Source organism: Streptomyces sp. NBC_00354 (assembly GCF_036106915.1).
Classification (GTDB): domain Bacteria; phylum Actinomycetota; class Actinomycetes; order Streptomycetales; family Streptomycetaceae; genus Streptomyces.
The window spans coordinates 171,201-226,974 of record NZ_CP107984.1; the positions used below are offsets into that span (position 1 = coordinate 171,201).

Here is a 55,774-nt window from a genome sequence, read left to right on the forward strand (position 1 = left end):
GGCCTTCCGCTGCCCTGGTAGGCCGGCGGGTGGCGGCCGGGCTCCGGTCGATCATCGGGGGGCGGCGGGTCAGGCCCGCGCAGCCTCGGCCGCCACCGGGCGGACCCGGGTCAGCATCAGGTGCAGGAAGCGGTCCGGATGGCGGAACGACGCGAAGTGGCTCGCGTCCTCGATCAGCGCGAACTCCTTGGCCGGGGCCTCGACCTCGTCGAAGAACGCCCTGGCGCGGCCGGCCGGGGTGATGACGTCCCGGTCGCCCTGGAAGACGAAGAACGGCAGCTCGAAGCGGGTGCCGTCGGCCCGGTCGTCGAACGCGGCCAGGGCCGGGGTGAGCTGCGCGGAGAACTTCATGCCCGCGAAGTACTGCCCCAGCTCGCGCAGCGAGTGCAGCGGCGAGAACCACAGCGACCCCAGCACGACCTTCTTGAGGGTGTCGAGCGTCAGGGGATCGGAGGCCACGGTCAGCTTGTCGTACGTGGCCCGCTGTTCGGCGGTCAGGCGGTGCGGGTCGCCGCCCATCTCCGCCACCGCGGCGGCGTCCTTGTGCTTGCCGGCGGCGCGCAGCCGGGCCAGGAGTGCCTCGTGGACGGAGGTGTCGCGGCCGGCGTCCAGGATGTTCTGGTCGGTACCGACGTAGGCGGAGTACAGCTCGGGGTGGCTGCGGGCCAGCCGCAGCCCGAAGACGCTGCCGAGCGAGCTCGCGACCAGGACGACCCGGTCGGCGCCGAGCCGCTCGCGGGCGTACCGGGTGACCTCGAGGGCGTCCTCGTACAGCCGGGCGAAGTTCATCTCGCCCTGGCCTGCGGGGCCGGAGCGGCCGAAGGTCTTGCCCGCGCCGCGCATGTCCCAGCGCACGACCGTGAAGTGCTTCTCCCAGGACCGGGTGCGCGCGGCGAAGATCGAGTGGGAGGCGCCGGGTCCGCCGTGGATCTCGACCACCACCGGATTGGCCGTGTCCTCGCCGCGGATCGAGATCCACTGCTCGATGCCGCCGATCCGGACGAAGCGCTGTTCGTCGATGCCTCCCGGGCTGTCGATGCGCAGGAGCCGGGCGTTGCCGGCGCGGCGCACGGCGCGGTGGCCCAGCAGGCCGGCGACGGGCGTCGCGAGGAGGACGGCGGAGGTGGCGAGGACGGTGGCGAGCATGGCGACTCCTCTGGACTGCGAGAGAACTGTGTATGCAGTAAGCGATTTCGTTTATGTTATACACAGTTCCAGGATGTGCCGTCAACGGGTCCGGTACGCAGCGATGCGAGAAGGGGGGCCGCATGGCCAGGAGCAGGGACGAGAAGCGCGATCCGGCGGTCAGCCTGGCGCTCCTGTGGGGCGAGCAGGGGCAGCCCAAGCGCGGCCCGAAGCCCTCGCTGAGCGTCGAGCGCATCGTGGACAGCGCCCTCGCCATCGCCGATGCGGAGGGGCTGGACGCGCTGTCCATGCAGAGCGTCGCCGCGCGCCTGGGCGTGACCACCATGGCGCTGTACCGCTACGTCCCCGGCAAGGCCGAACTGCTCGACCTGATGGTCGACGCCGCCTTCGGACCGGCTCCCGACGTCGCCGGCGTGCCGGGGGGCTGGCGTCCGCAGCTGGACGCGTGGGCGCGCGCGTGCTGGGAGCAGTACCGGCGCCGGCCGTGGATGGTGGCCGCCACCGGGATGCGCCGGCAGCTCATGGGGCCCCGTCAGCTGGCCTGGCTCGACTCCGCCTTGGCCGCGCTGTCAGGGACGGGGCTCCCGTACGCACAGCAGCACGCGGCCTTCCTGCTCGTCGTCGGGCACGTCCGCAACCTGGCGCAGCAGCTCGTCGACGACGACGAGGAAGGCCGTCAGGAGTGGAACCGGCTCACGGCGGACGTGTGGAAACGGCACGGCGACCGGTTCCCGGCGCTGACCGCGGCCATCGCCGGAGGGGCCTTCACCCCGCACGGCGACGATCCGCTCGAGTTCGGGCTCGAGCGGATCCTGGACGGCATCGCCGCGCTGATCGGGGGCGGTGGGGATGGGGATGGGGAAGAACCTACGAGGCCCAGGCGCCCGGCGCGATGAAGGACGGCCGGGGGCGCAGGGGCAGCTTCTCCACCTGGGCCTCCGCCTGTGAGCGTGCCGGTGCCGCCTCTGTGGCCTGCGCCTCGTGCCGCAGCCCGATCCGGGAGGCGAGGAGCACGGCCAGGGCCGCGACGTCCTCCGCCGTCGGGTTGCCCTTGGTGATGCGCATCGCCGCCAGTGCCAGGGCGGTCCTGTCGTCGGCGGTCACAGCGGAACGTTCCCGTGCTTGCGGCTCGGCAGCTGGGCGTGCTTGGTGCGCAGCATGTCGAGGGTGGAGATGAGGCGCGTACGGGTCTCGGCCGGGTCGATGACATCGTCGACGAGGCCGCGTTCGGCCGCGTAGTACGGGTGCATCAGCTCGGCCTGGTACTCCTTGATCTTCTGCGCGCGGGTGGCCTCGGGGTCGTCGGAGGCGTTGATCTCGCGGCGGAAGATGACGCTGGCCGCGCCTTCCGCGCCCATGACGGCGATCTCGTTCGAGGGCCAGGCCAGGGCGACGTCCGCGCCGATGGAGCGGGAGTCCATGACGATGTAGGCACCGCCGTAGGCCTTGCGCAGGATGAGGCTGATGCGCGGCACGGTGGCGTTGCAGTACGCGTACAGGAGCTTCGCGCCGTGCCGGATGATGCCGTTGTGCTCCTGGTCGACGCCGGGCAGGAAGCCGGGTACGTCGATCAGGGTGACCAGCGGAATGCTGAACGAGTCGCAGAACTGGACGAAGCGGGCCGCCTTCTCGGACGCGTGGATGTCGAGGACGCCCGCGAGGTGGGCCGGCTGGTTGGCGACGACGCCGACGACCTGGCCGCCGAGGCGGGTCAGGGCGCAGACGACGTTCCGGGCCCACTGGGCGTGGACCTCGAAGTAGTCCCCGTGGTCGGCGATCTCCTCGATGACGTCGCGGATGTCGTAGCTCTGCGTGGGCTTGCCCGGGACCAGGTCGAACAGGCGCTCGCAGCGCCGGTCCACCGGGTCCTCGAGGTCGCCCGCGGGGGCGGGTTCGCGGTTGTTGGAGGGCAGCAGGGACAGCAGGTGGCGTACGTCCTCGAGGCAGCTCTGCTCGTCGTCGTACGCGAACGCGGCCACGCCCGAGGCCCCGACGTGGCGGTCGGCGCCGCCGAGGTCCTCCATCGTGACGGATTCACCGGTGACCGCCTGGACGACATCGGAGCCGGTGATGAACATCTGCGAGGTGCCGCGGACCATGAAGACGAAGTCCGTGAGGGCGGGCGAGTAGGCGGCGCCGCCTGCGCAGGGGCCGAGGATGACGGAGATCTGCGGGATGACCCCGGAGTTGCGGACGTTGCGCTGGAAGATGCCGCCGTACCCGGCGAGCGCGGTGACGCCTTCCTGGATGCGGGCGCCGGCGCCGTCGCACAGGCCCACGACCGGGGCCCCGACCCCCTCGGCCAGGTCCATCAGCTTGTGGATCTTCTCGGCGTGGGCCTCGCCCAGCGCGCCGCCGAAGATGCGGAAGTCGTGGGCGTACGCGAAGACCTTACGGCCGTGGACCTTGCCCCAGCCGGTGACGACTCCGTCGGTGTAGGGCTTCTTGTCCTCCAGGCCGAAGCCGGTGGCGCGGTGCCGGCGGAGCTGCTCGACCTCGTTGAACGTACCTTCGTCGAACAGGAGCTCGATGCGCTCGCGGGCGGTCAGCTTGCCCTTGGCGTGCTGGGCCGCGGTGGCTCGTTCGCCGGGGCCGGCCTCGGCCAGCGCGCGTACGGCGTGCAGTTCCGCCGTGCGCTCGCGCAGGGACGCGAAGCGGACGCCGTCCTCGTGGTGACGGGCGGACGGCGAAGCAATGAGCCCGTCGTCCGGTGCGAGCACGCTCTCCAGTGGTCTTTCCTCGACGATGCTCATACGGGCCCTTTCGACACAGAGGCACCGGGTCCGGCCGGTGTCGCGTCGTCCAGCATCGACCGCGGTGCTACAGCCCGGCTCGAGTTCCGTACGGGGCCGCTCGCGCCGCAGGCGGGGCGGGGGCCGGACATGCCTGTGCCCCGCTGCCGGGGCGTGGGTGTTCGGGCAGCGGGGCAAGAGGAGCGGCATGCTCCCGGCCGGGGGGTTGACCGGTGGCCGGCCGCAAGACCGACTCTCCTCCGGAGAACTCGGCCCCGCCTACAGCGGCGGTGTGGCAGCGGTGGTGCCGCTGGACGGCCCAGCGGTCAGGCCCGGTTGAGGAGGCCTGCCACCGTCGTCAGGAAGCCCTCGTCGAGCATCGTGGAGACGGCGGTGTCGCGCGAGGCGCCCAGGCCGGTGTCGTGGCAGGCGATGCTGACCAGGTAGCGGTCGAGCACCGGGTACGTGCCGAACGCCCACTCCCCGCGGGCCGCGGGGGTGCCGTCCGGGGCGAGCAGGCCCGCGTCGCCCCCGCTGCCGGTCTCGAAGCCGAACTCGGAGAAGCCCAGCCGCAGTCCCTGGCCGAGCGCCTTGGTGTAGGCCTCCTTCAGGGTCCACAGCCGCAGCATCGCCGCGGACTGCTCCGCCTCGGGCAGCGCCGCGAGTTCGGCCTGCTCGCCGGCGGTCAGCACCTGGTCCTGCAGGAGGCGCAAGGAGAGCCTGCGGTCGGCGGGTTCGGTGTCGATGCCGATCCTGCCGGTGCGGCTGATGCCCACGGCGATCAGGTCGTCGGTGTGGGTCAGGCTGACGTCGATCTGGTCGAAGCCGCGCAGGTACGGACGGCCGCCGATCTTGTACGCGAGATCCAGGTCGGCGGGGTCGACGCCGAGCGCGGCCGCCGCCGTGTACTTGACCGCCAGCCGGGAGGCGACGAAGCGGTACCGGATCGTCGGGTCGACGGTCTGCCGGTAGCGCAGCCAGTCCCGGCCGAGCAGCGGGCGCAGCGCGGGTTCCGCGAGCGCCGCGGTGAGCCACTCGCCCCAGGTGGTGAACACCGAGGCGTTCCCGCGCAACGCCATGCCGTCCTCCACCTCCTGCCAGGGACCGGCCGGCCCGGTGACGTGGACCGGAGTGGTGATGCGCTGCGCGTCGTCCGTCATCGGGCTGTCCTTCCCTGGTGCTGGATGTGCTGGATGTGCTGAACGGGAAACGCACATGATGCCGGGCTGCCGTGCCGGGGCGGCTGGGTCACTGCGCGAGTTCCGTCGCGTCGAGGTCGCAGCTGCGGCCCGAGCGGTAGCGGCGCATCAGCTCCTCCAGCACCTGCTCGAGGCAGCCGTCGGGCAGATCCGGCACCGGGATGCCGAGCCGGCCTCCGAGCCGGGAGAGCGCGAGCACCGCCCAGGCGGGGGCGGCCAGGAAGGGATCGCTGCCGTCCTGGCCCTCCCAGGTGCCGAGGACCGAGGCGGCTGCGAGGACCAGGGCGTAGCGGTCGCTGAGCACGCACAGGGCGGGGTCGGACAGGGCCGCGGGGGTGCCGTGGGCGGGGATGGCCCGGCAGCGTTCGCGCAGGGCGCGCAGTTCGGTGACGAACCCCTCGGCGAGGTCGGCGAGGACGGCCAGCTGGCCCCCGACCCCGCGTACCCCGGCCAGCCGCGCGGCGGACTCGACGAGTGAGGCGGCGAGGAAGTCGCCGCCGTCGGCGATGCCGAGCAGCCGGTAGTCGAGGGCGGGCAGCGCGGCTCCGGTGCGGAACAGCTCGGGCGGCGGCTCCTCCTCGCGGAACCACGCGCGTTCGGCGAGGGTGCGCAGCTGGGGGACGATCACGGCCTGGCAGGCGGCGGTGCCCGCGTGCCCGAGGCCGGCCACGGGCAGGTCGCGTCCGAGCTTGTCGAGGGCGCCGTACGCGGCGGTGCCGCGCTGGTAGCCGCGGGAGCCGAGGACGGTGGCGAGTTCCTCGAGGTCCTCCCGCAGCAGGTCGGGGACCACGTACTTGACGGCGGCGGCGAGCACGTGGGTGCGATCGGGCAGCAGGCTCAGGGCGCGCAGGGCGACGGTGGCCATGCTGTCGCAGGCGAGCATGTCGGCGAAGACCCCGGCGAGCGGCTTGTGCCAGCGGCGGGCCAGGGGACGGCTGCGGCCGGTGGTCGCGGCCCGTACGGCGGAGTGCAGGACGGTGTCGACGGCCGCGACGGCCGTCGAGGCGATGACGCAGCGGTTGACCTGGTACGTACGCAGGGCGAGGGCCACTCCTTCGCCGGGGCGGCCGACGAGCGCATCGCCCGGGACGGCGCAGTCGGTGAACTCCAGCCCGGAGAACAGGTTGCCGCGCATGCCGGTGGTGGGGACCCGGGGCAGGTGGTTGATGCCGCGGAGTTCGGCCGGGTCCACGAGCAGCACGGAGTGGCTGTACGGGGTGCGGGCCGGGTCGGTGCGCGCGTAGACGACGTACGCCTGTGCGCGGGCGGCGTTGATGATGACGTCCTTGCGGCCGTTGAGCTCGTAGCCGCCGCCCGGTGCGGCGCCGGCGGTGAACTCGTCGCGCAGGATGTCGTTCGCGTGCGCCATCTCGTGGTGGACGATCGAGGCGCGGCCGCCGCCGAGCAGCATGTCGGCGGTGAACCTGCGCTGGGCCTCGGTGCCCGCCGCCCAGACGGCGGAGGTGGCGAAGAGCGAGGTGATGCCGAAGCCGAAGCCGAGGGCGAGGTCCCGGCGGAAGACCGGGCGCAGCACCTTGGCCAGGTGGTCGGCGCGGGTGAGCCGGCCGCCGTACTCGGCGGGCACGAACTCGGCTCCGAGGCCGGCCTCGGTGAGCAGCTGCTCGGTGGCCTCGGGCGGTTCGCGCCGCTCGTCGGCGGCGAAGAGGGCGCCCAGACCGTGCGGGTTGGCAGGGTCGTAGGGGTCGCCGAGCTGCGCCTCGAGCCGCGCCGCGCGGCGCAGCGGGGCGATGGGCTCGGCATGTCTGGTGGCGGGGTCCGCGTGGATCTCGGTGGTGGCCATGGTCGCGGGATCAGCTCCTTCGTCGCGGGACTCGCCGTTGCTGGTGGTCCGGGGCTGGTCCGTCCGTGTGCACGGGTGTCGAGGCTGCTTAGCCTCACGGGGTTCGCTCGACAGTCGCTCGAGCCTTCGTGCAGCCGGGCACGGAAGTTGCCGGAAACCGCCGGGGGCGGCGGCTTCCGGCAGGCGAAGCCCTGGGCCTCAGGCCGGCGGCGTGGCCTCGGCGAAGACCCTGGGCCAGGAGATCGGGTGGCCGTGGTCGTGGAGGCGGCCGAGGGAGGCCAGCACGGAGTCCACTTCGCTGCCGAGGGCGGTGCTGCGCGCGTCGGGTCCGCAGGGGTGGTTGCGGTGGAATCCGGCGGCTTCGAGGGCACTCTGCGCGGCCGCGGGCGAGGGTGTCGCACGGGCCTGGCGCAGGAAGTATTCGGCGGTGAGGGTCCGCTCACCGGTGCGGGGACCGAGCAGGTCGCCGGTCGTTGCGCAGATCAGGGTGAGGTCGGGCGCGTTGATACGGCAGCTCTTGGCCACCCGGAGGAACCGCTTCTCGGAGGCGGCGCGGGTCTTGTGCGGTGCATCGCGGGGGGCGAGCCGTCCGCGGGCGACCACGAGGCGCGCCGCGTCGTCCAGGTCGAGTACGCCGGCCAGGTACGCCGCGGAGATCTCGCCCGCCGCGTGTCCGGCCACGGCCCGCGCGTCCATGCCCCAGGTCTCCCATACCCGGAACAGGGCGACCTGGTAGGCGAACAGGGCGGGCTGGGCGAACGCGGCGTCCCTGATCAGGGCGGCGTCCACCCCCTCGCGGGGGGCGAACACGACGGCCGCCAGCGGCAGGGGCAGCCAGAGGTCCAGAGCCTCGGCGACCTCGTTCCACGCCGCGGAGAAGGCGCGGAAGGTGCCGTAGAGGTCCCGGCCGAGGCCGGGCAGCAGCGGGCCGTGAGCGGTGAACAGGACGGCCTGGTCCGCCGCCCCGCCCGCCGGTGCACCGGGCGCAGGGCCGGCCCGGTCGGCCGGGCGTGGAGCGGAGCAGGAGCGTCCTGCGGCCCTCGGCGGCGCGGCACCCGGTCCTGCGAGCAGGCTGCCCGAGGAGCGCTCATCGGACACCGGGCACCGCCTCCGTGGTCGCGCGGCGGTCCTTCGGGGCAGGGCACTCGTCGGTGTCACCGTGCACGGTCGGCTTGTTGAGGAAGGTCACCATGGTCGCTCTCCTCGGCTCTGCTCGGGGTGTGGGGCAGCGGGGTGCCGCTGCCCGGGGGTGACGACTGCTGTGCACACGGTCCGCGGTGGGGCTCAAGGAATCTTCGAACGCCGCTCGAGAAATCCCGCAGGAACGGCACGGGGCCGACGGACCGGAGCGTGCCACGGCTGCGCGGCCGGACCGGGGCGCCGCTCCGGTCGACGCGCCGCCACGGCCTCGGTTTTCGGGCCGCCGGCCCCCTGCGGAGCCCGCACCGGGTGGGCCGGCGCGTTCAGCCGGTCCGGCCGGCCGCAGCCTCAAGGGTGCGCGCGAGGTCGCGTACCGAGGCGGGACTCCCGTCCGCGGTGCCCGCGATGGCCACGAGCGGAGGCAGCCAGCCGTGGGCGGCGATGCGCTGCGCCACCTCGTACGCGACGCTCCCGCCTCCGGAGAAGCAGCCGAGGAGCAGCGGTTCGCCGGCCGCGAGCGCGGGTCGTACCGCGGCCAGGCAGGCCGCCGTATCGGTCGGGGAGGTGACCGTGGTGAGCGCCTCCGGGCCCGGATAGGCCTGTACGAGGGCGTCGTAGCAGGCCTCGGTCGCGGCCGGCGGCGGTACGAGCAGGATCGTGCCGGCGTCGGGCCGCGCGGCCGCGCGCAGCGTGCGCAGACCGCCGCCGGGCGGCACCGGGGCGGGCGCCACGGGCCCGGGCACCGGCAGGCCGTCCAAGATGTGCAGGACCTCCCCGACGCCGGTCGTGCCGTCGACGAGCACCGGGAACTCGCGCAGCAGCCGCGCGGTGCGGGCGAGCGCCGCGGCCGCTTCGGGATCCGCGATGCGGGTCCGGTCGTTGACCGCCGTCAGCAGCAGGGCGCCCTCGGCGTCGTGGTACGCGCCGATGGCGATGGGCTGGGGCGTGTGCGGGCCCACGGCCTGCGGGAGGTCCACCCGGACTCCCTCGGCGTCGAGGTCGGTCCAGAGCGGGTCCCGGCCGTCCGGGGCGGGCGGCGGGCCCTGCGGGGCCTCGAAGGCGACGACCGAGTCCGTGAGTTCGTCGGGGACGGCCCGCCCGCTCCACTGGTGGACCTGGCCCGCCGAGACCCATTCGTACGCGGCCGCGCCCAGGGCCCGGTCGCGCAGGTCGGCCAGCAGCCGCTCCATCGGGGCCTTGGGGTCCACGTCGACGTGGACGGGCAGCGCGCCCCGCAGCGGGGCCGGGATGCTCGCGGCGCCCTCCAGGGCGATGCCGCGGCCCGAGACGGCCATGCCGAACGCGACGGGCGCGGGCGCCGGGCCCGATCCGCCGTCCCGGTACAGCAGCAGCGCCCAGGCCGCGTGCAGCGCCGTGCTCTCGGTGGCGCCGAGCCCGGCGGCCCAGTCACGCAGCCTTGCGGCCTCGTACGGGGTCAGCCGCTGGCGCGCGAGCCCGTGGCCCCAGCGGGCCCTGTCGCCGGCGGGCAGCCCGGCCGCGGTCGGGCCGGGCAGGGTGCGGGAGCCAGCCGGGGGCGTGGCGGCGGACCAGAAGTCGCGGGGCGGGGTGAGGTCCTGGTCGCCCAGCCAGCGCAGGTGGTCGCGCACATCGGGGCGGCGCTCGCCGCCGGTGGTACGCCCCTCGGCCAGGTAGGCGCGGTAGAAGGCGCGCAGCAGCAGGCGCACGCTCCAGCCGTCGAGCATGGCGTGGTGGTAGGTGAGGAGGATGCGGGTCGGCCCGGCGGGTCCGGCCTGTTCGTCCAGGAGCGCGATGCGCAGCAGCCCGGGCCGGTGCAGGTCGAAGGCGCGCAGCCGCTCGCTCACCAGCAGGGAGTGCCAGTCGGCGGATCCGTGGTGGTGGCGGACGAGCTGCGGTGAGCCCTGCCGGTGGACGGCGACGCGTGGGGCGGTCCCGGGGCCGTCCGTGCGGGCGCGGTCGGTGAACGCGGCCCGCAGCACGGGCTCCTGCAGGAAGACGGCCTGCCAGGCGGCGTGGAACCGCCCGGTGTCCAGCGGCCCGTACCAGCGCCAGTGCAGCTGCTCGACGTGCAGGCCGGCGCCGGGCCTGCCGACGAGGACGTCGAGGAGCACGTCGCGCTGGCGCGCGCTGGCGGGGAGTCCGCCCGCGGGATGCACGGCCGGGCTGTCGAAGGTGCCGGGGGCGTCCTGCCCGCCCGCTTCCTCCGGGACCAGGCTCTCCCAGGCGGTCCGCGACGCCTTCGTCTGCGCGGGCGTCTGCCGCGGCCGGGCTCGGGGGGCGGTCAGCAGATCGGCCACCGTGCCGGCCGGGGAGTGCTGCGGGGGCAGGTGCAGGGTGTGGTGCGTCGCCGTGTGGCGGCGCAGGGTGTGGGTGCCCGAGGGCAGCGCGGCGAGGGCCGCCGCGAGGGCGTCCTGGTCGAGGGGACCGCGCAGGTCCAGCGCCGGGGCGAAGCCGGGCGCGATGACCACGGTCATGGCGACGCTCATCCACTCCCCCTCGTCTCGGCGCTCGCCGGGCGGCGGCACAGTTCAAAGGGGTCGAGTATGCGTGGCACACCCACGTTTCGCTGACGCGCCGCTGACACGCCGCCGGAGTCCCGCCGGACACCCCCTACAGGCTGCGGATGGCGGTCTCCGCGTACCGCTTGGCGAGGTTGAGCGTGGCGGTGCTGTTGCGGCCGAGCGCCTCGCGTACGTACGTCCTGGCCTGTGCGAGGTCCGCGCCGGGGCCCAGGACCCGCTCGACGGCCTCCTCCCGCAGCAGCACGCTGTGCTGGGACACCGCGGTGACCCCGGTCTCGTCGGGAATCAGCGACCACTCGCCGGTGTGCGCGGTCATCAGGGCCGGGGTCGTGGTCTGCTTGTAGACGATGCGGCCCGCGTGCGGGAAGCACACCCGTACGGACTCCGTGGTGTGCACCGCTCCGTCGGAGGTCACGGTGTCCATGCTCAGCAGCTGGACGCCGGGCTCGTCCTCGGTGACGGCGACGCGGGAAACGTGGGGGACGCGCTCCGGCCAGTCGGCGACCCCGTAGAGGAACTGGTAGACCAGGTCGGCCGGTCCGTCGATGCGTACGGAGTCCTCGAAGGACAGCAGCAGGCCGTCGAGCCGGGTCCAGCGCTCCGCGGCCTCCTTCAGCTGGGCCAGCTCGGCACGGCTGTTGGTGTCCGTGGCCTCCTTGGTCCAGTCGACGTCCGCGGGCCGGTCGCCGGCGACCGCGAAGTCGTGCAGCAGCGTCAGCCGCGAACGGTCGGCGCCCCGCGGCTCCACGATCCAGCTGCCGCCCATCGCGACGACCGGGGCGGCGGGGACCTCCTGGCGGAAGTCGATCCGCAGCCGGGGCGCGTCCAGGGTGCGGCGCGAGAGCCAGGACCTGACGCTCCCGTTCGCGGTGACCCACATGTGGAACCGGTCCTGGATGCCGTCGAAGTCGAGCCGCTCTACGTGGATGCTGGGCGGGATGAACAACGGCCACTGCGTCGTGTCCGCGATCAGGCCGTAGACCACGCCCGCGGGCGCGTTCACATCCACGGCATAGGACGTCCGGTGCACTTGCTGGACAGACATCGCCACACCCTTCCCTCACACTTGGTCCAGAGTCTGTCCGCGACCGCCGGAGTCCGGCTCGAGAGGACCTGGAGCCTCAGCTCGCGAGCGCCGACTCCGCGTGCTGCTTGGCGTACGTCATGGTCGCGGTGCTGTTGCGGCCCAGCGCCTGGCGGACGTACCTGCGGGCCGCCGCGAGGTCGGCGGAGGGGCCCAGCACCTGGGTGACGGCCTCCTCGCGCAGCACGACGCCGTGCTGCGAGGTGACCGTCGAGCCGTACGCGCCGCCGGTGACCGTCCACACGCCGGTGTGGGCCGACATCAGCGCCGGGGTGCGCGTCTGCTTGTAGACGATGCGGCCGGCCGCCGGGAAGCACACCCGCACCGATTCGGTGGTGTGCGAGGACCCGTCGGCGGTGAGCGTGTCCATGGCCATGACCTGGACGCCGGGCAGCTCGTCGGGCTCGGTGAGCTCCAGCCGCGAGACGTGCGGCAGCAGCTCCGGCCACTGCTCGGCCCGCTCCAGGAACGCGTAGACCAGCTCCGGCGGGGCGTCCACGTCGACGCGGTCCTCGAAGGACATCACCAGTTCGTCGAGCTTGCCCCAGCGCCCGCCCAGCTGCGCCAGGTTCGCCAGCTCCGCACGGCTGTTGGTGTCGGTGGCGCGCTCGACCCACTCCACGTCCTGCGCCCGGTCGCCCTCGACCGAGAAGTCGTGCAGCAGCGTCAGCTTCGAGCGGTCGGCGCCCAGCGACTCGACGATCCAGGTGCCGGTCATCGCCGACAGCGGGGCCGCGGGGATCTCCTGGCGGAACTCGATGCGCCGCGCTGCCGCGTCGAGCACCCGGCGCGAGGTCCAGGACTTGACCTGGCCGTTCGCCGTCGCCCACATCCGCAGCCGCTCCTGTACGCCGTCGAACGCCAGGCGCTCCACGTGCACGTTGGGCGGGAAGTACAGCGGCCACTGCACGGCGTCCGCGATCATTCCGTAGACCATGCCCGCGGGCGCGGCCACCTCGGTCTCGTGCACGGTACGGTGCACCCGCTCGGCCGCCATCAGAAGTTCCCCAGTCCGCCGCAGACGTTCAGCGCCTGCGCGGTGACGGACGCGGCGAGGTCCGTGGTCAGGTAGCCGACCATGGCCGCCACCTCCTCCGGGGTCGCGTAGCGCCCCAGCGGGATCTTCGCCTCGAACCGCTCCTGCACGTCCTCGGTCGTGGTGTCCCAGGCCGCCGCGTAGCCGGCCCGTACGCGCTGCGCCATCGGCGTCTCCACGTAGCCGGGGCACACCGCGTTGACCGTGATCCCGGCCGGGGCCAGCTCCTTGCCGAGGGCCTTGGTGAAGCCGACGACGGCGTGCTTGGACGCCGAGTACGGGGCGCCCAGCAGAACGCCCTGCTTGCCGGCCGTGGAGGCGATGTTGATGATCCGGCCGTAGGAGGCCCCGGCCAGGCCGCCGTGCTTGAGCACCTCCCGGGTCAGCAGGAAGACGCTGTTGAGGTTGGTGTCGATGACGTCGTACCAGAGCTCGTCGCTGATGTCGGCGGTCGGACCGCCGCCACTGCGCCCGGCGTTGTTGACCAGGACGGAGATCGGGCCGAACTCGGCGACGGCGGCGGCCACCAGCTCCGCGATCGCCTCGCGGGAGCGGACGTCGGCGGCCAGGCCCGAGACCTCCAGGCCCTCGGCGCGCAGCTCCTCGACGGTCTCCTTGACGGTTTCCGCGGTCCGCGCGCACAGGAACACCCGGTGCCCGCGCCGGGCCAGGTCACGTACGACCGCCAGGCCGATGCCGCTCGTGCCGCCGGTGACCAGCGCGACCGGCTTCTCCGGCGCCGCCTGCGGCTGCGCTGACGGTGTGGTCGGTGTATTCAACGTGTCCCCTCCAGTACCCGTGGTGAGGTCTCGACCGTGTCGCGGAGCTCTGGAGACGCGGTGGAAGCAGGGTCGAGGAGCGGTACGCAAGCGCGGGTTCCGGAGGGTGTGGCCACGGCACCGGCCGCCGCCGGCGGCGCGGTCACCCGGGGTGCGCGGACCGCATCGCGGATCACGTCGGGCAGCGCTGCGGCCGCGCCCAGCGGTGCAAGGGCCCGCGCGAGCCCGCGCCGGGTCAGCGCCGTGCCGCTCGCGGCGATGTAGCCGTCGGGCCGGATCAGCACCCAGCCGCCCGGCCCGAGGTCCAGCGAGCGCCGCAGCAGCCCGTTCGGGTCGGGCAGCGGGGCGGGCCCGCCGCCGAGGCCGTCGCCCGCGGTCCGCACCGACAGCCACATGCCGTGTGCGGCCGCGGTGGCCGCCGCGACCCGTCCCGCCTCGCCGGGCTCGTCCTGCGCCGCCCACACCAGGGACCAGCGGGTGTCGCGCAGTTCGGCGCGCAGCGCCTCGGAGCCGGGGTCGTCCGGGTGCCGGCCGGCCGCAGCGGCGGCACGCGAGCCCGCAGGCACCGCCATCAGCGGGTCGGCCGTGGTCAGCGGGGACTCGGGGTAGGACAGCAGCAGCCCGGACATGCCGCCGAGCACCTTGCGCTGGATCGCCCGGCGCAGCGGCCCGATGTTGCGTACGAAGGTGAAGGCGACGGGCAGCCCCACGCCGGCCAGGGTGTTCTTGAACTGGACCAGGAAGGTGGCCTTGCGGACGGAGCCCAGGAGCTTCTTGCCGATGGGGACGCGCTCCTGCCCGTACGTGGCGAGCAGTTCCCGGCCCGCCTGCCCCAGGGCGGCCATGGCGAGCTTCCAGGCGAGGTTGTAGGCCTCCTGGATACCGGTGTTCATGCCCTGTCCGGAGGCGGGGCTGTGCACGTGGGCGGCGTCGCCGGCCACGAAGCAGCGGCCGTCGTGCATGCGGGGCACCATGCGCTGCTGGAAGGTGAAGACGGAGGTCCAGTCGGGTTCGGCGACCTGCACCGGGCGGCCGAGCCCGGTGCTGAGCTTCTCCGAGAAGCGTTCCGCGGCCTCGCGCGGGGTCTCCGACCGGCCGGCGGGGGCGGTGTCGAGCAGCCGCCAGTACCCCTCGCGCTGGTACGGGACCATCATCATGGCCTGGCTGCCGGTGTGGGCCCAGTAGATGGTGTCGGGCGGCAGGTCGAGGGAGACGGCCGCGTCGGCCAGCGCCCAGGTCTCGCTGGACTCGCCGAGCAGCGGGAGCCCGAGCTCCTTGCGCACCGTGCTGTGGCCGCCGTCGCAGCCGACCAGCCAGGGCACCTCGTACTCCTCGGTGGAGCCGTCGGCATGCTCGAGGCGGGCGCGTACGGTGTCCCGGTCCTGCTCGAGGGAGGTCAGCCGCACGCCCCATTCGACGCAGACGCCGAGCCGTGCGACGGCCTCGCGGAGCACTTCCTCCGTCTCGGTCTGCCCGATGACGAGGGTGTACGGGAACCGGGTGGGCATCGAGCGGTAGTCCGCCTCGAGCCGGACCAGGCGCCGGCCGCGCGCGAACATCGTGAAGGCCCTGTTCTTGCGGCCCCGGGCGAGCAGCCCGTCCACGAGGCCCATCTGGTCGAACGTCTCGAGCGTACGCGGGTGGACGGCCACCGCACGGCTGGTGGGGGCCGGGCCGGGGGCGCCGTCCACGACGCGCACGCGCAGTCCTCGGCGGGCCAGTTCATGGGCGGCGGTCAGGCCCACGGGGCCCGCCCCCACCACGAGCACGCGGGGGGACCCGGCCGTGGGGGATGTACCGGCGTTGGTCGCCACAGTGGTCGCTCCTCTGGTCGTACGGGATGTGGTGCACGGGCCGTGCGGGCGGGGCGGTCTCACGCCGCCGCCGTCTCCGCCTCGGCCCGGCTGCGCAGGCTGTGGCGCAGGGTGCGCCGCTCGGGCTTGCCGACGTGGTTGCGCGGCACGGCGTCGATCACTTCGACGCGGCGGATCTGCTCGAACCAGTTCAGGCTCCCGTTGGCGCGCTCCACGACCGAGTCGATGACGTCGAGGAGGCCGGGGCCGGTCGGGTCGCGCAGCACGATGCCGGTCCAGACGACCGCGCCGTGGACCGGGTCGGGCCAGCCCGCCACGATGCACTCGGCGACGCGCGGGTCGGCGCCGACGACCCGTTCGACGGCGGTGGGCGAGACGAGTTCGTTGTCGTACTTGAAGACGTCGCCGAGGCGGTCCACCAGGAACAGTTCGCCGTCCTCGTTGAGGTAGCCGACGTCCCCGGTGGAGAACCAGCCGTTGTCGTCGATCGGCGAGGGCGCGCTGTCGTCGAGGTAGCCGGCCATCAGCTGGGGTCCGCGGACCTGGACCTCGCCGGTGGCGTAGACGTCGAGCGGGGTGCGCGTGCCGGTGTGGACGATGCGGCATTCGGTGCCCGGTACGGCGGGGCCCACGGAGCCGCTCTTGGGTTGGTGCGGGTCCTGGCAGTGGGAGAGCGGGGAGAGTTCGGCCAGCCCGTAGCCCTGGATGACGGGCACGCCCAGGCTCTCGCGCAGGGCGCGGGCGGCGGTGGGGGACAGGGCGGTGCCGCCGGAGAGCACGGCGGTGAGGCGGCGCCCGGCCGGGAAGTCGTCGGTGAGCCGCTCGTCCTGGGCCAGCACGTGCAGGCGGGCGGGCAGCCCGTAGTAGTGGGTGGCCTCCGCCTGCGCCGCGACGGCGAGGGAGGCGACCGGGTCGGGGTCGGTGCACAGCACCTGGCAGGCGCCCGCGTAGATCCCCGAGTTGAGGTGCATGGTGTGGTAGAGCGGCAGGTGGTTGAGGGTGACCGAGTCGCTGCCGAGGTCGTGCGCGGCGGCGGTCTGGGCGGCGTTCGCCACCAGGTTGCGGTGGGTGAGCCGGACGCCCTTGGGGCGGCCCGTGGTGCCGGTGGTGAACTGGATGCACGCGTCGCCGTCGAGGTCGACGACTCCGGGCAGGGCCGTCCGCTCCGGCGCCGAGTCCAGGGCCGCGGCCAGCGGCAGGGCGTCGCCGGGGACGATCCCGTCCGGCGCGTCCGTCACCACGACGGAGCGCAGGTCCGGCAGCTGGTCGCCCAGTTTGATCAGCAGCTCGGCCGTGGCGGCCGGCACGAACGCCACTTCCACGGCGGCCGTCCGCAGCACGTGGACCAGGCCCGCCTCCTTGATCAGCGGGTTGACCAGCACGACCGTGTTCCCGCTGCGCACCGTCCCGTAGTAGGCGGCGGCGAAGACGGGGTCGAGGACGTTGGCCACGCCGATCCGCGCGCCGCGGCGGCCGCACGTGTGCTCCAGGTAGGAGGCGAAGCGGTCGGCCTGGCTGTCGAGTTCGGCGAACGTCACCGTGGTCTTCATGCCGGTCCTGGCCAGGGTCCGGATCGCCCGGCCTGCGGGGTCGCGGACCGCCGCCCGGCGCAGCAGGCCGTCCAGCGGGAGTTCCGGGTACACGAATCTCGGCATGGTGCTGTCCTCCTGGCTCCCGAAGGGGCGGCCGCGGCTGCGGCGCCACCCCTAGACCCTGTCGGCCCAGCCTGGGCAGGGACGCTTGAGGAGTCTTCGAAGAATGCTCGATCTGCGCCGCAGAGGCTGTCGGGAACCGAAGAACGGAGTCCCGCGATGACCGCGACGATCGCCACCGAGGCGTCCCCCCGCCCGCCCCAGGGGCGGGAGTTCGGCCTGCTGTACGCGGAGGTCCAGCAGTTCTACTCCCGCCAGATGCAGCTCTTCGACTCCTTCGAGGCCGAGCCGTGGGCGCGGACGTTCACCGAGGACGCCGTCTTCGACGTGCCGACGCTGCCGGCGCCGGTGGTCGGCCGCGCGGCCCTCGCCTCGAACGTCCGGCGCAACGCGGAGCTCAACGCCACCAGCGGTGAGCGGTTCCGGCACTGGCTCGGCATGCTCGACGTGCAGCCGCAGCCGGACGGCTCGCTGCACACCCGCAGCTACGCCCTGGTGTACCTGACCCCGCGCGGCGGTGAGTCGAAGGTGCACCGGGTGTGCGTGATGGAGGACGTACTGGTCCACTCGTCCGGCACCTGGCAGGTCTCCCACCGCCTGGTCACCCGCGACGACCTCTGAGGGGTCTAGCCGCCCAGGACCCGGTGGTCGGGCAGGACGGTGAACAGATCGGTGCGGACCCCGGCCGCGTCGCGCCCGTGCGCGAACCTCCGGGTGATCCTCGCACCGATCGGAGTGCGGGTGACGATCCCCGCCGCGCGGGCCCGCAGCAGCGCGGCGGCCGGCCGCCCCCCGCCGAACATCGCCCGGCTCTGCACGACCTGCATCCGGTGCACGGCGGAGGCCGCCGGGGCCCGCCGCTCCTGATAGGCCGCGAGCCGCCGGGCGGTGGGCTCCCCCGCGTGCAGCGCGGCCACGAGTACGGGGTGCAGCGCGGCGGCGTCCTGCAGGGCCAGGTCGATGCCCTGGGCGCCGATCGGCCCGTGCGCGTGCGCACTGTCGCCGAGGAGGACGAGTCCGTCGCGTACCCACTCCCGGGCGTGCGAGGCGGAGACGTCGAGCACGGTCAGGTCGGTCATGGAGCCGAGCTGGGCGTGCAGCAGATCGGCGAACTGCGGCAGGATCCCTGCCAGCTCCCGCCGGATGTCCCCGATCCCGCGCCCGGCGGCGCGGGCCCCGCCCGGCGGCAGGGCCCAGACCACGCTGATCCGGTCGGGGTGGGTGTCGTGGACCAGGACGGCGCTGTCCGGCCCGCGGTGCACCCGTACGCGCCCGGTGGCCCGGCGCGGCGCGTGCAGCGAGAACCGCACCACGTCGTGGACGAAAGACGTGCAGCGCCCCGCGTCGATGCCGGCGAGGGCACGGGTTTTGGAGAACCGGCCGTCGGCGCCGACGACCACGGCGGCCCGCACGGTGACCGGAGCCCGGTCGGGGCCGTGCACCACGGCTCCCTCGCAGGGGCTGCCGGGACGCTTCTCCAGGAGTGCGGCGATCCGGTGCCCCTCGAGAGCGGTGAAGCCCGGCAGCCTGTGGCAAGCGGCCAGGAGTTCCTGCAGCACGTGCGGCTGCGGAAGGGCGAGCAGGTGGTCGTACGGGGCGGGCAGGCGCCCGTAGTCGATGTCGAGCAGCACCTGCTCGCGCTCCAGGATCTGGACACCGCGCAGGCTCGCCGCCCCGCGGGCCGCGGCTCCGGCGAGGGTGCCGAGCTCGTCCAGGACGCGCTGGCCTCCGGGCTGCAGGAGCTCGCCGTGGAAGTCGCGGCGGAACCCGGTGGAACGCTCGACGAGTGTCACGCGGATGCCCGAACGCAGCAGCATGAGCGTCAGCGCGAGCCCGGCGGGGCCGGCGCCGATGACGCAGACGTCGGTGTCGAGTTCTTCACCCACCGGTTCAGACCGCGGCCCGGGCTGCCAGCATCTCGTTGACCATGGCGAGGTAGCGGCGCGGGGTGTCCGCGTCGTCGAGGCCCTCCTCGTCGAGCAGGACGTCGTACTCGCGCTCGATGTATCCGGTGGTCTGCAGGACGGCGAGCGAGTCGTAGCCCAGCTCGAACCAGCTCAGGTCCAGGACGTCGCCGTCGAGGTCGACGCCCTCGTCCTCGCCCGCGCACTCGCGCAGGATGCGCTTCAGGTCGTCGAGTTCCAGACGTTCCATGCTCTTCCTCTGTTCTGGTGGGTGGTGAGGTGGATGTGGGTGCGGGTCAGGCGCCCGCGGCGCGGACGACGACGGCGGAGTTGAAGCCGCCGTGGCCGCGGGCCAGCACGAGCGCGGTCCGCAGCGGCATCCCCAGGGCGGGGCTGGCCGCTCCGGTGACCAGGTTCAGCGGGCAGTCGTCGGCCGGCAGCTCGGTCCCGGTGGTCGGCGGGATCACCTGGTCGCGCAGGGCGAGCAGGGCTGCGGCCACGTCGAGGGCCGCGCCGCCGGCGGCGAGCCGCCCGGTCATCGACTTGGGCGCGGTGACGGGCACTCCGCGCGGGCCGAACAGTGCGGTGATCGCCGCCGCTTCGGCGCGGTCGGCGCTGCGCTCGCCCGCCGCGTCGGCGAAGACGACGTCGACCTCGTCGGGGTGGACGCCCGCATCGGCGAGGGCGAGCTCCGCGGCCGCGCCGAGCCGGGAGGTCCCGTCGGCGTCGAAGGTGGCGGCGTGGCCGGCGAGGGTCCCGTAGACGCGGGCGCCGCGTCGGCGGGCCTCCTCGGGGCCCTCGAGGACGAGGAGCGCGCCGCCCTCGCCCGCGACGTGGCCGCTCGCGTCCTCGGCGAAGGGCAGGTAGGCGCGGGCCGGGTCCTCCCGGTCGGTGAGCCCCCCGCCGGCCAGGTAGGCGGCCCAGCCCCAGGAGCACAGGGCGGAGTCGATGCCGCCGGTGACGACGAGCTCGGCGCCCTTGCGGATCTGGCGGCGGGCGTGGGCCATGGCGTCGAGGCCGCCGGCCTGCTCGGAGACGATCACTCCGGAGGCTCCGCGCAGGCCGTGCCGGATGGAGATCTGGCCGCTGTTGACGGCGTAGAACCAGGCGAAGGACTGGTACGCGGAGACGTGCTGGCCGCCCTTGCTCCACAGCGCCTGGAGCTCCTGCTGGCCGAAGTCGAAGCCGCCGAAGGAGTTGGCGGTGACCACGCCCGCGGCGTAGTCGGGCAGCTGCGCGGGGTCGGCCCCGGCGTCGTCGAGCGCCTCCTTGGCCGCGGCGAGCGAGAGCCGGGTGACGCGGTCGGTCTGCGGCAGCAGCCGGCTGGAGACGTGGTCGGCGTCGACGAATCCGGGCACCTCCCCGGCCAGCTTCGCCGGATAGCCGCTCGCGTCGAAGCGGCTGACCGGGCGGATGCCCGATTCGCCGCGCAGGACGGCGGACCACCAGGCCTCGGTGCCCAGCCCGTTGGGGGCGGCGACACCGATGCCGGTGACCACGGGCGCCGCGGTGCGGGAGCCCGTGACGGCGGGAGCGGCCTGGGCGGGGGCAGGGGCGGCGACAGCGGTGTTCATCGGTCCGCCTTCAGGTTCGGGCTGGTCAGGATCATCGCGCTCTGGAACCCGCCGAAGCCGCTGCCGACGGTCAGTACCGCGTCGGTGCGCTGACTGCGGGCGGTCAGCGGGGTGTAGTCGAGGTCGCAGGCCGGGTCGGGCTCGTGCAGGTTCGCCGTCGGCGGGACGGTGTCGTGCTCGATGGCGAGGGCGCAGGCGGCCACTTCGAGGGCCCCGATCGCGCCGAGCGAGTGCCCGATCATCGACTTGATGGAGCTGACGGGGACCTCGTACGCGCGCTGTCCCAGGCTGAGCTTGAAGGCCTCGGTCTCGTGCTTGTCGTTCTGCTTGGTGCCGGAGCCGTGCGCGTTGATGTAGTCGATGTGCTCGGGCAGCAGCTGGGCCTCGTCGAGGGCGGCCGTGATGGCGGCGGCCATCTCGGCTCCGTCGGGCCGCAGTCCGGTCATGTGGTACGCGTTGCTGCGCGAGGCGAAACCGGAGATCTCGGCGTAGATGTGCGCGCCGCGGCTGCGGGCGTGCTCGTACTCCTCGATGACGAGGACGGCCGAGCCCTCCCCCAGGACGAACCCGTTGCGGGTGCGGTCGAAGGGCCGGGAGGCGGTCTCCGGCTCGTCGTTGCGCGTGGAGGTGGCGCGGATGGCGTCGAAGCAGGCGGCGGTGATCGGCGTGATGGGCGCCTCGGCCGCGCCGGTGACCATCACGTCGGCGCTGCCCTCGCGGACGAGGTCGACGGCGTGCCCGATCGCGTCGAGACCGGAGGTGCAGCCGGTGGACACCAGCGCCACCGGCCCCTGGGCGCCGACGGTACGGGCCACCTCGGCGGCCATCGAGCTGGGGACGAAGTGGTCGTACAGGTGGGGCACGGCCTTAGTGTGGTCGACGAGCGTGCGGCTGCCCTGCTCGCTGACGACCCCGTACTCGGCGTCGAGGCTGGTGGTGCAGCCCAGCGCACTGCCGAGGGTGACCCCGGTGCGCGTGGCGTCGTGCGAGCCGGCCAGGCCGCTGTCCGCGACGGCCTCGCGGGCGCTGACGACGGCGAACTGGGCGGCGCGGTCCAGGCGCCCGGACTGCTCGGCGGTGAGCCCGGACTCCTGCGGGTCGAAGTCCGCCTCGGCGGCGATCCGGGAGCGGAACGCGGAGGCGTCGAAGAGGGTGATGGCGCGGGTGGCCGTACGGCCGTCGGTCAGCAGCGACCAGAATTCCTTGGTGCCCGGGCGGCCCGGGGCCACGACCCCGATGCCCGTGATGACGACTCGTCTCATCGCCCTTCCCCCTGTCCTGTCTGGTCGCGGTGGCCGCGCTGCACGATGCGGGCGGCCCGGCCGAGCATCCGGGGCAGTTCGCCGCCCCGGACGAAGAAGTGGTCGCCCGGCACGGTCCGCCGGACGAACCGTCCGGTGGTCCAGCGGCTCCAGCCCTCGGCGGCCTCGGCGCCGACGAGGGGGTCCTCGTGGCCGGTGACCGCGAGCAGCGGTACGGGCACGGGTCCGGGCGTGGTCGGCCCGGCGGCGGCGGCCCGCAGGCTGCGGGCGAGCTTGAGATCGGCGCGGAGCACGGGGAAGACCGACCGGAACCAGATGTCTCCGGGCTGCACGCCGGGCGGCAGTGCGTCGAACCGGTCCAGGACGCGCAGCAGTTCCGCCTCGGGCAGTTCCGCGGAGTCCGCGAAGACGGCCGGGGCGTCCGGCGGCGGGCTGGCCCCGACGGCCAGCAGTGCGGGCATCGGCAGCCCTTGTTCCAGCGCGACGTGGGCGACCGTGAGGGCGACCGTCGCGCCGAGGCTGTGCCCGTAGAGGATGTAGGGGATGCCGGGCTCGTCGGCGATCTGCTCGAACAGCGGCTTGAGGTCGGCCAGGAGCTCTTCGCGGCCGGTCAGCCGGATCTCACGGCGCCGCTCGTCACGTCCGGGCAGCAGCCAGGAGGTGGTCTTCACCCCGCTCCCGGCGAGCTTGTCCCACCGGTAGAACGAGGACACTCCGGCCCCCGCATGTGCGAAGCAGTGCAGCCGTACGGCCTGCCCGTCGCCCATAGCCACCTCCCAGGAACCGAACCACGTAGACCTCGACCCTCACCGACCGCGCTGGAGACCGGCTCGAATCGGTGTGCAGGGGTCGAGGACGTGGTGCGGTGCGGCGGCGGCCGGGCGAGGAGCCGGCGGGCGGCGGCCCGCGTCGGCTCCCCCGGCAGGCGGGCGGCTAGGCCGCGTACAGGTCGAACGTCGATCCGCGGCGCGGGCCCGCCACCACGTCGAGTGCCGGATCCACCGTCAGCATCGCCTGGTGCAGGCGCTGCAGCTGCGGGGACGGCTCCACGCCCAGTTCGTCTATCAGGCGGTTGCGCAGCCTGCGGTAGACGTCCAGGGCCGTGGCCTGGCGGCCGGACCTGTACAGCGCGACCATGGCCTGCGAGTGCAGGCCCTCGTGCTGCGGATGCCGGGCGATCAGCTCGGTCAGCTCGGCGATGACCTCGACGTGGCGGCCCAGCCTCAGGTCCGCGTCGATGCGCCGCTCGACGGTCACGAGCCGGCTCTCCTCGAGGCGCATGACCTCGATCTCGAGGATCGGCCCCACCCGTACGTCGACCAGCGCCGGACCGTTCCACAGTCCGAGCGCCCTGCGCAGCATGTCGGCCGCGCGCTCGTCGTCCCCCTCCTCGTACGCGTTCTGCCCGCCGGCCACGAGCGTCTCGTACTCGTGGACGTCGACCGCGTCCGGCGGAATCTGCAGCAAGTAGCCGCCGTGCCGCGTCGCGAGCACATCCTTGGCGCTGCCCGGGACCCCCGGGCCCATGGCGGTGCCCAGCCTCCTGCGCAGCTGCAGGATGTACGTCTGCAGTGTGGTGAGCGCGCTCTGCGGGAGCTCGGTGCCCCAGATCTCCTCCATGAGGGTCTGTACGGGCATCACCCGCCCCGGGTAGAGCGCGAGCAGCGCCAGGATCTGGCGCGGCTTACCGGCCGTCGGAACAATCGAGCCCCCGTTGACCTCGGCACTCAACGGACCCAGAACCTGAATCTGCACGGTCTCCTCCGTTATTTTGTCGAGTTCTCATCGATTTTCAGCCCTCGACTCCGGCACGCTAGCGGGATCCAGCGCCGTGCCCCCGAATTCTCGAGCAGGTGTCGAGCCGCCCTCCGTTCAAGACGGTTGCACGCTGAAAGCACAGTGGTAGATTCCACTCAGGGGATTTAAGCCGGCGTATTTACCTACGGCCGCCGGTCTTCGTGTCTTTCCGCAGATCCCGCGAGATCGCCGGGAGGAGGCACCATGGATTTCGGCGCGCACGGCGTCCGGGACGTACCCGACGACACCGGGGTGGACTTCCGCATCCTGGGTCCGGTCGAGGTGTTCGACCGGCGTACGGGGGCGTGCATCGTGCCCTCCGGCTCCAAGCAGCGGGCGCTGCTCGGCGCCCTGGTGGTGCGGGCGGGCCATGTGCTGTCCGCCGAGCGGCTCATCCACGAACTGTGGGGCGACCGCCCGCCCGTGAGCGCGGCCAACGCACTCCAGGCCCATGTGGCCCGGCTGCGCCGGCTGCTGCAGGGCGGGGCTCCGGACGGGGGCGGCCACGAGTGGATCGCGACCCGTTCGATGGGCTACCTGCTGAGCCCGGGCCGGGCCACCGCCGACGCCCAGCGCTTCCACCGGCTGTCCGTAGAGGGCCGGGCGGCGCTCGCCTCCGACCCCGTGCACGCGGCCGAACTGCTGCGCGGGGCCCTCGCCCTGTGGCGCGGCCCGGCGCTCGAGGGCAGTACGCAGGGGCCCATCTGCACGGTGGAGGCGGACCGGCTGGAGGAGCTTCGGCTGACCACGCTGGAAACGCTGCACGACGCGAACCTGCGCAGCGGGCGGCACGCCGAGATCACCCGGGATCTGGAGCGGCTGACGGCCAGCCACCCCATGCGCGAGCGGCTCTACGACCTCCACATGCTGGCCCTGTACCGGTGCGGCCGGCAGACGGAGGCGCTGGGCGTCTACGAGCGGGCCCGCCGGCGGCTGGTGGACGAGCTGGGCGTCGAGCCCGGCCCGGCCCTGCGCGAGCGGATGGAGGCGATCCTGCACCACGCGCCGTCCCTCGCGGTCCCCCGGCCCGCGCTGCCCGTCCCGCTGGCCCCGGCTGTGCCGCTGGCCCTGCCTGTCCCGCTGGCCCCGGCTGTCCCGTTCACCCCGCTCGCCCCGGCCGCCTCGCCGGACCCTCATGCGGACCTGCTCGAACTCGGCCGTGAAATCGCCCGGCTCGGCGACCGGATCGAGTCGCTCAGCCGGGAGCAGGAGGAGCTGATCCGTCGTTTCAACCTGCTGGCCGCCGTGCCGGTGCCGGGCGGGCAGCTCGTCTGACCCTCGCGGGCGTCCGTACGCGAAGACCGGTGCGCGAGGACCCTTACCCGAAGACCCCCTGCCGGCTTCTTCGGCAGGGGGTCTTCTCGTCGGCTCAGGCGAGGCACTCCGAGGGGCGGCCGTGGTACGCGGTCATCTCCTGGAAAAGGGCTCCGACGTCCAGCGGCGATCCCTCGGGCAGGCCTTGTTCCTCGGCGTATCCGCGGTGGAGGTTGGGCAGCAGGCGCTCGGTGTCCAGCAGGTCGGCGTAGGGGCCGAGGTCGGTGGCGCGAGCCAGCTCGAGCGGGGTCGCGCCGGCCGCGGCGCCCTCCTGGGCCAGGCGCTGGATCCAGCGCAGGTAGGCCTCGTTGGCGTCGAGGAGCTCCGGGCCGCCGACCGGGCCGTGGCCGGGGACGACCGTGGTGGCGCCCAGTGCGCGCAGCCGGTCCAGCGCGCGCAGGGAGCCCGCCACGGACCCCATGACGCAGAACGGCGTGACCCCGTTCATCACGAGGTCGCCGGTGAACAGCACGCCCTGGTCGGGCAGCCAGACGATCGTGTCGTCGGTGGTGTGGGCCGCCGGGCCGATGTGCACGAGCTCGGCCCGGATACCGCCCACGTGGAGCGTCGTGCGGTCCCGGAAGGTCAGTTCGGGCGGGGTGATCTCGATGTCGCCCCAGCAGACGTCCGGCCACAGCCCGGCCATGTGCAGCCCTGCCGCCTGGACCATGGCCCGGGTCCGCTCGTGGCCGATGGTCAGGGCTTCGGGGAAGACGAAGTTGCCGTAGGTGTGGTCGCCGTGGAAGTGCGTGTTGACCACGGCGCGCGGCGGCCGCGGGGCCAGGCGCAGCGCGGCCCGGCGCAGCTGACGGGCCCGGCTCTCGGTGGCGGCGGTGTCGACGAGCGCGCTGTGGCCGCCGTCGGTGAGGATGCCGGCGTTGTTCAGGCACCAGCCGCCCTCGGGCTGGACGTACGCGTGGACGCCCTCGGCCACCTCGATGACGGCGCTCTTGGCGTCCACGGGCCACCTCTTTCTACGAAGATCCGGAATAGGAATTCTCGGTCTCCGCGCCGCCGCCCCGCTCGATTCTCCCTTGATTTCCCGTTGATATCCCGTTGGATTCCGGACTCCGGTTCGTTTCCCGCCGCCTGTCTCGATCGAATGTCGAGCGGATTTCCAAGGAAATCATTTCCGGCCACCCGATGCGTCACGGCGGGCCGCGGGTCCGTCAGACCCCGGCGGGTTCCGGCAGGACCAGGCGGCGGGGCGCGGCGCGCCCCCACGGAAATCCGTGGTGCAGATGGACGGCCGGCGGCCGGGTGTCGTCGACCTCGACCGCAACCGCCGCCAGCACGTCGGGCACCGGCTCGACCTCCAGGAACCGCCAGCGCCCCGCCGCGTCGTCGGCGGGCGGCCGGAACGACAGGACACCCCGGTCCTCGGCCAGGGTGAACACGAAGGAGTCGAAGGGCAGGCCGAGTCCCAGCCCCCGGGCCTTGGAGTACGCCTCCTTCAGCGTCCACAGGCGCAGGACGCGCCGGTCGCGCGGCCGCCCGGGGGCGGCCCGGGCGATCCACTCCTGCTCCTCGCGGGAGAACGTCGCGATGATGCTCTCCAGACCGCGCTCACCGCGGTCGAGCCGCTCGACGTCGACTCCGATGCGCAGGCCCCGGGAGACGCCCAGCAGGTTGTAGGCGTTGGCGTGCGAGAGGTTGAAGTCCAGGGTGTCGGCGCCGCGCGGCAGGCCTCCGGCGGGCGTCTGGAGGAACGGCCGCCCGCGCGAGGAGCGCCAGATGATCGCCTCGGCCTCGGGGATGCCGGTCTCCAGAGCCAGCACCCGGCGCACCAGGGCGTGGGCGACGAGGTACTGGCGGCGGTCCCGTTCGAAGAGGAAGCGGCCGGCCACCTGCTGCTCGTTCTCGTCGAGCCAGTGCGAGGCCAGGGTGGCGGCGATCCCGGGCGCGAGGTCCTCGTTGGGGCAGAACCACAGGTTGACCGGGGCCGGCTCGTTCTCCCCCTGCCCCGCCGGGTCGAAGGACAGCGTGGTCATGCCGAACCCTCCTCGCCGCCCAGCCACAGCGGTATGCGCAGGAATGCGGATGCGGGCAGCGGTACGGCCACGGTGGCTGCCCCGTGGGCCGGTTCGAGCGCGGTCCAGTCGACGTCGAGCCCGGACAGCCACAGGCCGCGGAGCTGGTGCAGGTGCCCGGCCTGCCAGAGCGCGGCGAGGTACCCGTCCGTCTCCGGTACGCCGCCCAGCCCCAGCGGGTCGGCGCCGCCGTCCCGCAGATCGGCGCAGGGAGCACCCTCCCGTACGAACCGCTCCAGGATCCGTACCAGTTCGCCGGTGTCGGCGACGACGGCCGCGAACCGGCAGTCCATGGCGGCCCGGCCGGTGCGCAGGGCGCGGGCGAGCGCCTCGAGCGGGGGCAGCGGGCCCGGTCCGCCGAGCAGCTCGGCGAACCGCCGTGCGGTGGCGGCCAGATGGGCGGGCGTGGGGGCGGACAGCACGAACAGCTCGTCGGCCGCGGGAGACCGGTCCGCCGCCGCTCCGGCGGCCGGGGCGGGTACGTACTCCTCCAGGACCACCTGCGCGTCCGCGCCGCCGGCGCCCCGTACACCGACGCAGATCCGGCGGGGCGCGCTCTCCCCGGCCTCCCCGCCGCCCCAGGGCTCTGCCTCGGCGCGCCCGGGGCCGGGTGCCAGGATCCGGTGGCGCAGCTGGAGCACGGCCCGGGTCAGGGCGGCGGCCCCGGTCGCGGGGCCCGCGTCGCCGACGAGGGCGCGTACGGATCCGGCGTTTTCACGGACGGCAACGGCCGAAGCATCCACCGCGGCCGCGCGCAGGGCTTCGCGCAGCACCCGCTGCGCGGGGGCGTCCGCCGGGGCCGCGGGCTGCGTACCGCGATCGGCGCAGGACTCGCGCAGGGCCGCGGCGGCGCGCGCAGCGGCCCCCGTACGCGCGTCGGCGGCCCGGGACCTGCGGCCGGGGCCGGCCGCCGAAGGGTCGGGGGCGGTGTGGCCGACCGCGCTGCCGCGGACCACGCAGTGGATGCTGTCCCCATCGGCCAGGGCCCGTGCCAGGGGCTTGAGCAGCAGCGCGCCGACGCCTTCGCCCGCGCCGGGGCGCCGGCTGGACGGGTGCAGCAGCAGCCGGACCCCGCCGACGAGCGCGGCGGCACATTCGCCGCGGTGCAGGGCGGCGACGGCGAGATGGAGGGCGACGAGCACGGAGGACTCGGCGGTGTCGACCGACTGGCTGGGGCCGGTCAGGCCGAGCAGGCCGGAAAGCCGGTTGGGCAGGCTCCACTGGCCGCCCGGGGGCATCGGGCGGGGCCGCTCGGGCGTCCATGTACGGGCCGCGAGCAGCACGTAGTCACCGCTGCCGGCGCCGGTGAACACCCCGACGCTACGCGGCGTCCCGTCGCGCGCGGTCAGGGCGTCCAGGCGGCCGCCGGTGCAGCCGGCGTCCTCGAGGGCCTCCCAGGCGGTCTCCAGGAACAGCCGCTCCTGGGGGTCGATCAGGGCGGCCTCGTGCGTGTCGATCCCGAAGAATTCCGGGTCGAAGTCCTGTACGCGCTCGAGGTAGTGGCCCCGCTCGTCGCCGGGCCGGCCGGCCGGCGGCTCGGAGGCGCTGTCGTGCCCGCTGCGCGCGTGCCGCCAGAAGGAGGCGAGGTCGGGGGCGCCCGGGTAGCGGCCGGCCATCCCGACCACCGCGATCGGCTCGGCGCCCGGCCCGGCGGGCGCGAGGGGCTCGGCGGGCTCTGCGGGCGCGGAATCCGCGCTGCGGCCGGGAGCCGGGTGTGCTGCGGCCGGGGACTGCTCCTCGGCGTCCTGCTCCGGCCAGGCGTCCGGCAGTGTGAAGACCACGGGTCCCGAACCGGTGGCGCCACCGGCGGCGCCGGTCAGCAGAGCGGCCACCTGGGCCCGGTCCAGGTGGCCGTTCTTGAACCGGGTCAGGACTTCCTTCTCGTCCATCTGGACGCGCTCCTTCTCAAAATTGAAACAGCTTCAGCCGCGGCGGGCGAGCAGCACGAGTGCCTCGTCCACGGTGAGCCGGTCGTCGCGGATCGCGTCCAGCAGGACGTCGAGATCGCCGCCCGGCAGCGGCCGTACTGCATGGGCAGCGGCGGTGGTGAGGGCGGGAGCGGCGGACACCGGCCCGGCGACCGGGCGGAACGCCGGCTCCGGCGCCTGGGGAACGGGGCTCCCGAGAGCCGCCGGAGCAGGGGCGAGGTCCTGCGCGGCCGCCCCGGTGCGCGTCGCGATGTATGCGGCCATGGCAGCGAGGTTGGGGTGCTCGTAGAGCAGCACCGACCGCTCCTGGAGACCGAAGGTGCGGTTGACGACCGCGATGAACTCCGCGCCCACGATGGAGTCCACACCGAGCACGTTGAACGCGGCGGTGGTGTCGATGTCCCAGGGGTCGCAGCACAGGATCCCCGCGAGCTGCTCCCGCAGCACCTCCGCGATCCGGGTCGCCGCAGCGGCCGCCGGCACCTGCCGTTCGCGGCCCGTGGCCGGCGCCGGGACGGCGGCGGGGACGGCGGCGGCAGCCGCGACCGGCGCCGCCGCGGAGACGGCGTGGGAAACGGCATGGGAAACGGGGGCGGAGACAGTGGCGGCGGCCGCGCTGCGCGCCGCCCGCGCGACCTCGCGTGCGAAGGACGCCGGCGTCGGGAAGTCGTACAGGTCGGTCGCCAGCACCCGCAGTCCGTACCGGGTGTTGACGACGGCGACGAACTCCACGACCAGCAGGGAGTCGAGCCCCATGGACTGGAAGGTCTGCTCGGGGTCGATCTTCTCCGGCTTGACCCGCAGCACGTCGCCGAGCACCCCGATGAGGTCCGTCAGTACGTCCGCAGGATGTTCATTCGTCATCGCAGGCTCCTCCAAGTCGTCGGTGGCACACGGTCACGCGGTGCTGCCCGAGAACACCGGCCGGGACCGGCGGGCCGTGGGTTCGTCCAGGGCGCCGCCCAGGGCGTCGCCCTCGAGGCGGGGCGCGGGATCGGTACCCGGCATCCCGACGCGGAAGTTCTTCTCCGCGCCCTCGGGCACCAGGCAGGGCAGCAGCAGCGACCACACCCCGGCCACCCGGCGCTGGAGCTCGGCGTACGGCATCCCGGTGCCGGCCAGCGACTCGATCCCGCAGCTCGCCGCGGCGACCAGCGACTCGATGCTCTCCCAGCGGCCCTCGGCGCGTAGTTCACCCGCGTCGCGGGCCTGGCGCAGCAGTCCGCAGACCTCTGCGAGCCAGATCCGGTGGAAGTCGGTGGCGAGCGCAGACAGTCCCGCGCACTCCTTGGTGATGCGGAAGCTGGCCGGGATCGCCAGCTCCTCGCGCAGGTTGAGCGCGAGCCAGTGCGTCGTGTTGATCAGCGTCTGGAGCGGAGAGAGTCCGGATGCGCGCAGTTCGCGCACCGACTCGTGCAGCAGCTCGCAGCCTCGCAGCTGGACCGCCTCCGCCAGTTCGTCTTTGGAGGCGAAGTGGAAGTACAGCGCCCCCTTGGTCACTCCGGCGAACGCGGCGATCTCGCCGAGTGTCGCGTTCGCATAGCCGTTGCGGTGGAACATCTCGGCCCCCGCATGTACGAGCTTCCTGCGGGTCCGCTCCGACCTGTCCTGCATCGCGCTGCCTCCTCGGCCCGTGGTCCGGGCGCGCGTCCGGCCCGGCGAGCCGATCGCGGCCGCGTTCCTCGTATCGCGTACGGGCATCTCAGCCCACGCGTACGAGTCGCTCGCTGTTCGTGTCCGTGGCCACCGGACTCTCGGGGCTGGCCATCAGGATCGAGCGCTGCAGCCGGCGCAGGGCGGCCGACGGCTCGAGCCCGAGTTCGCGCACCAGGGTGGCGCGCAGCCGCTGGTAGACGTCGAGGGCCTCGCCTCGGCGGCCGGAGCGGTGCAGGGCCAGCATGAACTGGCCGTGCAGGTTCTCGTGGGTGCGGTACCGGCTGGCCAGCACGGTCAGCTCGGCGAGCAGCTCGCGGTGCCGCCCGAGCCGCAGATCGGCCTCGATGCGCTGGTCGAGCGCACAGAGCCGGGTCTCCTCGAGCCGCCGGGCCTCCATGTCCAGCTGGATCCCGCCGTGCACGTCGGCGAAGGCGGGCCCCGACCACAGGGCGAGCGCCTCGCGCAGCTGCCGGGCCGCGCCCGGGAAGTCGCCCGCGTCCATCGCCCGGTAGCCGATGCCGGCGAGCCGGTCGAACTCGCGGACGTCGCTGGTGCCGCCGCGGCTGCTGAGCAGGTAGCCGCCGGGCAGCGTGACGAGCACGTCCTTGGCGGTGCGCCGCTCCGCGTCGCCCGCGGTGCCCCCGGCACCTTCGCCGCCTTCCTCGGCGGCCGCGCCGTGCTCCAGTGCGTTCGCGATGAGGGCCCGCAGCTGCAGTACGTAGGTCTGCAGCGTGGTGCGGGCGCTGCGCGGCGGTGTTCCCGCCCACAGTTCCTCGATCAGAGCCGACACCGGGACGACCTGGTCGGCATGAAGTGCCAACAGCGCCAGAACCTGTCGCGGCTTGGGGGCCGTAGGCGTAACGGAGACTCCATGCTCCCGAACTGCCAGTGTGCCCAGTACTTCGATGTCCACGCCGTACTCCCCTGTCCGTGGATGAGCCTTCGCCAGTAAAAAACAGGACCGGCGGTTTGTCAATACGAAACCGACCGTGCTGTTTTTATTTCTTAGCCCATCTAACGATCCCTCATGTACCGCTCTGACCTGGGTAGTTATGGTCGGCGAAGCTCAAGGGCACCCCTTCCGTCCCACTCTGCATCCCCTGCAGAACAAACCGAGGAGGGCAAAAACAGACCGCCAAGTCTCTACTTGCAGGCCGAGGCGGGCACGCAAAAGCCCCGACCCCTCCGCGCGGATGCGGGAGGGAGCCGGGGCAGGGTGGTCGCGTCCCACACGCCCCTACTGCTCGCGGACACCCTCGGCCTTGAGGTCCGCGAGAAGGGGAGCCGGCACGAGCGTCGGCAGCAGGAGCCGCCAGAACCGGGTGACCGTGGACTCCGAGAGCCACGCCACGTCCCGGGCGCCGAGCACCTCGAAGCCCACGGTCGCGGCCACCACGGCGGTCACCACGTCCCGGGCCGCCACCTCGGGGTGCAACTCGCCCTCGGCGTCGGCCCGTTCCAGTGTCTCCTCGACCCACCTCCGCCAGCGCTCGCGCAGATCGGACTGCGACACGCGGGACGGCTCCCCGCTCAGCTCGAAGCCGGCCCTCAGCACCACATCGGTGCGCAATGCCGCGGCGAGCCCGTGGGTAACGTCCACGAGGAGCTGCACACGGCCCGCCCCGGGCGGGGGCCCGACATCGGTGACGGCCAGCAGCCGGATGAGCGCCGCCGCCTCGACGGCGTCCGCCAGCGCGGCCTTGCTCGCGAAGTGGAAGTGCAGCGCCCCGTTGCTCACCCCGGCCAGCGAACTGATCCCGGTGAGCGAGGCCACCGAGAAACCCTCCCGGTCGAAGATCTGGGCCGCGGACCGGATCAGGGTTTCACGCGTGCGCGCCGCTCGCTCCTGTTTGACCATCGACTGCTCCGTCACTGCGAGGGGTTGCCACGCCCGCGAGGGGCAGGCGGTACGTGCTTGCTCGGAGCCGCGCGAGGTAGCTGCTCCTGATGGCGCCCCCGGCACCACCGCTCGCAGCCCTGACAGGCCTCTCCCACAGGAGGCGACCCCGCTCCGTACGGCAACTATAACAAACCGCCTATGCGGTTTTCACTGAGGAAGGCTCGCTTTTTCGGCATTGACCGAAAATCGGACCAAGTCACCGGCGCCGTTCGGGCACGCTCGGTCACGTTCGGCCACGCCGCTCGAGAATCACTGTCGTCCCGCTCGACTCACCCGGGGGCGCGAACCACTGAACCAGCCGGGGCCAGGGCGGAACAGAAGCCGAAAGACCCCACCTGACCAGCGGAAATAGCCAAATCGGAGGAGACTCCCTGGTCTTTGCAGTAGCGGAGGCTCGGCTACCGCTAGAAATTAAACCGGTTGGTATGTATCTTTCCCGGCCAGAGGCACATCAAGCCCTACTCGCCAGCGGAGCCCAGGGGGAGCAATGTCTGCGAGCACGTTTCAAGTTGAACGGACCCAGTTCAACGACGATCCGGCGGAGGACCTCTCGGCTTCCACGATCAGGCCGAGCAGCTTCCGCTTCCCTTCGCTGACCGTCACCGTTCCGAAGGAGTTGGTGCACAGAGCGTCCGTCGCCGAAGTGGTCCTGACCGACTGGCAGCGTATCGACGAAACGCGCTTCCTCCTCACCGCGCAGTGGCCCCGCGGGCACAGCTTCTTCACCCCGGTCGCGGACGGATACCACGACCCGCTCATCGGCTGCGAAACGATTCGCCAGATCGGCATGCTCCTCGGGCACGCCGAGTTCGGCGTACCGCTCGGCCACCAGTTCATCGTCTGGGACATCGACATAGCCGTGCGCCCGCAGCATCTGCAGGTGGGCTGGGCGCCCGCCGCGCTCGACATCGAGGTCACCTGCACGGAGATCAAGCGGCGCGGCCGGCATCTGTCGCGGCTGCGCTTCGAGGCGGTGCTCCGGCGTGAGGGGAACATCGTCGCAACCGGGGGCGGCTCGTTCTCCTGCATGGCACCCGGGGTGTACCGGCGCGTGCGCGGCGACCACACCCTTGGCGGCAACTGGTACCAACTCCCGCTCATCAGCCCCGCAGCGCCGCAGAGCGTCGGACGCATGTCGCCCATGGACGTGGTCCTGTCGCCCACCGGCGAGCGCGCCCGCTGGCAGCTGAGGGTGGACACCCGGCACCCGATACTGTTCGAGCACGCGGTGGACCACGTACCGGGCATGGTGCTGCTCGAGGCGGCGCGGCAGGCCACGGCCTCCGTGCTGGGGCGGTCCTCGTACCTCCCGCTCAGCATCGCCACCGAGTTCAAGCGGTACGCCGAACTGGACTCGCCCTGCATGATCGAGGCCGTCCGGCTCTCCGACAGGGGCCCAGGCGGCGAGGAAACGGTGCTGGTGACCGGCCTTCAGGACGGTGTCCCCGTATTCAGCGCCACCGTGACCGCGGGGTCGCACGGTCTCTGAGCGGCGTCGGCAAGCAAGGGACGACGGCACACCGTCACGGGGACGAGAAAGAACTCAGATGATCTCTCGCCCACGCGCGGAAGCAACCGGCCGGCCGGCCGAGCAGCGCAGGCACCGTCGGGTCCACCAGGGCCTTTGCTCCCACACGCAGTCGCTCCGCACCGTCCAGGAGGGCCTCGACGAGGTCCTGCGGATACCGCTCGGCCAGCGCGGCACGCGCCTGCTCCGTGCCCAGTTCCTCAAAACTCAGCGGACGGCCCAGCAGCTCGGCGAGCTGGGCCGTCTGCTCGACCGCCGTGATCGCCTCCGGCCCGGTCAGCGTGTAGGCCCGGCCCTCATGCCCCGCCTCGGTGAGGACGCGCACCGCCACCTCCGCGACATCTCGCGGGTCGACGCACGCATTGCCCGACGCCCCGTACCGGGCACGCACCACGTCGTGCGCGCGGACGGACTCCGCCCAGGACAGGGCGTTGCACATGAACGAGCGGGGCCGCAGCAGGGTCCAGTCCATCCCGGACCCGCGCAGCAGGTCCTCGTTCGCCCGCTGCCACCGGGTGATCAGATCATCGGCCCCGTGGTCCGAGACAGCTGCTGCGGAGAGCTTCACCACGTGCCGTACACCGGCCGACCGCGCGGTCCGGATGAAGCGCACGTCGTCGTCCCCGATGCGGCTGGTCACCAGGAAGGCGGCGCGCACCCCGCTTAGTGCGCGGGCGAGCGACTGAGGATCCCCGTAGTCCCCCTGGACGATCTCGACCGCCCCGGCCGCGCCCGTGACACGGTCCGGTTCCCTGGCCATCACGCGAACCGCCAAGGCTGCGGGGAGTCGGCGGATCACCTCGCGACCGATCCTTCCCGTGCCGCCGGTGACGAGAATCATGACCTTCCCTCCCTGACCTGACTATTTCTTCTACGCGAATCAACGGAACATAGTTACCCGCTGTAAGATACGAACTGGGCGGTTTCTTACTGACCGCAACGCCGGGCGACCCTGAGGAGGGGGGAGGCAGAGTGGCTGAGCAAGTCCGAGCCATCCGCACACGACAGTCGATCCTTGCCGCCGCGGCCAAGATCTTCGAGGAACACGGATACCAAGCGGCCACGATCTCCCAGATTCTCAGGGAGGCCGGGGTGACCAAGGGAGCCCTGTACTTCCACTTCCAGTCGAAGGAAGACCTGGCCCAGGGCGTCCTCGCCGAGCAGGACCAGCGGCTCATCGTTCCCGACCGCGCCTCCAAGGTGCAAGAGATCGTGGACGTCTTGGTGCTGCACGCCCACCGCCTGCAGACCGACCCCATGGTGCGCGCAGGCGTACGACTGTCGATGGACCAGCTGGCGCAGGGCCTCGACCGCAGCGGCCCGTTCCTGCGCTGGGGCGAGGTCGGCTGCGCCCTGCTCCAGAAGGCACAGGCCCAGGGCGAGCTGCTGCCCCACGTCGTGCCGTCCGAGACCGCCGACGTCATCGTGGGCTCATTCGCCGGCATCCAGTCCATGTCCCAGGCCATCTGCGACTACGGAGACCTGGTGGTCAGGGTTTCCGCGCTGCTGCGGCACCTGCTGCCCAGCGTCGTGGTGCCCTCCGTCCTGGCCTCGCTCGACCTCACCGAGACCCGGGGAGCCTCGGTCTACGCCGAGGCCCTCAAGGCGGCGGACGAGCTGGAGAGCATGGGCGCCATCGCCTGAGCGGCCGGTCGCCCGCACCCGGCTCCGGCTCCGTCACGGGCGCCCCGCACGGGCGTCCTCGGCGAAGTACACCGACAGCGCGACGGCCAGGTCGTCACCGCCCGGTGCCCACGCGATGTAGCCGTCGGGCCGCACCAGCAGCGCCTCGTACGGCACGTCGGGGGTGGGACGGGCGCGCACCACGCGCAGGATCCCCTCCCAGCCCCGCGCTTCGTCGCGGTATCCGCCCCCCTTCTCACCGAAGAGCAGCAGCAGCGGCCGGCCGTCCCGCAGGAGCCCGATCACGTCGGTCTCGCCGGTCGCGGTGGTGAGCGCGACGTTGTGCAGGAACCTTCCTGCGCCGGGGGCGGCCCGCCCGGCAGGCTCCGGGATCACCGTGTCCTGGGCACTGATGATGCCGCTGAGGTGCCCGTGGGCCCGGTCCGCCGCCAGCAGCCCGGTGAACACCCCGCGCAAGGCTTCGGCCTCGGGCCCCGGCCGCATCAGGGCGAGCTGGGCCCGCGTGTTGTCGATGACCCGCCGGGCAACCGGCCGGCGCTCCGGGTCGTAGGTATCGAGCAGGTCCGGGCCCGCCTCCCCTCGCACGGCGAGCGCCAGCTTCCAGCCCAGGTTGAGGGCGTCCAGCACCCCGGTGCTCAGGCCCTGACCGCCGATCGGGAAGTGCACGTGCGCCGCGTCCCCCACGAGGAAGACCCGGCCCGCCCGGAAGGTCTTGGCCAGCCGGGTGAAGTCGCTGAACCTGCTGAGCCAGCGCGGCTCTTCCATCGCGATCTCGCGTCCGGTTATCCAGGACACCTCGCGGCGCAGCTCCTCCAGGGTGGGCGGCAGGTGCCGGTCGGCATGCGCCCCGGTGCAGTCGAGCGTCCGGATGTGCGTTCTGCCCTCCGGGTCGCGCTTGACCGCGATCCAGCCGCGGGGCGTACGGTGCCAGCCCTCGGCCAGTGCGTCCGGGTCGGCGAGCGTGACGACCCCCATCAGGGCCGACACCGTTGCCGGATGGGTCTCGGAGCCGATACCCGCCTGCTGGCGGACCATACTGCGGGCGCCGTCGGCCCCCACCACGTACCGGGCGGTGCAGACGGCCGGCCCGGCCGCCCCCTCGGCCGTGATCCGCACCCCGTCCGGCTCCTGGGACACCCCAGTCACCCGGTGCTCGCGCAGGATCCGCGCGCCCTCGGCGCGGGCCCGCCCCTCGAAGAGGCGCTCGAGCTGCGCCTGCGGGCACTTGAGGATCGGCTCCGGCTCGTTCTCGGGAGCCGTGATGATCAGGCCGGGCAGGCCCGCGAAGTGGAACGGGCTGGCGGCCGCGGCACGGCTGTACGGGGCCGCCGGCGCCGGCAGGTGGCCGCGCCGGGCCAGGCACTGCACCGCCCGGGCGTGCAGCGTGGTCGCCTTGGGGCGCTCGGACACATCGGCCTCCGATTCGAGGACGACGGTGTCGACTCCGTGCGCGGCCAACTCTGCGGCCACCAGCATCCCGACGGGCCCCCCGCCGACCACCGCCACCTGCGCCTGAATCCGGCGTTCCCCCTGCACAGCGGTGCCCTCCCCTTGGCCCATGTCCCGTACGGCAGCAAAAATATACCGGCTGCGCTGTTTTTTCATGCCTGGGGCAGGCTGAAATCGATCTCGTCGGCACGCACACCGAGTCCGTCGTCCGATTGCTCGGGGAAGAGGGGCCCGGAATCCGGGGCGGGGAACACCCCGGCGCAGGTCAGGGCAGGAGCTCGCGCTTCGCCGAGGACATGGGGCCGCCCTCGGAGCGCTCGGTCTTGCGTCCCTTGATGCCCGGCGCCAGGGTCCGGGCGTCCACGGCCTCCGCAGGCGCCCCCGTCGCGTACAGCCCGTCGGGGGCGGTGTCCCGGTCGTGCGGGAGCAGCCAGAACACCCGGCGCCGGAACGTGCCGGAGGAGCGGGAAGGCTTGGCGCCAGGACCCAGCAGGGCGTAGCCGACCATCCGTCCGTCGCGGTGGTACGCGGGCCTGCCGCGCCGCGTCGGCAGCCGGTCGAGGCTCTGGCGGACGTAGTCGAGCCGGCTGATGTCCTCGAGCCAGACGAGGTCCACTTCGTGGACGATCTCGTCCTCTGCGATGAGGGCGCTCATGCTGTCTCCTCGTCCGCGAGCAGGCCGATGCCCGGGTAGTACTTGCGCTGGTTGGACAGGATCATCTGCTTGGGCGACGCCAGCCCCACCGCCTCGCGGACACGTGCCGCGAAGGCCCGGGACGAGATCGCCGGGGCCCCCTCATTCTGGCACCAGCTCCTGTAGGCCGCGTAGAGCAAGGCTTGCTCCGCCCGCAGATCGGGTTCGAGCCGGCAGGTCTCGCCGATGAAGCGCCCGGTGTGGTCCTCGGTCTCGGCGTACGCCGTGGTCGCGATGCGGACCCGCTCGGGACCCGTGAGGTCCTTGTCTCCGCCGAGGTACCGACGGGCCCCCTCTATCAGCCAGTTGAGGATGCCCGGACCCTCCTGGGTGACGAGGATGTCCGCCAGGTTGTCGATCTTGCGGTCGTCGGAGACGACCCGCTCGAACGGGATCAGCCGCATGCGCCGCCAGAACGCGAAGCCGCCGGTGCCCACTTCGGGGCGGTGGTTGCCCAGCAGCCACAGCTTGTGCGTCGGCTCGAAGCTGAAGAAGTCCTGCCGCATCCGGCGCGCCTTGATGCGGTCGCCGCCGGTGAGCAGCTTGACGCGGGCCTCGTCGAAACGGTCGCCCGGCTTGACCTCGCTGCACACGATCACCCGCCGGCCGTGCAGCTCCGCGAGGTCTGTCGGGTGGCCCTCGTACGGGCGGGCCATCAGGAACCCGGGGGGCGCCGCGTCCGCGTAGTCGCCGAGCAACTTCATCAGGACATCCAGCAGTACGGACTTGCCGTTCTTGCCGGAGCCGAACAGGAACGGCATGACCTGCGCACCCACGTCGCCGGTGACGGAGTAGCCGAGCAGCAGCTGCAGGAAGTCGATCATCTGCGCGCCCTCGGCCCCCTCGCCGAAGGTGTCGGTCAGGAAGCGGTTCCAGCGCGGGGTGGGCATCGGCCGGGGCGCCGCCGAGGTGGAGCGCGAGTGGAAGTCCTTCGTGGGCTCGGCGGGGCGGACGTGCCCGGTGCGCAGGTCGACGACTCCTGCGGGCGTGCACAGCGCGTACGGGTCGGCGTCCAGGCGCGCCGCGTTGAGCACCATGCCCGGCGCAGACTTCGCCTGGGTGAGCATCGCGTTCATCCCGCTGGTGCTGAGCGCACGGCGGCGGTGCTGCTGCAGCGCGGCCGAGGTGTGGATCCCGCGGGGGTCGGTGCCGGCGATGCTCTCCGCCAGATCCCCGGCGGCCCATACGACCGTGTCGTCCTCGTCGATCTGCCAGCGGGTGCCGTCCCACCGGAACCAGCCGATGCCGGGGACGTGGCGGTAGTCGTTGCTGTAGAGCTTGACGAACAGTTTGGCGTTGCCGCGATCGGTGAGCGTGTCGGGCAGCAGTCCGTCCGCCGTCGCCTCGCCGCCCGCCGCCGCGATGCCGGCGGCGTCCACGTCCGCGTCCGGGCCGGCGGAGCCCACGTGGGAGCCCCGGGAATCGCCGGACTGCACGGACTCCCGGGGCGCCGGGACGGGCTGTGCGAGGATCTGCGCGGCGACGGCCTGCACGTCGAAGCCGGACAGCATGCTGTCGTTCTCCACGCTCACACGCGGCCTCCGAGCGCCAGCGGGCGCCCCAGACCCGCGCCCAGGCCGCCGCGGATGATGGCGCTGCACCGGCGATGCTGCCCGGGGCGGGCCCGCTCGGCCGTCTCCTGCAGGGCGCGGGCGGCCTCGGCCCGGGTGACGTACCCCGCGGCGACCAGTCCGCCCGCCGTGTAGGCGGCACGGTTCAGCTTCTCCGAGAACGCCGCCCCCTCGGGTACGGCTGCGCAGGCGGCGACCTCGGCGAGGACCCCCGCCAGGACCCGCTCCGAAGCCCCGCGTTCGCCGCCCGCAGCGATGACGGCCTGCCGGGCGCGCGGCGGCACGGGCCGGGGCCCGGACACCGCCGGGGACGAGAGCGCCGACGGCAGGTGCCCGGTGCGCTCCAGCTCCCGGGCGAGCCAGCCCGGCAGCGGCGCGGGCTGCCGCACGGCTCCTTCCGGCCGGTAGACGCCCGAGCGGGTGACGGTGCCCGGGGCCACGATGTACCCGCCGTGCGCGCGTACATCGACCTGCCAGGCCAGGGCCCGGCTGCCGCCCGACCCGGCCGAGCACTGCCAGCGCCGGGCGGCGTCGTCGCGGTACCACACGTGCAGCCCGCCGGACGGAGTCCGTACCCGCAGGGTGGAGCCGTCGTCCGCCGGACTCGCGCAGCCGCGCAGGGCGGCCAGTACGCCCAGGGTGTGGAAGCCGTTGGCCAGTCCGGTCAGGTCGACTTCGGGGTTGATCCCGACGCCGGGCAGCAGCCGGTTGCGGTCGGGCAGTTCCCGGCCGTGCGCGTCGATGTCGATGACGACCAGGCCGGCGGCACCGGTGGCGACGCCGACACCCATGTCCGGGCGGGCTCCCCACCATTGCTCGATCCGGTCCGGGTCGAGCGTGGCCGCATGGAAGCCGTGGCACCAGCGGCCCGCAGCGAGGCAGACGCAGCCCGCCCGGTCGTGCCCGGAGGGCCGGCACAGGTCACAGTTGCCCACGGGCGTCTTGCGGCCCGGGGCGAGGGGGTGAACCGGCCATCCCTGGCTCGCACACCACAGGGCAGTCGTCAGGGGTTGCGACCAAACCGAGGCAGCTCGCATGAACCGCCCCGGGTCGCTGCGCGAAACCCGCAGCTCAGCTGCCATTCACTTCCCCCATCAGCGACTGAAGCGACTCAACGCCCGAAATCAGATTAGCGAAACCCCCGTGAGACAAGGGATACCTGAGCCAGAACAGATGTACGCCGCTCAGTCGCCGACACCGCCTGAGCGGCTGAGCGACTGAAGCCACAGTCACTGACGCCTGTTCAGTCGCTAGCCCCCTGTTGCACAGAACACCAGGTCACAGGCTTACGCAAGGCAGAACAGCGACTGAAGCGACTGAAGTCCCCCATATATGACGCATACACACGCGCACACACCCACACGCGAATGTCGCCATAAGCCCGGGCCTTCGGTCGCTTCAGTCGCTGCCTACCCCCAACCAGGGCCTCTGGCCTGCAATTTTGCTGTTCTTCTCGGAGCGACTGGAAGACTGCTCAGTCGCTTTCCGTCCGTCGCTGCCCCGCGGCCGCCTCCTCCAGGCTCGTTCGAGCCCCCTTGCGGCCTGCCCCGAGCCGGGAGCGAGCGCCTGCCGATCCGTCGGCACCCGGGGGTTCCTCCCGCGCCGGGGCGGAGCGGAGTGCCAGGAGCGTCACCAGGGCCGCGAAGAGGGAGATCAGACCGCCTGCCCATAGGCCGGAGCGGGACCCGAGATGCGTGGTGAGCCAGCCGATGAGCAGGGCCCCGAGCGGTGTGGAGCCCTGCTGGATCAGGATGTAGAGGGCCATGACGCGGCCGCGGTACTGCGGATCGGTACCCAGCTGTATGTGCTGGTATGTGGCCTGGGCGAAGTACAGCGTGGCGAAACCCGTGAGGGCCAGCAGGACCACGGCCGTCACGGCCGTGGGTGCCCAGCCCGCGGCGGCCTCGACGGCACCGAAGCCGAGGGCGGCCACGACGACCATGCGGGCGGAGGGCCGGACCCGCCGTCCGGCAGTGGCCAGGGCCGCGAGGAGGGATCCCACGGCCATCGCCGTGGTGAACATGCCGAACGCGGCTGCGTCGGTGTGGAAGACCGTCTTGGCGAACAGCGGCAGGGTGAGCTGGAAGTTGAAGCCGAACAGGCTGACGGCGGCGACCAGGCCGAAGACCGGGACGAGGTCGCGCCGCCCTGCCGTGTAGCGCAGGCCGTCGCGCACCCCCGCCCCGGCGGCCGGCTTCTCCTGTACGGGCGGCTCGTGCAGTTCCGCCGGGCGCATCAGGCACAGGGTGATGACGGTCCCGAAGAAGGTGACGGCGTTCATCACCATCACCGGGCCGGTGCCGACGGCGCTGATGAGCAGGCCCGCCCCGGCGGGTCCGACGATCTGCGCGACGTTGGAGTACGTGGCGGTGATCGCGGAGGCGTTGGGGAGCAGCTCCGGACCGACCATCTCGCTGACGAACGCCATCCGGGCCGGGGTTTCCACCGCGTTGATGCAGCCCACGGCCAGGGCCAGCAGGTTGATGTGCCACAGCCGGACCTCCCCGGCCAGGACGAGCACCGCCAGGAGCAGCGCCAGGCCCCCGGCGGCGACATTGGCTGCGACCAGGAGCCGCCGCTTGTCATAGCGGTCGGCCATCAGGCCGCCGTACAGGGTGAGCAGCAGGATCGGGGCGAACTGGAGTGCGGTGACCGTTCCGAGGGCGGTGACCGAGTCGGAGCTCAGGGACAGCACGAGCCAGTCCTGGGCGACGATCATCATCCACGTGCCGATGGCGGAGACGGCCTGGCCGACCGTGAAGAGGCGGAAGTTGCGAACGGTCAGGGAGGGAAATGTGGACGAGATCTTCGACGCGACTGGGAGCTTCATGCCGCCTCACTACTGCACCGGGTTACGAGTGGTCCGGAGGCGATCGTCGCCGCCCCGGCCGGTGTACTGCCTGACTCCGGGTGGACCGTCCCCGCCGGCGGGCCCCGCGTAGGTGGTCGAGCCCACGTCGGTCGGTTCCGGGACCGCCACCCGTTGTCCATGCGGGCAACGTCCCCACGCATCCCCCTGCTGCCGCGCCGATTACACGGTGGTCAGCAGAGACCGAAGCTTCTCCGCGTAGGCCCTGGGGTGCGTGGTGTTCCCGTTGTGCCTGCCCGGGAAGGTCTGTATCCCGGCCTCCAGGAGGTCCGCCAGTTCGACGGCGCACCGGTGGTCGAACACCCCGGCCGGGGTCCCGGCACCGACCGCCGGGACGATCCGGGTCTGCGTGCGGGCCAGGTCGGCCGGGTCGAGGGTGTCCCCGATGACCGCCGACAGGTCGTGCTCGATGAAGTAGTCGAAGTTGACCCGCCGCTGGTCGTCGATCGGCTGCGGGGTCAGGCCCGGCTCGGCGTCCTGCCGGGAGGGGTCTATGCCCACCACCCGGGCCATCTCCGCAAGCACCCCGCTGAGCCCGCTCGCCCGGTACAGCTCCTGCAGCCCGGCGAGCTCCGCCTCGTGACGGTCCCGCAGCTGCGCCGGCAGCAGTCGCGGGGCCACCGGCTCGTGGGCCACCAGGGTGCCCACCTGTCCCGGATTCCGCGCGGCCACATGCAGCCCGATCAGGGCGCCCATGCTGCACCCCAGCATCAGGGCGGGCGTGTCGGTGACGGCCGCCAGCAGCCGGTGCACGTCCTCGGCGTGCTCCGCGAGCGACGTGGTCCGCCCGGGCTCCTCGAGCCGGCTCCGGGAGAGACCGCGGCGGTCGTAGGTCAGGACCCTGAAGGTGTCGGTGAGATGGGGAACCATGTCGACGGTGCGGTCCGCATCGCCCTCCCCGCTCTGCGCGATGAGCAGCAGCGGGCCGGAGCCCTGGACCTGGTAGTGCAGCGTGGCGCCGGCCACCGCCAGGATCCCCGTGGTGTTGCTGCTGCTGTGCACGGTGTTGGACATGACGACTCCCCCATGATGTCTGCCGCAACGGCCTTCGTCCGCTGCTCTGCGACCAGCCTAATCCATCGAAACAGATACATCAAGAGAGATGTATCTACCTTGATGTATCTTGCCTCCATGGATGGAATCGAACTGTTCCTGCTGGGCCGCGCCCTGATGAAGCTCGGCGAGGAAGCCTTGCCCGAACCCCCCGGCGGACCGGGCCAGTACGCGGGCAGCACCCGCTCCGTGGTCATCGTCGCCGGGGACATCGCCGCGCACCCCGACACCACCATCGGCGAGACGGCCCAGCGCACCGGGCTGCCCCAGAGCCAGGTCTCCACCGCCGTGGCCCGCCTCCGCGAGGCCGGTTCGGTCCGGACGGCCCCCGACCCCGCCGACCGCCGCCGCACGCTGGTCCGCCCGTCCCCGACGGTCTCCGACCGCGTGGCCGCCGTCCGGGCCGCGGGCTCCTCCAAGGTCGAGGACGCCCTCGCGAAGGCCCTCGGCACCACCGAGGCCGCCCGCCTCCCGGAGGTGACCGAGGCCCTGGAGCTCCTGGCCCGCCACCTGGTCAGGGAAGCCCGCTAGCCCGGCCCCGGGCCCGCCCCAAGCCCAGGCCCGGCCCAAAGCCCGGGCCCGCCAAAGGCCCAGGTACCGGCCCCGGTCGTCAGCCCGCCTGCGGGCCGAACTCCCCCATCAGCAGCAGCTTCTTCTGCGGCTTGCCCATCGCGTTGCGCGGAACCTCCGGCACGAACCGCACCTCGCGCGGCCTCTTGTGCACGGACAGGTGCGCGGCGACGAACTCCGTGAGCTCGGCGCCCGTCACCCCCTCCGCGACGACGAAGGCGACGATCCGCTGTCCCAGGTCCGCGTCCGGCACCCCCACCACCGCGGCCTCGCTGACCTTGGGGTGGTCCAGCAGCGCGTTCTCGATCTCCCCGGCGCCGATCCGGTAGCCGCCCGACTTGATCATGTCGATGGAGGCCCGCCCCACGATCCGGTGCACCCCGTCCGACTCGTCCACGGCCGCGATGTCGCCCGTACGGAACCACCCGTCCTCGGTGTACGCGGCCGCCGTGGCCTCCGGACGGCCCAGGTATCCCGCGAACAGCGTCGGCCCGGTCAGCTGGAGTTCCCCGATCTCGGCGCCCGGCTCGGCCGCGACCCGGGTCCGAATCCCCGGGAGCGGGATGCCGACCGTACCGGGCCGTACCTCGCCGCCCGCGCGCCCGCTGACGGTGATCAGCGTCTCCGTCATCCCGTACCGCTCCACGGGCCGCAGCCCGGTCAGCCGCTCCAGGTCCCGGAAGACCGGCGCGGGCAGTGCGGCGCTGCCCGAGACCAGCAGCCGGGCCCCGGACAGCGCAGCGGCGGCCTCCGGAGCCCCGGCGATACGGGACCACACGGTCGGCACCCCGAAGTACAGGCTGCCGCCCGCCGCCGCATACGCCTCGGGCGTCGGCCGCCCGGTGTGCACGAGGCGGCTGCCGGTGCGCAGGGCCCCGAGCACGCCGAGCACGAGCCCGTGCACGTGGAACAGCGGCAGCCCGTGCACCAGCGTGTCCTCGGCGCTCCACTGCCAGGCTCCGGCGAGCGCGTCGAGGTCGGCGGTGAGCGCCGCGCCGGTCAGCACCACGCCCTTGGGCGCGCCCGTGGTCCCGGAGGTGTACAGCACCAGCGCCGGGTCCTCGGGCGCGGCGGCGGGCCCGGTCCAGTCGGAGCGGCGGGCGAAGTCCACGTCCATGAGCACCGCTCCGGAGTCCCGCAGGATGTGCTCGCGCTCGGCGGGCCCGGCGTCGGGCGGCAGCGGTACGAACGGCACCCCGGCCAGCAGCCCGCCGACCATGGCGGCGACGGTCTCCAGCGAGGCCGTCGCGGTCACCGCGAAGGCCTTCGCCCCGGCCACGTCGGCGGCCACCGCGCGCGCCGCGCCCAGCAGGTCCTCGTACGAGGCGGTCCGCCCCGCAACGCCGATCGCGTCGTTCCGGTCGCCGTACACCCCGTCCAAAGCGGTCAGCACGGTCACGTCCCCCTCGGTGTTCCTTCGGCCTGGTCGGCCCCAGGCTACGGCCCGGCTCCCGCCCACCGGGCAACACCGGCCCGCCTGCACTCGAGGCGGAGTCGAAGCCCGCTGCCGCCCGCCCGGCGGCACCACACACACCACACCGCCCCCACACGGCCCCGTACGGGGCCCCGGGCCGAAGCCCCGGGCCCCGTACGGTCAGATGACGCCCTGCGCCAGCATCGCGTCCGCGACCCGCTCGAACCCGGCGATGTTCGCGCCGGTGACGTAGTCGCCCGGGGCCCCGTACCGCTCGGCGGTCTCGTACGCGACGGCGTGGATCGAGCGCATGATGCCCGCGAGCTCGTCCTCGACCCGCTGCGCGCTCCAGGCCACCCGGCCGGCGTTCTGGCTCATCTCGAGGGCGCTGACCGCGACCCCGCCCGCGTTGGCCGCCTTGCCGGGCCCGAACGCGACCCCGGCCTCCTGCAGGATCCGTACGGCCTCGGGGGTGGTCGGCATGTTGGCGCCCTCGGAGACCGCCTTGACCCCGCCCGCGACGAGCGTACGGGCGTCCTGCGCGTCCAGTTCGTTCTGCGTGGCGGACGGGAAGGCGACGTCCGCCGGCACCTCCCAGACCCGCCCGCCGGGCACGAACCGTGCCGAGGACCCGCGCCGCGCCGCGTACTCGCTCACGCGCCCGCGCTCGACCTCCTTGACCTGCTTGAGCAGCGCCAGGTCGATGCCCTTGTCGTCGACGACGTAGCCCTTCGAGTCCGAGCAGGTCAGCGGGTTCGCGCCGAGCTGCTGGAGCTTCTCGATCGTGTACAGCGCGACGTTGCCGGAGCCGGAGACCACCGCGGTCAGCCCGTCCAGCGACTCGCCGCGGACCGACAGCATCTCGGCGGCGAACAGCACGCTCCCGTAGCCGGTCGCCTGCGGCCTGATCGCGGAGCCGCCCCAGCCCTGGCCCTTACCGGTCAGGACGCCGGCCTCCCAGCGGTTGGTGATGCGCCGGTACTGGCCGAAGAGGTAGCCGATCTCGCGGCCGCCGACGCCGATGTCCCCGGCAGGCACGTCGGTGTGCTCGCCGATGTGCCGGTGCAGCTCGGTCATGAAGGACTGGCAGAAGCGCATGACCTCGGCGTCCGACCTGCCGTGCGGGTCGAAGTCGCTGCCGCCCTTGCCGCCGCCGATGCCCAGGCCGGTCAGGGCGTTCTTGAAGATCTGCTCGAAGCCCAGGAACTTCACCACGCCGATGTCCACCGAAGGGTGGAAGCGCAGGCCGCCCTTGTACGGGCCGAGCGCACTGTTGAACTCGACGCGGTAGCCGCGGTTGACGTGGACGCGGCCCCGGTCGTCCTGCCACGGGACGCGGAAGAGGATCTGCCGCTCGGGTTCCGTGAGCCGCTCCACCAGGGCCACGGCCGGGTCGGCGTACTCGGGCCGGGCGGCGAAGACGGGGGCCAGGGTCTCGAGGACCTCCCGTACCGCCTGGTGGAACTCGGGCTGCGCGGGGTTGCGGCGCTCGATCTCGGCCCGCAGGTCTTCCAGCCTGTCCTTCGAGTCCTTCACGTGTGTCCCTCCAGGGAGTGCGCGGTGCGTAGACGACGGCAGGTGCATGGTGCCCGCTCAGAGAGTCGCTCCGGGGAGGGCTTCCGTTCCCCGGACGGCGGACATCCCCGTGAATCCCCCGCGACACGCGGCCACACTGCCCCTACGATCGGCAGCCTTGACGATTCGATGACCCGTGCATGACCGCGAACAGACCATGCGCAGAACGATGCGCAGAACGATGCACAGACCAGTCACGGACCACGAGCAGACGCCGAGCAGACCACCAACAGGGGGAAACGGACGTGGACATCGCAGGGCTCGTCTCACTCATCGCCGCGACGATCACGACGGGCCTGATGGCGGGCCTGTTCTTCGCCTTCGACGTCTCGGTGATGCCGGCGCTGGGACGCTCGGACGACCGGACGTTCATCGCGGTCATGCAGCGCATCAACGTCGCCATCATCAACGGCTGGTTCATGATCGGCTTCCTCGGCTCCCTGCTGTTCACGGGCCTCGCGCTGGCCTTGCACCTCGCCTCCGGCGCAGGCGAGGCGGCGCCGCCGCTGATCGGTGCGCTCGTCGCGTACGCCCTCCAGCTCGGTGTCACCGGCAGGGTCAACATCCCGCTCAACAACGCCCTGGACCAGGCCGGCCCCGTCGAGCGCATCGCCGATCCGGCCGCCGTCCGCAAGGCCTTCGCGTCGCGCTGGGTGCCGGCCAACCGCTGGCGGACGCTGCTGTGCACGATCGCCCTCGGCTGCCTGGCCTGGGCCCTGGTACTGCACGGCCGCCTCTGAGGCCGCTGCGGCTCAGCGCGCGGTGGCCCGCCCGTACAGCACCAGCGCCCGCGCGAGGGCCGTCACGGCCGCCGTGCAGAGCAGGGTGCGGACGATGTTCGTGGTCACCCAGGTCCCCTTGAACTTCTCCACGATCGAGAAGTCGGTCAGCTTCGCCGCGTCACCCGCGTCGGCCAGCTCGTTGTTCAGCGGGATGTTCACGGTGAAGGTGATCACCAGCACGACGAGGTACAGGGCGGCCGCCGCCCCCACCCACACCGCGACCCCGCGCCGGCCCTTGCGGTACTCGAGGACCGCCGAGGCGACGGCGGCGAGCAGGGCCACCACGAAGACGGTGCCGAACAGCCCGTTCCCGTCGATGACCGCGTTGAAGTTCTGCATCGCGGTGACGTACGTCCGCTCGTCGCCCCGCGCCAGCCCCGGCATCACCGAGACGTCGAACGCGAAGAACAGGCCCGCCATCAAGCCCACGAGCACGGTCGAGACCATGAGCAGGACGGTCGCGATCCGGTTGCTGCCGCCGGCTGTGTTCGTCTGCATGGGACGCTCCCCATCTGGTCGTGGCAGTTCACCGCCCGCGGCGCGGGCAGCCGATCGTGGCATCCAACCCGCTGTGCCGCCACGGGGTTTCGGATCACCATTGGAAAATTACTGGTGCCCCCGCAGCCCGCGCCCTCGGTAGGGTGCGGCCATGAGCACCTCCGCACTCCGCCTGGAGCCGGTCACCGCAGCCAACTTCGACGCGGTGTGCGCGATACAGGTACGCCCCGACCAGGCCCACCTCGTCTCCCCCGTGGTCAAGTCCCTGGCCGAGGCCTACGTCCACGGGGACACCGCCTGGCCGCGCGCCGTCGTCGACGGCGACGAGGTCGTCGGCTTCGTCATGGCCTTCGTCGACATCGCCTGGGACCCGGAGCGAGACCCGGCCGACGTCCGGTCGGGCATCTGGCGCCTGAACGTCGATGCCGCCCACCAGGCCAAGGGCTACGGCCGCTTCGCGGTCCAGGCCGTCACCGCCGAGCTCCGGCGCCGCGGCGCCGACCGCGCGTACGTCACCTGGGAACCCGGCCCCGGCACCCCCGAGCCGTTCTACCTGGGCCTCGGCTTCCGCCTCACCGGCGAGCTGAGCGGTGGCCAGACCGTCGGCGTCCTGGACCTCCCGCCCGCCTAAAGCGTGTCCGGCAGGACCACCGTGCGCGGGGGCCCGGCGGCCACCGGCCCGGCGGCCAGGGCGGCGGCCCGCGTACGGAACTCCTGCGGGCTGACCCCGCGGACCCGCTTGAAGGCCGTCGACAGCGCGAACGCCGAGCTGTAGCCCACCCGTCGAGCCACCGTCGCCACCGTGGTGCCCGGCTCCCGCAGCAGATCGGCCGCCAGGGCCAGGCGCCACCCCGTCAGGTATGCCATCGGCGGCTCCCCGACCAGGTCCGTGAACCGCCGCGCCAGCGAGGCCCGGGAGACCCCCGCCTTCTGCGCGAGCTCCTCCACCGTCCAGCCGTGGGCCGGGTTCTCGTGCAGCAGCCGCAGCGCCCGCCCGACCACCGGATCGCCCTGCGCCCGGTACCAGCCCGGTGCCCCCGACCCGGGGTCCGCGAGCCACGTACGCAGCACCCCGATCAGCAGCAGGTCCAACAGCCGGTCCAGGACGAGTTCCTGGCCCGGTTCGTCCCGGGAGATCTCCGAGGCGAGCAGCCCGATCAGGGTGGCGTCCGCGGCCGCCGCCGGCCGGACCAGCACCGTCGGCAGCGCGGCCAGCAGCCGGCGGCCGATCTCGCTCGGCGCCTGGTAGGTGCCGCTCAGCATCACCGCCGACCCGGCGTCCTGGAACTCCGCGCCCCAGGTCCGCACCCCCAGCGCCATGGACTCGCTGACGTCCTCGCCCGCCTGCGTACTGCACCGCTGCTCCGGGTCCACCGTGATCTGCACCGGCGTCCCGGGGGCATCCGCCAGCGTGTACGGCTCGGGCCCGCGTACGACGGCCACGTCCCCGGGGCCGATCAGCACGGGCGTGCCCCCGTCGGGGAGCAGCCAGCCCGCCCCGTGCACCATCGTGACCACCGACAGCGGGGCTCGGTCCTCGATCCGCACCGCCCACGGCGGGTTGAAGACGGACTTGAGGAGGAAGGCGCCCCGGGCTTTGGGGCCTTCGAGGAGGCCGCTCAGCGTGTCCATGGGCCCATCCTCTCCCGGCGCCCGGCCCCGCGACAGGGACTCAGGCGTCCCAGACACCGGTCGCCGCCGCGTCACGGGCGAACTCGGCGAAGTCCTTCGGCTTCCGGCCGAGCACCTCCTCGACCCCGTCCACCAGGTGCGCGTTGCGCCCGTCCAGGATCAGCGTGAACAGGTCGGCGAACTCCTGCGGCAGGCCGTGCTCGCGGAGCACCGCGCGGTACGCCTCCTGGGAGACGGGGACGTACGTGATCGTGCGCCCCGTCGCCTTCGACAGCTCGGCGGCCACGTCGGTGAAGCTGATCAGCCGCGGTCCGGACAGCTCGTACGTCCTGCCGATGTGCCGGTCGTCGCCCAGCGCGGCCACCACCACGTCGGCGATGTCGTCGGCGTCGACGAAGGCCTCCACGGCGTCGGCGGTCGGCAGGGCGATCTCCCCTGCCAGTACGGGCTCCAGGAAGAAGCTCTCGTCGAAGTTCTGGTTGAACCAGCTGGACCTGACGACCGTCCAGTCGGCCCCGGACGCCTTCAGGCTCTCCTCGGCTCGCTGCGCGGCCTCCTCGCCGCGGCCGGACAGCAGGACCATCCGACGCGCCCCGGCGGCCACGGCCGCCTGCGAGAACGCGCCGATCTGCTCGGCGGCCCCCGGGAAGGCGAGGTCGGGGTAGTAGGTCACGTACACCCGGTCGACGCCCTCCAGCGCCGGGCCCCAGGTGACGGGTGCGTTCCAGTCGAAGGCGGGGGCTCCGGTACGGGAGCCGATCCGGACCGGGCGGCCCTGGAGCCGGAGCTTCTCGGCGACGCGCCGGCCGGTCTTGCCGTTCCCCCCGATCACGAGGGTGGAGGGGGCGGCGGGCTTCGTGTTCTGCGGTGTCTGTGTCATGCCTCCAGTCAAGCCCGGCGCCGCGAGACGGAACATCGCCGAAAAGCTCAGCTCCATACGCGTACGTCCACGCCCTGCTCCCGCGTGCGGCGGCGCTGTCCAGCAGGCTCAGGCTCAGGCCCGCCCCGCGTCCTCGCCGAGGGTGTGCGCGACCAGGGCGTTGGCGTGGCCGTGCCCCAGTTCGTGCTCGGTCTTGAGCCAGGAGACGAGCTCCGTGTGCTTGGTCAGCGGAGAGGACCGGATCAGGTCCTTCCATTCCGCGACGGGGCGTCCGTACTTCTTCTCGATCGAAGGGAAGTAGCTGGCGGGGCCCTTCACCGGCTCGCTCATGTCTGCGGTGCTCCTGTCCGTACGTCGTGCGTGCTTCGCTGTCACAGAGGTAGACGCGGGCCGCGCCCGAAACTCATCGCCCGCAGCCGAAAATCTTGGATCAGCCACCGGAACAACCGTCCGCACAATCATGCGACATTCGCCCGTATGGCCGATCACGCCACCTCAACTATGGTCGAGATCAACTCATGTGATCACATGGCGGTATGACCCCCACGAGGACGCTCTACCTGCTCTGCTCCGCCGCCCCGCCCGTATTCGACGTGGCCCACGTCATCGAGGACGCCCAGTCCCGCGGCTGGGACGTCTGCCTCGGTCTCACCCCGACCGCCGCGCACTGGCTCTCCGGAAGCCTCGACGGCCTTGCTGCCCTGACCGGTCACCCCGTGCGCTGGCAGTACAAGCTCCCCGGCGAGCCCGACGTATGGCCGGCCGCCGAAGCCATCCTCTTCGCCCCGGTCACCTTCAACTCCCTCAACTCCTGGGCCCTCGGCCTCACCGACCGCTTCGCCGTCGGCGTCGCCGCCGAGGCGATCGGCAAGGGCACCCCCGTCGTCACCATGCCCTGCACGAATGCCGCCCTCGCCGCACACCCGCAGTTCGACCAGTCCCTGGCCGCCCTGCGCGGCGCCGGCGTCACCGTCCTCTACGGCGAGGACGGCTTCGTCCCCGGCCCGGCCGGCCCCGACGCCCCGTCCCACTTCCCGTGGCCGGTGGCCCTCACCGCCCTGGACACCGCGACCGCCCCTCGCATCGCCTGAGGGCGCCGGCCACTCCCCCGGTCACGCCGTCGATCGCCTCGGGATGCAGTGCGGCGAGTACGCGTCATCGCCGTAATGCCCCGTCACATCGAGCGAGCCGGCGGCGTCCACGATCGCGCGGATCTCGCATCCCCGACCCTCACCTCCCGGACCGCAGCCCCCGGAAGAAGGCCCGGATGTCCCCGACCAGCAGCTCCGGCACCTCCATCGCGGGGAAGTGCCCGCCCCGGTCGTACGAGGTCCAGCGCACGACGGAGTCGGTGCGGGCGGCGATGTGCCGCAGCGGAACGAAGTTGTCCCGGGGGAAGTCGGCCAACGCGGTCGGCGTGGCCGACACCTCGGGCGGCAGTCCGTAGTAGTCCGCATGCGCGCGCTCGTAGTAGATCCGCGCGGCAGACCCGGCGGTCCCCGTCAGCCAGTACAGCATCACGTTGGTCAGCATCTGGTCCCGGTCGATCGGGCACCCGGGATCACTCCACTCGGCGAACTTCTCCCCGATCCAGGCGAGCAGCCCGACCGGCGAGTCGTTCAGTCCGTACGCGAGGGTCTGCGGCCGGGTCGCCTGGATGTCGGCGTACCCCTGCCGCTCCCGCGCCCAGATCCGGTACCGCTCCCACGAAGCCTGCGTCCGCTCCCGCTCGGCCGCACTCAGCCCCGCCAGCTCCTCGGCCCGGGGCTCCTCGGTCGCCCCACCCCCGGGGAACAGGTTCAGGTGCACCCCCAGCACGTTCCCCGGCCTGATCCTCCCGAGCTCCCGCGAAACGGCGGCCCCCCAGTCCCCGCCCTGCGCCCCGTACTCCGTGTACCCGAGCCGCTCCATCAACACCCCGAAGGCGCGCGCGACCCGCTTGAACTCCCACCCGGTCTCCCGGGTCGGCCCGGACAGCCCGAAGCCCGGCATGTGGGGCAGCACCAGATGAAAGGCATCGGCGGGATCCCCACCGTGCGCCCGCGGATCGGTCAGCGGCCCGGCCACCCGTTGGAATTCCACGAAGGATCCGGGCCAGCCGTGGGTCATCAGCAGCGGCGTGGCATCCGCCTCGGGCGAGCGCACGTGCGCAAAGTGCACCTGAGCCCCGTCGATGACGGTGGTGTACTGCGGCCACTCGTTCAACCGCGCCTCGGCGACCCGCCAGTCGTACCCGGTACGCCAGTACCGCACGAGCTCCTGCAACTCCCCGAGCGGCATCCCGTAAGCCCGCCCCACCCCCGGCAACTCATCGGGCCACCGCACCCGGTCCAGCCGCTCGGCCAGGTCCTCGAGCTCCCGCTCGGCCACATCCACCCGAAACGCCTGCGCCCACTCCCCAAGATCACTCATGCGGGCATGCTAGGCCCGCCCACCGTTAACGGCGTTAACGCCGGTGGCCCGGCCCGGAGGGCCCAAACCGTTAACGCCGTTAACGCCGAGGCTCAGCCCCGGGGGGACCGTTAACGCCGTTAACGCCGGACGCCCGTCCCAGCGAGGACCGTTACGCCGGACGCCTGCCCGGGGCCCGGACCATTAACGGCGTTAACGCCCGGAGCCAACGCGGCGGCAGACCGTTAACGGCGTTAACGCCGTTAACGCCGAAGGCTGACCGCCCCCTTGACCTCCCGCTTCCGCAACGCCCGTACCACCGGCCCGGTCGCCGCCGTCGTCACCAACGCCATCAGCACCAGCGCCGTGAACAGCTCCGCCCCGATCACCCCGAGTCCGAGCCCCACGTTCAGCACCACCAGCTCCGTCACCCCCCGGCAGTTCATCAGCGCGCCCAGCGTCACCGCGTCCCGCGCCGGCTGGCCCGCCAGCAGCGCCGCCCCGGTCCCCCCGCCCAACTTCCCGGCGACCGCGACGACCAGCACCGCCCCCGCCCACCACCACGCAGTGCCGCCGCCCAGCAGCCCCACGTCCGTCTTCAGCCCGCTCCCGACGAAGAACAGCGGCAGCAGCACAGGCACCGCGAACTCCCGCATCCGCTCCGCCGCCGCCTCGACCTCCGCCGTCCTCGGTACCACCGCCCCGAACACGAACGCCCCGAACAGCGCGTGCACCCCCATCGCATGGGTGGCGTACGCCGCCAGGCAGAGCCCACTGCACAACCCGACGACCCCACCGGCACCGGCACCGGCACCGGACGCCGATCCGGACCCCCACCACCTCACCCCCCACCCGAGCACGGGCCGCACCCCCCACCACATCCCCGCGAGGAACACACCGGCCAGCACCCCCATCCCGGCGATCCCCCACCCGCCGCCGCCACCGCCCCCGCCCCCCAGCGGATGCGCCATGGCCACCACCAACGCGAGCAGGCACCACGCCACCACGTCGGCCACCGCCGCACACGCCATCGCCAGCGCCCCCACCGGCGTCCCGTACAGCCCCTGGTCCTTCAGGATCCGCGCCAGCACCGGGAACGCGGTCACGCTCATCGCGACGGCCACGAACAGCACGAACTGCGCCCGCCCGACCCCCTCCGGCGCGAACGACCCGTACATCGCCAGCGCCAGCAGACTCCCGAGCCCCAGCGGGATCCACACGCTCGCCTGGCTCACCACCACCACGGCCCGCCCGCGCCCGCGCAGCAGCCCGATATCAAGCTCCAGGCCCACCAGGAACATGAAGACCAGCAGCCCCAGGTTCCCCAGTACCCCCAGGTACGGAAGGACCTCGCCCGGCAGCAGCCACCGGCTCCCCGTCGGCCAGAGCCATCCGAGCAGCGACGGACCCAGCAGGATCCCCACCAGGATCTCCCCGACCACAGCCGTCTGCCCGAGCCTGCGCATCACGGCGGCCGCCACCCCGCATGCGAGAACGACGACGGGGACGGCAATCAGCACGGCTTCGAGCGGATCACGTGACGCTCCCACCGCCACAGGCTTCCGCCGGAACCCCCACCCCGGCAACGAACCGCCCCACACTTCCAGGGGTCGCGGCGTTAACGCCGTTAACGCCCGCCGGAAGAAGATTCCCCCAGCCGGTCACACTCCCGCCCGCCCATCCGTCAGTGCAGTGAAGACAACGAAGCGAAGCCGACCGAGCAGCAACCGCACCCACCCACGGGAGACCGCAATGACCGCACGCATGGGAAACCCCGCCCTCGTCGTCCCCGGCGCCATGGCCGGCCTGACGGCCATCGGCAAGGCCGTCGTCGCCACCGGCGTCAGCGAGCGCACCCTCGAGCTCGCCCACATCCGGGCCAGCCAGATCAACGCCTGCGGCGTCTGCCTCGACATGCACCCCCGGATCGCGAAGAAGCTCGGCGAGACCGACGAGCGGATCCACGCGATTGCCGGCTGGCGCGACACCCCGTACTTCACGGACGCCGAGCGCGCCGCCCTCGCCCTGGCGGAGGCCGTGACCCGCGTCGCGGACCGCAGCAACGCGGTCCCGGACGAGGTCTACGACGAGGCGGCGAAGCACTACGACGAGCAGCAGCTCGCCGCCCTCATCCTCTCCATCTCCACGGTCAACGTCTGGAACCGCCTCAACCTGGCCACCCGCCAGCAGGCCGGCACCCCCTGGTCCTGACCCCCCACTCTCGCCGACCGTTAACGGCGTTAACGCCGTTAAGGGTCGGCGAGGCGGACCGAAGCACCCCAAGGGGCTCCCAACGGTCCCCGAGACGGCCCCGCCCTCCCAAAGAGTAATAGCGAAAATCACCCCAGCACCCTACAAACCATCACCCGCCCCCCGCTAAAAAGTACTTGTCGACTGGTTTTCTTTACCGCCGCCCCACTAGATTGACCTTGTACGAGCCTCCGCCGCAGCGACGACCACAGCTCGCACCCCGGCAACAGACACCAACCGCCAAGCACCAGCGGGCGGCAAGCGGCAGGGAGAGCACATGGCAAGGCCCCGCCAGGAACGCGCCGAGATCACCCGGCAGGCGATCCTCGACGGTGCGGCCATCGCCTTCGACCGCTTCGGCTTCGGCGGCGCCAGCCTCAGCGACGTGGTCAAGCACGCCGGGGTCACCAAGGGCGCCCTGTACTTCCACTTCCAGTCCAAGGAAGCCCTCGCCCGCACCCTGATCGACGAGCAGTTCCAGGTCGCCGCAGGCGTCCCCGCCGTCGAGGAACCGGGTCTGCAGACCGTCATCGACCTGACGCACCAGATGGCATACGGACTGCGTGCGAACGTCCGCATCCGCGCCGGCATCCGCCTGGTCATCGAGTTCGGCTCCTTCACCAACCCGGACCCGACCCCGTACAACGCCTGGATCGAAACGGCCCACCTCTGCCTGAAGCCGGCCCAGGAGCGCGGGGACATCCTCCCGTCGCTCGACGTGTACG

General features: G+C 72.7%; 52 protein-coding genes (2 of these 52 only partly in view). 12 read left to right on the plus strand and 40 right to left on the minus strand.

Going from position 1 to position 55,774, the window contains the following annotated elements:
* Nucleotides 1–21 carry the 3' portion of an SDR family oxidoreductase gene (locus OHT74_RS41575; protein WP_328623587.1) on the plus strand. The gene continues 687 nt to the left of window position 1, outside the view, so the window shows 21 of its 708 coding nt (coding positions 688–708); its start codon lies off the left edge, out of view; it ends in the stop codon at nt 19–21.
* A gap of 48 nt (nt 22–69) precedes the next feature.
* Here OHT74_RS41575 and OHT74_RS41580 read toward each other — a convergent pair whose 3' ends face one another.
* Nucleotides 70–1,146, minus strand: coding sequence for an alpha/beta fold hydrolase (locus OHT74_RS41580; protein ID WP_328623588.1), 1,077 nt, complete (start codon nt 1,144–1,146; stop codon nt 70–72).
* A gap of 122 nt (nt 1,147–1,268) precedes the next feature.
* Between OHT74_RS41580 and OHT74_RS41585 the strand changes: the two genes are divergently transcribed.
* A complete protein-coding gene (locus tag OHT74_RS41585; protein ID WP_266674283.1) occupies nt 1,269–2,042 on the plus strand; it encodes a TetR/AcrR family transcriptional regulator in 774 nt (257 codons plus the stop codon).
* Here the strand turns inward: OHT74_RS41585 and OHT74_RS41590 are convergent.
* The 11 genes from OHT74_RS41590 to OHT74_RS41640 form a co-directional block, all read right to left on the minus strand.
* Nucleotides 2,014–2,250: an acyl-CoA carboxylase subunit epsilon gene (locus OHT74_RS41590; RefSeq protein ID WP_328623589.1), complete on the minus strand. Its 237-nt coding sequence runs from the start codon at nt 2,248–2,250 to the stop codon at nt 2,014–2,016. The two genes, OHT74_RS41585 and OHT74_RS41590, sit on opposite strands and share 29 nt — an antisense overlap.
* Nucleotides 2,247–3,899 carry an acyl-CoA carboxylase subunit beta gene (locus tag OHT74_RS41595; protein WP_266674279.1) on the minus strand — a complete coding sequence of 551 codons (1,653 nt, stop codon included), beginning with the start codon at nt 3,897–3,899 and terminating at the stop codon, nt 2,247–2,249. Before OHT74_RS41595 ends, OHT74_RS41590 begins: the two co-directional genes overlap by 4 nt.
* Before the next feature lie 305 nt (nt 3,900–4,204).
* The gene (locus OHT74_RS41600) at nt 4,205–5,038 is read right to left on the minus strand and encodes a 4'-phosphopantetheinyl transferase family protein (protein ID WP_266674277.1); all 834 of its coding nucleotides are present in this window, start codon (nt 5,036–5,038) and stop codon (nt 4,205–4,207) included.
* Between the two features lie 88 nt (nt 5,039–5,126).
* Nucleotides 5,127–6,878, minus strand: a complete 1,752-nt coding sequence (locus tag OHT74_RS41605) for an acyl-CoA dehydrogenase (RefSeq protein WP_266674275.1) — start codon at nt 6,876–6,878, stop codon at nt 5,127–5,129.
* 198 nt (nt 6,879–7,076) lie between these two features.
* The gene (locus OHT74_RS41610) at nt 7,077–7,976 is read right to left on the minus strand and encodes an acyltransferase domain-containing protein (protein ID WP_328623590.1); all 900 of its coding nucleotides are present in this window, start codon (nt 7,974–7,976) and stop codon (nt 7,077–7,079) included.
* A gap of 365 nt (nt 7,977–8,341) precedes the next feature.
* Nucleotides 8,342–10,483, minus strand: coding sequence for a condensation domain-containing protein (locus OHT74_RS41615; RefSeq protein ID WP_328623591.1), 2,142 nt, complete (start codon nt 10,481–10,483; stop codon nt 8,342–8,344).
* A 124-nt stretch (nt 10,484–10,607) separates the two neighbouring features.
* Nucleotides 10,608–11,564 carry an aromatase/cyclase gene (locus OHT74_RS41620; protein ID WP_266674269.1) on the minus strand — a complete coding sequence of 319 codons (957 nt, stop codon included), beginning with the start codon at nt 11,562–11,564 and terminating at the stop codon, nt 10,608–10,610.
* A 76-nt stretch (nt 11,565–11,640) separates the two neighbouring features.
* A complete protein-coding gene (locus OHT74_RS41625) occupies nt 11,641–12,600 on the minus strand; it encodes an aromatase/cyclase (protein WP_328623592.1) in 960 nt (319 codons plus the stop codon).
* On the minus strand, nt 12,600–13,418 hold the full coding sequence (gene fabG / locus OHT74_RS41630) for a 3-oxoacyl-ACP reductase FabG (RefSeq protein WP_328623593.1): 819 nt from the start codon (nt 13,416–13,418) through the stop codon (nt 12,600–12,602). The genes OHT74_RS41625 and fabG overlap by 1 nt, the downstream gene beginning before the upstream one ends.
* Nucleotides 13,415–15,232, minus strand: coding sequence for an FAD-dependent oxidoreductase (locus OHT74_RS41635; RefSeq protein ID WP_328623594.1), 1,818 nt, complete (start codon nt 15,230–15,232; stop codon nt 13,415–13,417). Before OHT74_RS41635 ends, fabG begins: the two co-directional genes overlap by 4 nt.
* A gap of 59 nt (nt 15,233–15,291) precedes the next feature.
* Nucleotides 15,292–16,887 (minus strand): class I adenylate-forming enzyme family protein, encoded by a 1,596-nt coding sequence (locus tag OHT74_RS41640; RefSeq protein WP_328623595.1) that lies wholly within the window; start codon nt 16,885–16,887, stop codon nt 15,292–15,294.
* A gap of 156 nt (nt 16,888–17,043) precedes the next feature.
* Here OHT74_RS41640 and OHT74_RS41645 point away from each other — a divergent pair, with 156 nt between their 5' ends.
* The gene (locus OHT74_RS41645; RefSeq protein ID WP_266674260.1) at nt 17,044–17,505 is read left to right on the plus strand and encodes a nuclear transport factor 2 family protein; all 462 of its coding nucleotides are present in this window, start codon (nt 17,044–17,046) and stop codon (nt 17,503–17,505) included.
* 5 nt (nt 17,506–17,510) lie between these two features.
* On the opposite strand, the gene OHT74_RS41650 is transcribed toward OHT74_RS41645, so the two are convergent.
* The 6 genes from OHT74_RS41650 to OHT74_RS41675 all read right to left on the minus strand — a co-directional run bounded on the left by OHT74_RS41650 (nt 17,511) and on the right by OHT74_RS41675 (nt 23,379).
* Complete coding sequence (locus OHT74_RS41650) at nt 17,511–18,770, minus strand: FAD-dependent monooxygenase (RefSeq protein ID WP_328623596.1); 1,260 nt, start codon at nt 18,768–18,770, stop codon at nt 17,511–17,513.
* Nucleotides 18,771–18,774: 4 nt separating this feature from the next.
* Complete coding sequence (locus tag OHT74_RS41655) at nt 18,775–19,038, minus strand: acyl carrier protein (RefSeq protein ID WP_267003591.1); 264 nt, start codon at nt 19,036–19,038, stop codon at nt 18,775–18,777.
* Between the two features lie 46 nt (nt 19,039–19,084).
* Nucleotides 19,085–20,362: a ketosynthase chain-length factor gene (locus tag OHT74_RS41660; RefSeq protein ID WP_267003593.1), complete on the minus strand. Its 1,278-nt coding sequence runs from the start codon at nt 20,360–20,362 to the stop codon at nt 19,085–19,087.
* Nucleotides 20,359–21,624 (minus strand): beta-ketoacyl-[acyl-carrier-protein] synthase family protein, encoded by a 1,266-nt coding sequence (locus OHT74_RS41665; protein ID WP_266674253.1) that lies wholly within the window; start codon nt 21,622–21,624, stop codon nt 20,359–20,361. The genes OHT74_RS41660 and OHT74_RS41665 overlap by 4 nt, the downstream gene beginning before the upstream one ends.
* A complete protein-coding gene (locus tag OHT74_RS41670) occupies nt 21,621–22,391 on the minus strand; it encodes a thioesterase II family protein (protein ID WP_266674251.1) in 771 nt (256 codons plus the stop codon). Before OHT74_RS41670 ends, OHT74_RS41665 begins: the two co-directional genes overlap by 4 nt.
* A 166-nt stretch (nt 22,392–22,557) precedes the next feature.
* On the minus strand, nt 22,558–23,379 hold the full coding sequence (locus OHT74_RS41675; RefSeq protein WP_266674249.1) for an AfsR/SARP family transcriptional regulator: 822 nt from the start codon (nt 23,377–23,379) through the stop codon (nt 22,558–22,560).
* A gap of 246 nt (nt 23,380–23,625) precedes the next feature.
* On the opposite strand from OHT74_RS41675, the gene OHT74_RS41680 reads away from it, so the two are divergent.
* Nucleotides 23,626–24,696 carry an AfsR/SARP family transcriptional regulator gene (locus OHT74_RS41680; RefSeq protein ID WP_328623597.1) on the plus strand — a complete coding sequence of 357 codons (1,071 nt, stop codon included), beginning with the start codon at nt 23,626–23,628 and terminating at the stop codon, nt 24,694–24,696.
* 94 nt (nt 24,697–24,790) lie between these two features.
* Here OHT74_RS41680 and OHT74_RS41685 read toward each other — a convergent pair whose 3' ends face one another.
* The 7 genes from OHT74_RS41685 to OHT74_RS41715 form a co-directional block, all read right to left on the minus strand.
* Nucleotides 24,791–25,696 (minus strand): MBL fold metallo-hydrolase, encoded by a 906-nt coding sequence (locus OHT74_RS41685; protein ID WP_266674245.1) that lies wholly within the window; start codon nt 25,694–25,696, stop codon nt 24,791–24,793.
* A gap of 208 nt (nt 25,697–25,904) precedes the next feature.
* The gene (locus tag OHT74_RS41690; RefSeq protein ID WP_266674243.1) at nt 25,905–26,726 is read right to left on the minus strand and encodes a 4'-phosphopantetheinyl transferase family protein; all 822 of its coding nucleotides are present in this window, start codon (nt 26,724–26,726) and stop codon (nt 25,905–25,907) included.
* Entirely contained in the window at nt 26,723–28,654 is a 1,932-nt protein-coding gene (locus tag OHT74_RS41695) for a beta-ketoacyl [acyl carrier protein] synthase domain-containing protein (protein ID WP_328623598.1), read from the minus strand. Before OHT74_RS41695 ends, OHT74_RS41690 begins: the two co-directional genes overlap by 4 nt.
* Nucleotides 28,655–28,687: 33 nt before the next feature.
* The gene (locus OHT74_RS41700; protein ID WP_328623599.1) at nt 28,688–29,557 is read right to left on the minus strand and encodes a phosphopantetheine-binding protein; all 870 of its coding nucleotides are present in this window, start codon (nt 29,555–29,557) and stop codon (nt 28,688–28,690) included.
* Between the two features lie 33 nt (nt 29,558–29,590).
* Nucleotides 29,591–30,307: a ScbR family autoregulator-binding transcription factor gene (locus tag OHT74_RS41705; RefSeq protein ID WP_328623600.1), complete on the minus strand. Its 717-nt coding sequence runs from the start codon at nt 30,305–30,307 to the stop codon at nt 29,591–29,593.
* Between the two features lie 88 nt (nt 30,308–30,395).
* Nucleotides 30,396–31,262, minus strand: coding sequence for an AfsR/SARP family transcriptional regulator (locus tag OHT74_RS41710; protein WP_328623601.1), 867 nt, complete (start codon nt 31,260–31,262; stop codon nt 30,396–30,398).
* A gap of 324 nt (nt 31,263–31,586) precedes the next feature.
* Nucleotides 31,587–32,207 (minus strand): ScbR family autoregulator-binding transcription factor, encoded by a 621-nt coding sequence (locus OHT74_RS41715; RefSeq protein ID WP_328623602.1) that lies wholly within the window; start codon nt 32,205–32,207, stop codon nt 31,587–31,589.
* Between the two features lie 529 nt (nt 32,208–32,736).
* Here OHT74_RS41715 and OHT74_RS41720 point away from each other — a divergent pair.
* Complete coding sequence (locus OHT74_RS41720) at nt 32,737–33,738, plus strand: ScbA/BarX family gamma-butyrolactone biosynthesis protein (RefSeq protein WP_328623603.1); 1,002 nt, start codon at nt 32,737–32,739, stop codon at nt 33,736–33,738.
* A 34-nt stretch (nt 33,739–33,772) separates the two neighbouring features.
* On the opposite strand, the gene OHT74_RS41725 is transcribed toward OHT74_RS41720, so the two are convergent.
* On the minus strand, nt 33,773–34,618 hold the full coding sequence (locus OHT74_RS41725) for an NAD(P)H-binding protein (protein ID WP_328623604.1): 846 nt from the start codon (nt 34,616–34,618) through the stop codon (nt 33,773–33,775).
* A 131-nt stretch (nt 34,619–34,749) separates the two neighbouring features.
* On the opposite strand from OHT74_RS41725, the gene OHT74_RS41730 reads away from it, so the two are divergent.
* Nucleotides 34,750–35,421 carry a ScbR family autoregulator-binding transcription factor gene (locus tag OHT74_RS41730; protein ID WP_266674223.1) on the plus strand — a complete coding sequence of 224 codons (672 nt, stop codon included), beginning with the start codon at nt 34,750–34,752 and terminating at the stop codon, nt 35,419–35,421.
* A gap of 33 nt (nt 35,422–35,454) precedes the next feature.
* Here OHT74_RS41730 and OHT74_RS41735 read toward each other — a convergent pair whose 3' ends face one another.
* The 6 genes from OHT74_RS41735 to OHT74_RS41760 form a co-directional block, all read right to left on the minus strand.
* Nucleotides 35,455–37,026, minus strand: coding sequence for an FAD-dependent monooxygenase (locus OHT74_RS41735; protein WP_328623605.1), 1,572 nt, complete (start codon nt 37,024–37,026; stop codon nt 35,455–35,457).
* 109 nt (nt 37,027–37,135) lie between these two features.
* Nucleotides 37,136–37,525 carry a DUF6009 family protein gene (locus OHT74_RS41740; RefSeq protein ID WP_266674221.1) on the minus strand — a complete coding sequence of 130 codons (390 nt, stop codon included), beginning with the start codon at nt 37,523–37,525 and terminating at the stop codon, nt 37,136–37,138.
* Nucleotides 37,522–39,075, minus strand: a complete 1,554-nt coding sequence (locus tag OHT74_RS41745; protein ID WP_328623652.1) for a DNA primase family protein — start codon at nt 39,073–39,075, stop codon at nt 37,522–37,524. Before OHT74_RS41745 ends, OHT74_RS41740 begins: the two co-directional genes overlap by 4 nt.
* Nucleotides 39,076–39,092: 17 nt before the next feature.
* Nucleotides 39,093–40,217 carry a bifunctional DNA primase/polymerase gene (locus tag OHT74_RS41750; protein ID WP_328623606.1) on the minus strand — a complete coding sequence of 375 codons (1,125 nt, stop codon included), beginning with the start codon at nt 40,215–40,217 and terminating at the stop codon, nt 39,093–39,095.
* Between the two features lie 392 nt (nt 40,218–40,609).
* Nucleotides 40,610–41,965, minus strand: coding sequence for an MFS transporter (locus OHT74_RS41755; RefSeq protein ID WP_328623607.1), 1,356 nt, complete (start codon nt 41,963–41,965; stop codon nt 40,610–40,612).
* Between the two features lie 201 nt (nt 41,966–42,166).
* Nucleotides 42,167–43,018, minus strand: coding sequence for an alpha/beta fold hydrolase (locus OHT74_RS41760; protein ID WP_328623608.1), 852 nt, complete (start codon nt 43,016–43,018; stop codon nt 42,167–42,169).
* A gap of 117 nt (nt 43,019–43,135) precedes the next feature.
* Here OHT74_RS41760 and OHT74_RS41765 point away from each other — a divergent pair, with 117 nt between their 5' ends.
* Nucleotides 43,136–43,588, plus strand: coding sequence for a MarR family winged helix-turn-helix transcriptional regulator (locus OHT74_RS41765; protein ID WP_328623609.1), 453 nt, complete (start codon nt 43,136–43,138; stop codon nt 43,586–43,588).
* A gap of 79 nt (nt 43,589–43,667) precedes the next feature.
* Here OHT74_RS41765 and OHT74_RS41770 read toward each other — a convergent pair whose 3' ends face one another.
* Both OHT74_RS41770 and gdhA read right to left on the minus strand, forming a co-directional pair.
* Nucleotides 43,668–45,020, minus strand: a complete 1,353-nt coding sequence (locus OHT74_RS41770; RefSeq protein ID WP_328623653.1) for an AMP-binding protein — start codon at nt 45,018–45,020, stop codon at nt 43,668–43,670.
* Nucleotides 45,021–45,221: 201 nt separating this feature from the next.
* Nucleotides 45,222–46,577, minus strand: a complete 1,356-nt coding sequence (gdhA, locus tag OHT74_RS41775; protein WP_267003620.1) for an NADP-specific glutamate dehydrogenase — start codon at nt 46,575–46,577, stop codon at nt 45,222–45,224.
* Between the two features lie 284 nt (nt 46,578–46,861).
* On the opposite strand from gdhA, the gene OHT74_RS41780 reads away from it, so the two are divergent.
* Complete coding sequence (locus OHT74_RS41780) at nt 46,862–47,356, plus strand: anthrone oxygenase family protein (protein WP_328623610.1); 495 nt, start codon at nt 46,862–46,864, stop codon at nt 47,354–47,356.
* A 12-nt stretch (nt 47,357–47,368) separates the two neighbouring features.
* Here OHT74_RS41780 and OHT74_RS41785 read toward each other — a convergent pair whose 3' ends face one another.
* Nucleotides 47,369–47,896: an anthrone oxygenase family protein gene (locus tag OHT74_RS41785; protein ID WP_328623611.1), complete on the minus strand. Its 528-nt coding sequence runs from the start codon at nt 47,894–47,896 to the stop codon at nt 47,369–47,371.
* Nucleotides 47,897–48,047: 151 nt separating this feature from the next.
* Between OHT74_RS41785 and OHT74_RS41790 the strand changes: the two genes are divergently transcribed.
* On the plus strand, nt 48,048–48,527 hold the full coding sequence (locus OHT74_RS41790) for a GNAT family N-acetyltransferase (protein WP_328623612.1): 480 nt from the start codon (nt 48,048–48,050) through the stop codon (nt 48,525–48,527).
* On the opposite strand, the gene OHT74_RS41795 is transcribed toward OHT74_RS41790, so the two are convergent.
* The 3 genes from OHT74_RS41795 to OHT74_RS41805 form a co-directional block, all read right to left on the minus strand.
* Nucleotides 48,524–49,528, minus strand: coding sequence for an AraC family transcriptional regulator (locus OHT74_RS41795; protein WP_266674207.1), 1,005 nt, complete (start codon nt 49,526–49,528; stop codon nt 48,524–48,526). The genes OHT74_RS41790 and OHT74_RS41795 overlap by 4 nt on opposite strands.
* 40 nt (nt 49,529–49,568) lie before the next feature.
* Entirely contained in the window at nt 49,569–50,408 is an 840-nt protein-coding gene (locus OHT74_RS41800; RefSeq protein ID WP_328623613.1) for an NAD(P)H-binding protein, read from the minus strand.
* A gap of 114 nt (nt 50,409–50,522) precedes the next feature.
* Complete coding sequence (locus tag OHT74_RS41805; RefSeq protein ID WP_266674203.1) at nt 50,523–50,738, minus strand: DUF4287 domain-containing protein; 216 nt, start codon at nt 50,736–50,738, stop codon at nt 50,523–50,525.
* 206 nt (nt 50,739–50,944) lie between these two features.
* On the opposite strand from OHT74_RS41805, the gene OHT74_RS41810 reads away from it, so the two are divergent.
* Entirely contained in the window at nt 50,945–51,499 is a 555-nt protein-coding gene (locus OHT74_RS41810; RefSeq protein WP_328623614.1) for a flavoprotein, read from the plus strand.
* A gap of 139 nt (nt 51,500–51,638) precedes the next feature.
* On the opposite strand, the gene OHT74_RS41815 is transcribed toward OHT74_RS41810, so the two are convergent.
* Both OHT74_RS41815 and OHT74_RS41820 read right to left on the minus strand, forming a co-directional pair.
* Nucleotides 51,639–52,820, minus strand: a complete 1,182-nt coding sequence (locus tag OHT74_RS41815) for an epoxide hydrolase family protein (RefSeq protein ID WP_328623615.1) — start codon at nt 52,818–52,820, stop codon at nt 51,639–51,641.
* A 242-nt stretch (nt 52,821–53,062) separates the two neighbouring features.
* The gene (locus OHT74_RS41820; RefSeq protein WP_328623616.1) at nt 53,063–54,319 is read right to left on the minus strand and encodes a cation:proton antiporter domain-containing protein; all 1,257 of its coding nucleotides are present in this window, start codon (nt 54,317–54,319) and stop codon (nt 53,063–53,065) included.
* A gap of 232 nt (nt 54,320–54,551) precedes the next feature.
* Between OHT74_RS41820 and OHT74_RS41825 the strand changes: the two genes are divergently transcribed.
* Entirely contained in the window at nt 54,552–55,010 is a 459-nt protein-coding gene (locus OHT74_RS41825; RefSeq protein ID WP_266674195.1) for a carboxymuconolactone decarboxylase family protein, read from the plus strand.
* 316 nt (nt 55,011–55,326) lie between these two features.
* A protein-coding gene (locus tag OHT74_RS41830) for a ScbR family autoregulator-binding transcription factor (protein WP_328623617.1) crosses the window boundary here: on the plus strand, nt 55,327–55,774 show its 5' portion. The gene runs 227 nt beyond the window's last position; 448 of the gene's 675 nt are visible here — the first part of the coding sequence; the start codon lies at nt 55,327–55,329; the stop codon falls past the right edge of the window.

What these genes read in the sequence shown, in the direction of transcription:
- OHT74_RS41800 (WP_328623613.1), bottom strand. Translation starts at nt 50,408, where the DNA reads ATGACACAGACACCGCAGAACACGAAGCCCGCCGCCCCCTCCACCCTC.
- OHT74_RS41740 (WP_266674221.1), bottom strand. Translation starts at nt 37,525, where the DNA reads ATGAGCGCCCTCATCGCAGAGGACGAGATCGTCCACGAAGTGGACCTC.
- OHT74_RS41585 (WP_266674283.1), top strand. Translation starts at nt 1,269, where the DNA reads ATGGCCAGGAGCAGGGACGAGAAGCGCGATCCGGCGGTCAGCCTGGCG.
- OHT74_RS41795 (WP_266674207.1), bottom strand. Translation starts at nt 49,528, where the DNA reads ATGGACACGCTGAGCGGCCTCCTCGAAGGCCCCAAAGCCCGGGGCGCC.
- OHT74_RS41825 (WP_266674195.1), top strand. Translation starts at nt 54,552, where the DNA reads ATGACCGCACGCATGGGAAACCCCGCCCTCGTCGTCCCCGGCGCCATG.
- OHT74_RS41700 (WP_328623599.1), bottom strand. Translation starts at nt 29,557, where the DNA reads ATGACGAATGAACATCCTGCGGACGTACTGACGGACCTCATCGGGGTG.
- OHT74_RS41645 (WP_266674260.1), top strand. Translation starts at nt 17,044, where the DNA reads ATGACCGCGACGATCGCCACCGAGGCGTCCCCCCGCCCGCCCCAGGGG.
- OHT74_RS41655 (WP_267003591.1), bottom strand. Translation starts at nt 19,038, where the DNA reads ATGGAACGTCTGGAACTCGACGACCTGAAGCGCATCCTGCGCGAGTGC.
- OHT74_RS41725 (WP_328623604.1), bottom strand. Translation starts at nt 34,618, where the DNA reads ATGATTCTCGTCACCGGCGGCACGGGAAGGATCGGTCGCGAGGTGATC.
- OHT74_RS41815 (WP_328623615.1), bottom strand. Translation starts at nt 52,820, where the DNA reads ATGAGTGATCTTGGGGAGTGGGCGCAGGCGTTTCGGGTGGATGTGGCC.
- OHT74_RS41715 (WP_328623602.1), bottom strand. Translation starts at nt 32,207, where the DNA reads ATGGTCAAACAGGAGCGAGCGGCGCGCACGCGTGAAACCCTGATCCGG.
- OHT74_RS41690 (WP_266674243.1), bottom strand. Translation starts at nt 26,726, where the DNA reads ATGACCACGCTGTCCTTCGACCCGGCGGGGCAGGGGGAGAACGAGCCG.
- OHT74_RS41605 (WP_266674275.1), bottom strand. Translation starts at nt 6,878, where the DNA reads ATGGCCACCACCGAGATCCACGCGGACCCCGCCACCAGACATGCCGAG.
- OHT74_RS41595 (WP_266674279.1), bottom strand. Translation starts at nt 3,899, where the DNA reads ATGAGCATCGTCGAGGAAAGACCACTGGAGAGCGTGCTCGCACCGGAC.
- OHT74_RS41580 (WP_328623588.1), bottom strand. Translation starts at nt 1,146, where the DNA reads ATGCTCGCCACCGTCCTCGCCACCTCCGCCGTCCTCCTCGCGACGCCC.
- OHT74_RS41620 (WP_266674269.1), bottom strand. Translation starts at nt 11,564, where the DNA reads ATGTCTGTCCAGCAAGTGCACCGGACGTCCTATGCCGTGGATGTGAAC.
- OHT74_RS41790 (WP_328623612.1), top strand. Translation starts at nt 48,048, where the DNA reads ATGAGCACCTCCGCACTCCGCCTGGAGCCGGTCACCGCAGCCAACTTC.
- OHT74_RS41680 (WP_328623597.1), top strand. Translation starts at nt 23,626, where the DNA reads ATGGATTTCGGCGCGCACGGCGTCCGGGACGTACCCGACGACACCGGG.
- OHT74_RS41750 (WP_328623606.1), bottom strand. Translation starts at nt 40,217, where the DNA reads ATGGCAGCTGAGCTGCGGGTTTCGCGCAGCGACCCGGGGCGGTTCATG.
- OHT74_RS41760 (WP_328623608.1), bottom strand. Translation starts at nt 43,018, where the DNA reads ATGTCCAACACCGTGCACAGCAGCAGCAACACCACGGGGATCCTGGCG.
- OHT74_RS41665 (WP_266674253.1), bottom strand. Translation starts at nt 21,624, where the DNA reads ATGAGACGAGTCGTCATCACGGGCATCGGGGTCGTGGCCCCGGGCCGC.
- OHT74_RS41720 (WP_328623603.1), top strand. Translation starts at nt 32,737, where the DNA reads ATGTCTGCGAGCACGTTTCAAGTTGAACGGACCCAGTTCAACGACGAT.
- OHT74_RS41810 (WP_328623614.1), top strand. Translation starts at nt 50,945, where the DNA reads ATGACCCCCACGAGGACGCTCTACCTGCTCTGCTCCGCCGCCCCGCCC.
- OHT74_RS41785 (WP_328623611.1), bottom strand. Translation starts at nt 47,896, where the DNA reads ATGCAGACGAACACAGCCGGCGGCAGCAACCGGATCGCGACCGTCCTG.
- OHT74_RS41755 (WP_328623607.1), bottom strand. Translation starts at nt 41,965, where the DNA reads ATGAAGCTCCCAGTCGCGTCGAAGATCTCGTCCACATTTCCCTCCCTG.
- OHT74_RS41695 (WP_328623598.1), bottom strand. Translation starts at nt 28,654, where the DNA reads ATGGACGAGAAGGAAGTCCTGACCCGGTTCAAGAACGGCCACCTGGAC.
- OHT74_RS41615 (WP_328623591.1), bottom strand. Translation starts at nt 10,483, where the DNA reads ATGAGCGTCGCCATGACCGTGGTCATCGCGCCCGGCTTCGCCCCGGCG.
- OHT74_RS41625 (WP_328623592.1), bottom strand. Translation starts at nt 12,600, where the DNA reads ATGGCGGCCGAGCGGGTGCACCGTACCGTGCACGAGACCGAGGTGGCC.
- OHT74_RS41735 (WP_328623605.1), bottom strand. Translation starts at nt 37,026, where the DNA reads ATGAAAAAACAGCGCAGCCGGTATATTTTTGCTGCCGTACGGGACATG.
- OHT74_RS41705 (WP_328623600.1), bottom strand. Translation starts at nt 30,307, where the DNA reads ATGCAGGACAGGTCGGAGCGGACCCGCAGGAAGCTCGTACATGCGGGG.
- OHT74_RS41745 (WP_328623652.1), bottom strand. Translation starts at nt 39,075, where the DNA reads ATGCTGTCCGGCTTCGACGTGCAGGCCGTCGCCGCGCAGATCCTCGCA.
- OHT74_RS41805 (WP_266674203.1), bottom strand. Translation starts at nt 50,738, where the DNA reads ATGAGCGAGCCGGTGAAGGGCCCCGCCAGCTACTTCCCTTCGATCGAG.
- OHT74_RS41600 (WP_266674277.1), bottom strand. Translation starts at nt 5,038, where the DNA reads ATGACGGACGACGCGCAGCGCATCACCACTCCGGTCCACGTCACCGGG.
- OHT74_RS41765 (WP_328623609.1), top strand. Translation starts at nt 43,136, where the DNA reads ATGGATGGAATCGAACTGTTCCTGCTGGGCCGCGCCCTGATGAAGCTC.
- OHT74_RS41660 (WP_267003593.1), bottom strand. Translation starts at nt 20,362, where the DNA reads ATGAACACCGCTGTCGCCGCCCCTGCCCCCGCCCAGGCCGCTCCCGCC.
- OHT74_RS41640 (WP_328623595.1), bottom strand. Translation starts at nt 16,887, where the DNA reads ATGCCGAGATTCGTGTACCCGGAACTCCCGCTGGACGGCCTGCTGCGC.
- OHT74_RS41670 (WP_266674251.1), bottom strand. Translation starts at nt 22,391, where the DNA reads ATGGGCGACGGGCAGGCCGTACGGCTGCACTGCTTCGCACATGCGGGG.